Below are 55,288 nucleotides of genomic sequence, written 5' to 3' on the forward strand. Positions count from 1 at the left end.
CCGCCTCGCCAAGTGTCGGAACATCCAGCCCGACGATCAGCCGCTCGCGTGCGCTCATATCACATCCATCCCTGCCAGTCTTCGATGGGTGTCCAGTCGCACGACAGGCGCCGCTCTGCAAGGCTGAAACAGTGGAGATTACCGCCGCCGCCCGGCTGATCGCCATCGCGCGAGATCGTGCGGCGCTCGAGATGGCACTTCAGCAGCGTTCCGACACCGCCATGGCCGACGAAGGCGATCGGTGCCGTGGGATCGTGGTCGTCAAGAATGGTCTCAACGGCAGAGACGATCCGCGCCTGAGCGTCGATCGCCCTTTCCCAGCCTCGAAAACTCTGTTCCGGATGCGCGAAGAACCAGTCAGCGGCCTTCTCGAATTCCGCAGGCGGCAGGAAGCCGGTCGCCGAGCGGTCGTTTTCGTGCATGCCGGGGACAATTTCGATCGTCACGCCCGCCGCTTGCGCAAGGATAGCTGCGGTCTGTATGGCTTTTGTCTCGTCGCTGGAAACAATGCGACGCAGTTGTCTCGCCCACTCGCTGCGCGCGGCGGCGCGGACGCGAGCTTCGCCGGTCTCCGACAGGCCCCATTGGGGCACCGGGACACTCGGATCAATCTTCACTTGCGGATGGGTGATGTAAAGCCCGCGCATCTCAGCTGCGGCGGTAGATCCAAAGCTGGGCCGGCGGGATATTGCGGACGATGAAATCGAAGTGCTTGATATGGTAACGCTCCGGCCGGGCGATGATCGGCGAGACGGGACCATAGGAAATCTGTACGACAGGCCTGCCTGCCGGAATACGGTCGAGGAGGCTTTCGAGAAGGGCGATCCGCGCTTGCATTGGGAAATTTAAAAGCGGCACGGCCGAAACGACGGAATCGAAAGTCTGATCCTTAAGCGCGCCCAGCGTCTTGTCCAAGCTGAACGCGTCGCCGTTGATGAAGCGCACGCCCGGATAAAGGCGGACGAGGTGTTCGTAGAAATCGGTCGAATACTCGATAGCGACGAGGTTTTCCGGCTTCACGCCGCGGCCGAGGATGGCCTTGGTAATCGCGCCTGTGCCGGGACCGAGTTCCAGAACCGGGAGACCGGAGTTCACGTTAACGACACTTGCCATCTTGCGGGCGGTGATCGAGGACGTCGGAACGATGGAGCCGACCGTTTTCGGCCCCTGCATCATGCCCTTGAAGAAGCGGATTTCCTCATCGAACTTTTTGCCGAGCCGTTCCTTCAGCCGCAACGCCATGCCGTCCTCCACGATCACGCATACAAATCGTCAGTTCTCTATTTGCAGTCCTCGGATACGAAAACAAGACCAAATGTCGCAATCGGCAAACTTCACGCGATAAATGCGACGCGCGATTACACGCGCATCGGCATCAGAACATAGAGCGCATCGTCGCCGGCGGTGTCGCGAATAAGCGTCGGCGAGCCCGCATCGGCAAGCTGGAAGATCGCCTGATCGCCGGAAAGCTGGGCCGTGATGTCGAGCAGATATTTGGCGTTGAAGCCGATTTCCATGGAATCGGTGTCGTAGTCCACGGCCACTTCTTCCGTGGCACTGCCGGAGTCCGGATTGTTGACCGTAAGCAGCAGCTGGCCGTCGGAGAGCGCCAGCTTCACGGCGCGGCCACGCTCGGAGGAAATCGTCGAGACGCGATCGACAGCCTGGGCAAATGTCGTGCAATCGACACGCATCTCCTTGTCATTGCCCGTGGGAATAACGCGCTGGTAGTCCGGGAAAGTGCCGTCGATGAGCTTCGAGGTCATGACGATCGAGCCAATGCTGAGGCGGATCTTTGCGTCCGAGACTTCCACGGTGACGACCGTATCGGGATTATCGACCAATTTCTGCAGTTCGCCGACCGTCTTGCGGGGAATGATGATGCCCGGCATGCCTTCGGAACCCGAGGGCGCCTTCACATCGGCGCGCGCGAGGCGATGGCCGTCGGTGGCGACCGCACGCAGTTTCAGGTCGCCGCCGCTTTCGATCGTGTGGAAGAAGATACCGTTCAGGTAATAGCGCGTCTCTTCGGTCGAGATCGCAAACTGCGTGCGATCGATCAGCATCTTGAGATCGGACGCCTTCAGCTTGAACGAATGCGTGAAGGTGCCAGCTGTCAGATCCGGGAAGTCGGATTCCGGCAGGCACTGTAGCGAAAATTTCGAGCGGCCGGACTGGACCGCCATCGAGCCGCCATCCGTCGATGTCGCAAGCAGAACTTCCGAGCCGTCCGGCAGCTTGCGGACGATGTCGTAAAGAAGATGCGCCGGGACTGTCGTCGCGCCGGGCTGCTCGACATTGGCGGGCGTGGCTTCGGTCACTTCGAGGTCGAGGTCGGTCGCCTTCATGTCGAGGTTCTGACCATCGGCGCGCAGCAGGATATTGGACAGGATCGGGATCGTGTTGCGACGTTCGACCACGCGGTGAACGTGGTTCAGCGATTTCAACAGGTTTGACCGCTCAATAGTAATACGCATGGGATGCTACCGCTTTTCGACCGTTACTGTCCCGGCGTACAAAGGCGCGCCAGAAGATGCTTTTCGGCTCCGGACCGGAGGAGTGGATAGGCAAAATGGCAGAACTTTGCGGCCGAATGCAAGGGGTGCGAGGCCAAGCAGGGCTCCAATTGCGGTTTTCCGCGATGATGCTCACAGAATTCCCGACACTTGCCGCCGACAAAGCCCTCGCGCATAAAGATTAAAGAGCAAAAGGGGCCTTGAACTTGAATAATGAGGATACGCCAAGCGAGAGCGGCGGGCACCGCGGCTATCGCTTGCACAACGTCGCCATTCCGGCCCGCCCGCTGGAGCCGGCGCTTTATCTCGTCGCCACGCCGATCGGCAATCTCGGTGATATCACGTTGCGGGCGCTGGAAACGCTGGCGGGTGCTGACGTGCTTGCCTGCGAGGATACGCGCGTGACCCGCGTCCTCCTGGATCGGTACGGCATCCGCAACCGGCCGTTTGCCTATCATGAGCACAATGCCGATGAGGCAGGTCCGCGATTATTGGCTGCGCTTGCGGCTGGCAAGTCCGTCGCACTGGTCTCCGACGCCGGAACGCCGCTCGTCTCCGATCCCGGCTATCGCCTCGCGCAGGCGGCGATCGAAGCAGGTTACCGTGTTATTCCAATTCCAGGGGCATCCGCACCGCTCGCAGCGCTCGTCGGCTCGGGTCTGCCGAACGATGCCTTCTTGTTTGCAGGATTCCTCCCCGTAAAGGACAAGGCACGGCGCGACCGGCTGGCGGAACTTGCCGCCACCCCGGCAACGCTCCTCTTCTTTGAATCGCCGCACCGCATCGGCGCGACACTGGCTGCCGCTGCCGATGTGCTTGGGCCGACCCGCAAGGCATCCGTCTGCCGTGAGCTGACGAAGACCTATGAGGAGTTCCGCCGAGGCACGCTCGCGGAACTTGCCGCGCACTACGCTGAAAACGACAACGTGAAGGGTGAGATCGTGCTCGTGATCAGCCCCCCGGAAGAGAAGCAGGCGGACGAGGCGGACGTTGAGGCCATTCTCGCCAATCTTGCGACTTCCATGCCGACGGCCAAGGCGGCCGCTGAGGCTGCTAGGCTCACTGGCCTGCCACGCAAGGAACTTTACCAGCGTCTGCTCGATATGAAGGTCAGGGATGAGCGATAGGGATATAACCCTTAGCCGGAGAAAGGCTAAGCGCCGCGGTCATGTCTCGGAATATGTCGCGGCGCTCGTTTTGATGCTGAAGGGTTATCGCATCGTAGCGTTCCGCTACCGCACGAAGCTCGGCGAGATCGATATCATTGCTCGAAAGCGCGACCTCGCGGTCTTTGTCGAGGTGAAGGCCCGGCGCGACGAATTACGCGCCGTAGATGCGGTTTCGTACGCCGCCCAAAAACGCATCCGGAACGCCAGTGATCTGTGGCTCTCGCGCCAGCCGGATTACAGCCGCCTCTCTCAACGGTATGATATTGTAGCAGTATTGCCCGGCCGTCTGCCGCGGCATTTTCCAGATGCATTCTGATCGGCTTGCATAGCTGTGCAAAATGCCGGATTTTGTGACGGTCCTGTCATGAAACTTTTAAGGAGGCGTCACAGTAGCCCTCTATTGCGTCTCTCACCAATAGTTGGTGAGAGGGTTTATCCATGTTCAAGAAGTTTGCGCTGGCCGCTGCTGCGGTCGTACTGTCTTCGTCGACGTCGTTCGCCGCGACTGAAGTCACCTGGTGGCATGCCATGGGCGGCGAGCTCGGCCAGAAGCTCGAGCAGATCGTCCAGAAGTTCAACGACAGCCAGACCGAATACCACGTCACGCCGGTCTTCAAGGGCACCTATCCGGAAACCCTGACGGCCGCGATCGCAGCTTTCCGCGCAGGTCAGCAGCCGGCTATCGTTCAGGTCTTCGAAGTCGGCACGGGTACGATGATGGCTGCCAAGGGCGCCGTTTACCCGGTCTACAAGCTGATGGCCGATGAAGGCGAGCCGTGGGATCCGTCGAAGTTCATCGCGCCGGTCGTCGGCTACTACTCCGATCCGGAAGGCAACATTCTCTCCTTCCCGTTCAACTCCTCGACGCCGATCCTCTACTACAACAAGGACGTCTTCAAGAAGGCCGGCCTTGATCCGGAAGTCGCTCCGAAGACCTATGCCGAACTGGCTGACTTCTCGAAGAAGATCGTCGATTCCGGCGCTGCCAAGTGCGGCTTCACCATCACCTATGCTGCCACCTGGCTCGGTCTCGAAAACTTCTCGGCCATTCATGACCTGCCTTACGGCACGCTGCAGAACGGCTTCGGCGGCACCAAGGCTGAACTTAGTTTCAATGGCCCGAACCAGGCTCGTCTCTGGGACGACCTGAAGAAGTGGCAGGACGCCGGTTACTTCCAGTACGGCGGCCCGGGCGGCGGTCCCGACTCCGCTCCGAAGTTCTACTCGCAGGAATGCGCCATCTATATGGGCTCCTCGGGCTCGCGCGCCGGCGTCATCGCCAACGCCAAGAATTTCCAGGTTGGTTTCTCGACGCTCCCCTACTACGACGACGTGACCAAGGATCCGAAGAACTCGATCATCGGCGGCGCAACGCTCTGGGTACTGAACGGCCAGAAGCCGGAAGTCTACAAGGGTGCCGCCAAGTTCTTCACCTACCTGAGCCAGCCGGAAGTACAGGCTGATTGGCACCAGTTCTCCGGGTACCTGCCGATCACCAACGCTGCCTACGATCTCGGCAAGTCGCAGGGTTACTACGAAAAGAACCCGGGCTCCGACGTCGGTATCAAGCAGATCACCCGCGGCACGCCGTCCGACAACTCGAAGGGCGTTCGCTTCGGCAACCTGACGCAGATCCGCGACATCATCGACCAGCAGCTCGAAACCGTGCTTTCCGGCAAGCAGACCGGTCAGCAGGCGCTCGATGAAGCCGTCAAGGAAGGCAACGCCATCCTGCGCGAATTCGAAGCTGCAAACTCGAACTAAGCCTTCGAGGCTGACGCCAAGCCCTCCCCATGCCGGGGAGGGCCTTTCCATGTTAGGCGAGCCATGCAGACAAAGCGCACAATCTTCTCGAACCGCGTCCTGCCATATTTCCTTCTGGCGCCGCAGCTCGCGATTACACTTGTTTTCTTCATTTGGCCTGCGTTCCAGGCATTCCGCCAGTCGTTCCTGCGCGAAGACCCCTTCGGCATGAAGACGACCTTTGTCTGGTTTGCCAACTACACGAAGCTCTTCGGCAGCGCCGATTACATGAATGCGCTATGGGTGACGCTGATCTTTTCAGTGTCCGTTACCGTGCTTTCGATGGGGCTTTCGCTGCTCTTCGCCGTCTGCGTGAACCGCGTGCTGAAGACCGGAAGGCTCTATACGACGCTGCTCGTCTGGCCCTACGCCGTCGCACCCGCCGCGGCCGGCCTTCTCTGGTGGTTCATGTTCAACCCCAGCATCGGCATCCTGCCCTATATCCTTCGCCATCTCGGCTATGACTGGAACCACCGACTGAACGGCAATGATGCGATGGTCCTCATCGTCGTCGCCTCGGCCTGGAAGCAGATTTCCTACAATTTCCTCTTCTTCGTCGCCGGCCTGCAGTCCGTTCCGCAATCGGTGACCGAAGCTGCCGCCATCGATGGCGCCGGTCCATTCAAGCGATTCTGGACGGTGGTTTTCCCGCTGCTTTCGCCGACAACCTTCTTTCTGGCGGTCGTCAACATCACCTATGCGCTGTTCGACACATTCCCGGTTGTCGACTCGACCACCTCCGGCGGCCCCTCCCAATCCACCAACACGCTGGTCTACAAGGTCTATGCCGATGGTTTCGTGGGCCTCAACCTCGGTCCTTCCGCCGCTCAATCGGTCGTGCTGATGCTTATCGTCGTCGCCCTGACCGTGATCCAGTTCCGCTGGGTCGAGAAAAAAGTACAGTACTGAGGCCCACGCGATGATCGAGAACCGTCCCTTTCTGAACTTCCTCACGCATCTCGTGCTGATCGTCGGCGTGGTAACGGTGATCTTCCCCGTCTACCTCGCCTTCATCGCCGCGACCCACGGCTCGACGGATTTCATGACCGGCCTGGTGCCGCTTCTTCCCGGCGATCAGCTCGTTTCCAATTTCAGCCAGCTGCTCAGCAACGGCAACTCGGTGGCCGGTGCGCCACCCTTCGCGCTGATGCTGGCAAACAGCTTGCTGATGGCGGTGATGATCGCCGTCGGCAAGATCGCAATCTCGATCCTCTCCGCCTTCGCGATCGTCTATTTCCGCTTCCCGTTCCGCATGGCCGCGTTCTGGGTCATCTTCCTGACGCTCATGCTGCCGGTCGAAGTGCGTATCCTGCCGACCTACAAGGTGGTCGCCGACCTCGGCATGCTGAATTCCTATCCGGGTCTAATCATTCCGCTGATCGCCTCGGCGACCGCGACCTTTCTGTTCCGCCAGTTCTTTCTGACGATCCCGGAGGAACTGATGGAGGCAGCGCGCGTCGATGGCTCCGGACCGATGAAGTTCTTCGTCGATATCCTGCTGCCGCTGTCGCGTACCAATATCGCCGCTCTCTTCATCATCCTCTTCATCTACGGCTGGAACCAGTATCTCTGGCCAATGCTGATCACCACCGACCCCGGCTATTACACCGCGGTGATGGGCATCAAGCGCCTGGCCGCAGTCCTCGACGGCAATACGCAGTGGAACCTCGTCATGGCGGGCGTGATCCTCGCTGCCCTGCCGCCGGTCCTCATCATCATCGTCATGCAGCGCCTTTTCGTTAAAGGCCTGGTCGAAACGGAGAAATGACAATGGCCTCTATCGATGTAGAAGGCGTCGGCAAGATCTATCACGGTGGGGTCAAGGCGGTCTCCGATGTCGGCATCAATATCAAGGATGGCGAATTCATCGTGCTTGTCGGGCCTTCGGGCTGCGGCAAGTCCACGCTGCTGCGCATGATTGCCGGTCTTGAAAGCATTTCCGAAGGGCAGGTGAAGATCGGCAATCGGGTCGTCAACAATGTCGAGCCCGCTGAACGCGACATTGCCATGGTCTTCCAGAACTACGCGCTCTATCCGCATATGTCCGTCCGCCAGAACCTCGAATACGGCCTGAAGAACCGCAAGACGCCGAAGAATGAGATCGACGCCCGCGTCGCGGAAGCCGCGCGCATGTTGCAGATCGAGCAATATCTGGAGCGCAAGCCGAAGGCGCTCTCCGGTGGCCAGCGTCAGCGCGTTGCGATGGGACGCGCGATCGTCCGCAAGCCTGCCGTTTTCCTGTTCGACGAGCCGCTCTCGAACCTCGATGCCAAGCTGCGTGTTTCGATGCGCGGCGAGATCAAGCGCTTGCAGCGCCGTCTCGGCACGACCTCGATCTATGTCACCCATGACCAGCTGGAGGCGATGACGCTCGCTGACCGTCTCGTGGTGCTGAATGGCGGCAGGATCGAGCAGGTCGGCGCGCCGCTCGACGTCTATCACACGCCCGCCTCCACTTTCGTGGCGAGCTTCATCGGCTCTCCCGCCATGAATCTTCTGAAAGGCGAGCTGCATGGCGACAAGCTGGCGATCGGCCCGAGCCTGATCGATCTCGCGGGCAATGCCCCGGCCTCCGGCCCCGTCACCATCGGGATGCGCGCGGAGGACCTGCGCCTAGCCAAGGCGGACGAATACGCCATGCCGCTGACGGTGGAATATGTCGAAGAACTCGGCTCGCAACGCCTCGTCCACGGGCTTCTGGGCGACCAGCCACTGACGGCGGTCGTTTCCCCGGAAACGGCGATCGCTGCGGAACTGCGCTTCGTGATTGCGCCGCAAAAGCTGCATTTCTTCGCACATGACACCGGCAAGCGCATCGCTGGCGGCGCTACGGCTGCCGATAGTCCGGCTGCCGCGGCTCATGCGATCGCTTGAAACGCATTGTTAAGATTTTAACAGTCGCTTGAACGGAGCCGTTACGACTCTCTGCTATTCCGCAATGACCGGGGATAGCAATTAGGGGGTTGTGCATGGCCTGGAAGTTGATGCTCGCAAGCGCGGTCGCGATGGCGGCGCGTTCCGTACCGCAGGTCGTTGTGCCGGCGCGGGGCAAGAACTTCGTTGCGCATTCCAGCGATCGCCTGCCGATGAAATCGACGCCGATCAACCCGGATTGGGTCGTGGCCGGCGACCCGCAGGCGCGTACCGCGGAACATTCCCGCGGCCATGACGACGCATCAGTGACGGCGATCTGGGACTGCACCGCGGGCGAATTCCGCTGGTTCTTCGGCTGGGACGAGACGGTGATGATCCTCGAAGGCGAAGTGCATGTCACCGTGGAAGATGGAACCGAGCGGATGCTGCGCGCCGGCGACGTCGCCTTCTTCGCAGGCGGCACATGGGCAAGCTGGCGGGTGGACAACTACGTGCGGAAGGTCGCCTTCCTTCGCAAGCCGTTCCCGAAGCCGGTTGCGATCCTCTACCGTCTTCGCAACCTCCTACGAAACGGCGAACAGCAGGGCCTCGCGGCCTGACAAATCCTAGGCTTGAGTGGCCTGACGTCATTGATTGGCCGTTGCGTTTGCTCTGCTTGAGACCTACATCTGTCCGGCACTCAATGAGGGACGGAAATGGCCAAGATCAAGAACGTAGCGGTCCAGATGGACCATGTCGCGGGTATCAATATCGCGGGCGATTCCACCTTCGCCATGAGCCTCGAGGCGCAAACGCGCGGCTACAAGCTTTTCCATTATACGCCCGAGCGGCTGAGCTTCCGTGACGGCAAGCTCTACGCCTCCGTTGAGCCGATGCTGCTGCGCGACGTGAAGGGCGACCATTTCGAACTCGGCGCCCCCGAGCGTGTCGATCTTTCGACCATGGATGTGGTGCTGCTCCGCCAGGACCCGCCCTTCGACATGGCCTACATTACCTCCACGCACCTCCTGGAGCGCATCCATCCGAAGACGCTTGTCGTCAACGATCCGGCCTGGGTGCGCAATTCGCCGGAGAAGATTTTCGTTACCGAATTTGCCGATCTCATGCCGAAGACGCTGATCACCAAGGATGCGGAGGAGATCCGCCGCTTCCGCGAGGAGATGGGCGACATCATTCTGAAGCCGCTCTACGGCAATGGCGGCGCCGGCGTTTTCCACTCGACCAGGGACGACCGCAACCTTTCCTCACTGCTCGAAATGTTCGGCCAGCTCTTCCGCGAGCCCTTCATCGCCCAGCAATATCTGCCGGATGTCCGCAAGGGCGACAAGCGCATCATCCTCGTCGACGGCGAGCCGGTGGGCGCCATCAACCGGGTGCCGGCCGAGCACGACAGCCGCTCCAATATGCATGTCGGCGGCCGCGCGGAAGCCACCGAACTGACGGCCCGCGAAACGGAAATCTGCAGGCGCATCGGCCCGGCATTGAGAGAACGCGGCTTCCTGCTTGTCGGGATCGATGTCATTGGCGACTATCTGACCGAGATCAACGTCACCTCTCCGACGGGACTCCGGGAGGTCCGCAAGTTCGGCGGTGCCGATATCGCAAGCCTCCTTTGGGATGCCATCGAGCGCAAGCGCGCCTGACCGTTCCGGCTTCTGTTCCCTTTCGTTCGCGCTCTGCGTACTCGCTGCAACCCGGCTGCAACGAGTACGTGAATCCGTTCTTTTATTGTTCTTGTTTTATTCTTTCTTCTATGTAAGATTGCAATCTGTGGCGATAACAAGCCGCAAAACAGGCGTAAAGGTTGCGGGCAGGGGATGGGGCATGGTCGCGCGCGTCAGTACGGTTGCATTTCAAGGGATTGAAGGCGTACCTGTGGAGGTCCAGGTGATGGTCGCTCCCGGTAAAGTGGGAATGCAGATCGTCGGGTTGCCCGACAAGGCCGTGGCGGAAAGCCGCGAGCGTGTGCAGGCGGCACTCCATGCTTCCGGTCTCGCGCTACCGGCAAAGAGAGTAACGGTCAATCTCGCGCCTGCCGATCTGCCGAAGGAAGGCAGCCACTTCGACCTGCCGATCGCGCTCGGCCTGATGGCGGCGCTTGGGGCCATACCGGCGGATGCGCTGGCCGATTTCGTCGTGCTTGGCGAACTCAATCTCGACGGCACGATTGCGCCGGTTTCCGGCGCTCTCCCGGCGGCGATCGGCGCCAACGCTATGGGAAAGGGCCTGATATGCCCGGCTGAGAGCGGCGCGGAAGCCGCATGGGCAGGCGCCGATCTCGACATCCTCGCACCGCGGAGCCTGATCGCGCTTGCCAATCATTTCCGGGGAACGCAGGTGCTTTCGCGACCGGAGCCTTCTATCCGCGCCAATGCGGCCAACCTGCCGGACCTTGCCGACATCAAGGGCCAGGAGAGCGCCAAGCGCGCGCTCGAAGTGGCAGCCGCCGGCGGGCATAATCTCCTGATGGTGTAAACAAAAGACCCCACGTGTCAGCGTCCTTATTTTTCTAGCGCACGAAGATTGTCGATTAGGTGATTTGGCGCGAGGTGGGCGTAACCAAGCGTCGTCTGATATGTTCTGTGGCCCATCCATTTCATGACCCGCAGGAGATCGACCCCTTTAATAACCTGCCGGGATGCGCAGGTGTGGCGAGCAGTGTAGACGACGGTATCTCTGAGCGCGGGAATGTGAGCTCGGATGTTGCGCCACAGATCGACCATCTGCCATTGCTGGATGTCTGTCCAAGGGCCATCGTTCCCCAAGGCAGCCATCCTCTGCCGCTCGAGTGCTTCCCAAGCCCTTGGCGTCAACGGCAGGGTCCGATCATCCCCATTCTTGGTGTCGACGAAGGTGACCTTGCGATCGCCGACGTATTCCCAACGAAGCCGGCAAGCTTCCGCGTAAGGACGAGCGCCTGTGTCCACCCAAAAAACAAACAGATCGCATTCCCGTGGTCGGCCCCACAAAGTCAATGTTTGAATGACGAGGTCTACTTCTTCATCGGAGAAGAAACGATAGCGGGCGCGGCCGTCGAGAAACCGAGGTAACGCTGGCCGCTCCAACCTCGCATATCTTATGAGGACCGAAATTGCGGACAGATAGCGATTGACCGTCGATCCGCACACTCTCCTCTGATCAAGCAGATAGCGAATGAATTTGTGGATGCTGTCTTCGCAAAGAGCGGTGGACGCCTTCTGCTTCGGGCCCGCCCACGCAACGAAGAGTTCGGCGTTCAGGACGGTGCGGGACGAGCCACGCTTATAGGCCCAACGTTTCTCTTTGGCTTGCTTAAGGGCATTCCCAATGGTGCCCTCCTGCAAGGTCTCCGCAATGGGAGGAAGGTCTGGAAGTTTCCGTCCGACCCTGAGCGCAGTACGCGCTTCAACCTCCCATTTGATTGCTGCCTCCTCGGAACCAAAGACCGGGGGTCGGTAACGGCTACCGGCGAGCATGAAATCGACCTGATAGCCTTTTCCTCGTGCCCTGACAGCCATTGTCCTCTCCTCCTGTTGCCGGTCAGGCTATGACCAAACCATGGAGCATTCAAGGGGTTTATAGAACCTAAATATATGTTTTAATGGAGTTAATCCGCTTTTGGAGATGATCGCCTTTGAGGGATGGTTTTTGGAAGCGTGCTCGCGATTGCAGTAGCGTGCTCGGGCAGGTGGCGTTCGAGGCTAGTCCTCCGGCGACAAAATGACTGCGAGCGCCACCTAGCTCCCTTGCGGCGTTGGATGATCCACTGGATGTGATTTCGACATTCAATGATGCGTGTTGCCCTCGGCAATCCATCGGGCCCGCTCAGGTCCCATCTCAGGACGACGTGCGGGTAATTGTCAGCGCTCTCGGCTATAGTCCGTTGGGTTGCTTCCTTGGGGCTACAGTGCATGTTCATGGTCGTTAGTTCCTTTCTATGTGCAGTCATTCGGACAGGGACTATGGCAGGGACGCGACGAAACGACCGGGCAGACAATCGGGGTCCATCCAGCATCAACGGCGCTCTAGCCGCGGTCTATTTCAGGTGATCCCGGCGATGGCCGGAGTGTCAGTTATTTCGAGTACCAGCCGAGGGGCCGATAGGTGCGCTGCCGGGTCAGCCTATGAGCATCCGACGTATCGGGCCGTGCGGTGCCATATCGGAAAAGATAGTCGAGACCTGCGGCTTCCTTGTCGTCATGGTCGCTGAAATGCAGGGTGAAGTCCCACCGGATGCCGCTCGATAGCGCCAGCTCAGACCTCCAGGCCGCGTCTCCATCAGTGGGCCTTGGGTTTAAGACCACGCCTCTCTCGTCTCTTATCCTCGTCCGGCGAGTGGCAGCCGCCTTGAGGGACTTGGCGCGGGCCAGCTTCTTTGCCACGCTGAGTTGAGCATCGGGAACAAGCCGAAAGCCTCTTTGAGGATCGACATATAGGTGGAGCTTCCAATCCGTGCGGTCGCCCTGTCCGGCTCGTTGGGCGTTATCCCTGCGGCGCTTGTCGGTGGATTTGGTGGTAGACCTCCGGACCTTAAGGGCTGGGGTCTCAGCCTCGAACGTCTCCCGGTCGATTGCATTATCGACGCCTTGAATATGTAAGTCGTAGTCAAATGGCGCTCGGGCCATCGGCTTTCCATTCTTTCGATTAGGTGGGTATTTTAGGTCTCTCTTAAGGTGTGACCTTTCGGTGCCACTTCGTGGTGAAGACACACAGCCTTCGGGGTGGACCTAGGGTGAGAAGACACAAGACAGAGGAGATGTCGGAGAGGCGAAGCCTCCTTCGCTTAACATCCCCCTTTATGCAGCCCTCGGGCCACGCTCTAAGGTGCGATGATCATTTATGCCCGAGGGAGAAGATAAAGGTGGAAGATGATCAGAGGGGAGGACTTTGGTCCGTCCTCGGTCTGGAGGTGCAACCTCGGTCCATGTGTCTCCGGTACCGAAGGTATCCCTTAAGGTTCCCTTATCTATGGAATTTTTACCAGAGTGGAAGTTGCAGACCTACGCTGCCTTCTGCAGCTTTTTAGTGTGGTAGTTCACAAGTTGTTTAGAATACCCGGTCAACTCCACGATCTCGGCTTGAGACCGTCCTTGCTCAAGTAGCTGTCCGACGACATGTCCCACCTTCCCAGCCTTCTTAACGGTCCTTTGGGTGATGTATCGCTGCCCCTCCGGCGTTACCAAGAGCATCTCAAGACGCTGCGTCTCAAAGCCAATCGAGCGGGTTATCTTGATGGGGATGCAGTAGCCATTCTCCACCGCCCACCGGCTGGCTTCGGGCTTGTGGTAGTATTGGGGCTTTCGAAGCTCAGGAGCGCAGACCATCGAGACTGACTTCCAAGCCAAGACGCGATGAACCAATCCGAGAGCCTCCATGTGGTCAGTGAGCTTGGGTGATGTCATCCCCGAAGCGTTAGCGAGTTTTGCGCTTGTCAGGCATCCGGTTGCGATTTCCCCGGTGATCGGATTGACGATTTCTCCCGGTCTCCGTCCTCGATAATCTCGAAGATGTTCTCGGCCTTCTGCCTCGGCTCTCTTGTAACGCCGCTCCTCTTCGGCTGCCGGTGGCCTGATGGGCTTGCCGCCCCGAGCCTCAGCGACTGCTCTGTGGCCTTCCAGCCATTCACGATATGATGTCATGTGGTCCTGTCACTATTGGATTGCTGGTTTGTCGGCTCGAAAAAACATGCCTTGAGGGGTCAGCCGTGAAGCCGCCTCAGGGGTGTCTGATGTCGTCTTGGGGGGTGCCTGTCGGCTGGAAAGACATTGATGAGGACACAGGCGCTCAGACATTCCGGCGCTGCATCCCTCCAGTGGTCACCCTTACGTGGAACCGCAGTTCTTCAAAGCCGCCCTGTCGGAGCCAGTCCAGTGGAACCGGAAAGGAGGACATTCACCGGATGTCTACAGACAACAGGGCGGCTTGAGAGAAGTGCGGGATGGTATTGCTAGTGTGAAGGGTATTCCGTCAGCAGCATTTAGGGACGCTGGGTCATGCTACTGCGGTGGCATTTGTACGTAGCATTTGGGCGGCGCTGGGTGGTGCTACTGTGGCCCCAATTCCGACACGCCACCTCAACGGATGCTGGGGCGTGCTACTATAGGCCCAATCCAAACCGGGCTGTCCGGCCATGCTAGTATAGGGGGTATTTCCGTCGGGAGACTTAATGCAAGCCCGTCTTCCCCTAGTGGTGGCCCTATTCAATTAATCGACAAATCGTCTGGTCGGGCTAGTGGGGTACCTATGGGAAATCGACGGCACTGCAACCTTGCTCCCGTTCCGTTGCTCGTGCGCGCCCCAGCCCGTATCTGTCCCATAGTCCTCGTGGTCACCTTATTCCGACAACGCTCGATAAACCGCCGCCCTGCTGATACCCGTCTCTTTCACGATCTGCGGGACCGTAAGTCCTTCCCCCTTCAGGGTCCTTATCCTTTCCTCGTCCACGGTCTTCGGTCTCCCGCCTGTCTTCCCCTCGGCTTTCGCTTTGGCAATCCCCTCCATCTGGCGCTCTTTCCTCAGTGCCGTCTCAAACTCAGCTATGGAAGCGAGAATGCCAAAGACCAACTTTCCCGTGCGGGTGGTCGTATCGAGGGAAGCGTCATCCAGGACACGGAACCCGACGCCCTTCCTGTCGAGGGTTTCAACAATCTGGTGGAGATGAGCTGCTGAACGTGCGAGCCGGTCGAGCTTGGTAATAACTAGCACGTCGCCTTCCCGCGCAAACTCCAAGGCCTTGGCTAGCTCCGGTCGATCGCGGTCGAGCCCCGACTGCTTCTCCTGATAGACCTTCTCGGCCCCTGCAGCTTGTAGCCTCACGATCTGTAAAGAGTGGTCCTGTCCGGTCGAACTTACGCGGGCATATCCAATGATCACGAGTGTCTCCAAATGTCTAAGAGTGAATGTAGACGTTGGTTTAGAGACGCAATTGAGACACGTCAACAGCTGCCGTCCCAAAAGTCTACATTTGAGACGTACCGGCTTCGTTGCCTAAGTGGGGAAGGCATGGGAAGGCACCACGCGGGGAATAGCCAGACGCTAGGTGCCTTAAGTGAAGGAGGCATGGGCAGGAGCGCACCCAGCCTCAGCGGTGGAAAAGGGCTGCCGAACGGATCTAATCACGCTGCTGCCACGGTCTGAGGGAGAACCAGAGGCTATCTAACGTTATGCCGAGGCGGATGTGGCTCGTGAGCTACAAATTCGCTGTGGCTCGTCAGCCTGAAATCGTACATGGTGCCTGAGGAGGTCGGGAGGTTGCTAACCCACGTCCGCGTACGTCACTGCGCGGGTAGTCGATACTTTTCGAAGCCGGAGCCAGTACGTGTCACAATTCATTTTTCCGGCCACACTCGCCTTACTGCTGGCAATCCCTGCTCTAACGACTGCGACACAAGCCGAGGACTATCAACGCGGTGATGATCCGCGCCTCCGGCAAATCTATGCGCAATGTATGCTCAACGACGCGGAGAGGGATAGGGTAGAAGGCCACCGCCTACAAAGACAAGTCGAGAACGATCCGAACATCACAACGGGCGAACAGATCGATCGAATCGCGAACCAATACACTGAAGATGGGTTCCAACTCTTCCGCTATTGCATGGAGGCGAAGGGTGCGTTCTTCGATGAGACCTGTCCTTCTTCCAGTCGAATGAACCGCTACTGCTATTCGATACCCAAAACGGAAACTCCAGAATAGACATGGAAGGTAACCACTAGGCGCGCTTGGTAAATCCCAACGTGCGCCTGAGGATGGCGATCCGTAGAAGGGCTGGACAATATTATCGAAAGCAGACCAATGAATATCTCAAGAGCGTAAGGTAGCTGGTCAGGGGTCGCACGCAGGGAACCCAGTGGTAGCCGTGCGAACTAGATATTGCCGCTGGTCTCGCTACCTGCCGCGCTCTGACTATGAGCTTTTGGTCCGATTGGCTGAGCCACGTCGTCTACCGGGTTCCTGTCGCCGTACCCGATTATGGCGCATGTGATAAGAACTATGACAAAGAGACAGGCGAGGACGCCGGTTAGGTCCACCCTTAGGGTGACGCCTTCGTCAGATGGGTCTTCAGGAGATGTCAGGAGTGTCATAGTGCCCCACTTTTTCGAACATATTTGACCTCCCATGCGGACAATTAAGCATCATTCGAATGGCAATGGAAGAGAGAAAATCGTCGTCACATCAAATGCTTAGGCTGTCGTGCGTTGGATCGAAGGGGGTGCCCGGGGGTGCCGCGCGTGCTGTATATCCGATGGGTCGCTCAGAAATTTCTATCAAACATTCCGAGGTCGCAGCTAGTGAGGTATTCGGTCAAGTTCGGGCGGAGGAACGTCGTTTGGCCTCTCACCGATCCAATCTTGAGGAAGGTTATCGACCAGCAAGTCGGTCCCTTCATAGGCTGTTTTTTGGGTGCCGCTGGCGACGATACAGGCTTGGTCTTCCTTACTTGGACGCCCCCGTCGAAAAAAGTCGTAAATCAGGACCCAGCTATTGTCGCCGTACAGCAAGAAGTGACGGATCGTTTCGCCTTGCTTGCCAGGGTTGCTGTAGTTCACGATAGCTTTTTTTTCGCCCATTACGCTTACAATGTAGTTCCAGACGACATCGGAGCGACCACAAACCATTCGCAACTTAGTAGTTAGAACAGAGGAGTCAGACCGAGATTCTGTATTGAGAGAAAAAATGGCGTTTGCAGCAGCGAACAGTATGCAGAATGCAACGCCCCTGCCGGAAGCTAAGGGTATTCCTCCAAGCATCTGTTGACAGGTTAGCATGGTTCCCCCAAGCGTCCGTGCCGGGACGCATTTTGAAGGCATCTTCATCCCTTCGACAAGATATCAGATTCTGCTAATGTAAGGCCAACCGTTCTGGCATTTGCTTCAGAATATCGAAATATCTATCAACAATTTCGTTGCGGCGCTAAGGTGTGCTTGCAATGGTTCTGGGAGATGGAACACAGACACTTCGACAAATTCCGGTACGGCTTAGCGTCCCTTCTGGTGCGCCGTCCACATCTCCGTTGCCATGCCAAGACCGCCCATTGGTGGGCCGAGCTTGTCGAGAGCTATGCGGATGCCCTTAGGTTCCGCGACAAGCTTCGCGCAGAAGGAGACCCTAAGAAGCTCATCGCGGAATACGAACAACTCTGTAGTGAGCTAGAGGATGAACTTGAAGGCTATTTCACTGCTGCGGGAATCGACCGTTCATGAGCCGCCTAGACGAAACTAAAGCTGCCATCATGGATCACCCAAGGGCCCTTAAGGCTACACCCGAGATTGTGATCAATCTGTTTACCATCGGTGTCCCACTGGAGGCTGAGGGATTCACTGAGGACGAGTCTACCTGGCCCTGCGAGGGCACTTACAGGCTCTGCTTAACGAAGCCCTTAGCTTAACCAGAAAGCCGACGATGCGCGACAAACTCTTCATTCTCAGTGAGAACGATGACGGCTCTTGGGCGATCATCGATATTGAGAACGGTTCGGTTTTCCTTCATTCCAACACGCAGGAGTTCTCGCCCCTATGGGAGGGACCGACAATGGACGCCGACGAGGCGAGACGTTTTGTGGATGTCTTAAACGGTTTCTGGTGCCCCTGAGGTCTACCCTATGGAGGGAGGCTCTGCCACTATGCCAGTAGGAGACACAGCCAGCGACAGCGCTACACGCTCGCTGAGCACGGTCGCCAAGTCGTCTTCTTGTGAGACTTCCTTGATTCCGCGGTCACCGGCTAAAGAGCGGTGTGATCTGCCAGAACGGGATGCGGGTGTAGACGGTTTCACTTCATGCGGGTATTTATGATGTGGGCGTTAGGGGGGTATCTAATGGGATCGTTCTCAATTTGGCATTGGCTGATAGTACTTGTTATTTTCGGAGGTATTGGTTGGCTAGTATTCTCATCGCGAAACAAGGTCGCAACAGCTACGGGCGAACCTGCAGGGTTTGGTGGGTGGCTGATCCTGCCGATGATCGGTCAAACCGTAGCACCCATTAAAACGCTTGCAGGTGTTGCCGAGACTGCGAAAGCGTACGATCAATATGGGTCGGTTCCTGGGGCACAAGTGGCGTCCTATGGAGAAGGCGCGTTGACGTTTGCCTATCTTGCCTTGCAGGTTGTCACCTTGATCGCGATGTATCGGAAGAGCCGCCTGTTCCCAAAGTTGTTTTTGTACCAATGGCTAGCCATTCCAGTATATCTAACCCTTGACGCTCTAGTGGTGTCTTTATCTTTGGGAGTTTCGGTCGACCAGCTTTATGGACAGGCTGAAATTGCTGCTGCTGTCACCCCTTTCGTCGCTGCCGGTCTGTGGGTTCTGTACATGTTCAAATCGGTGCGTGTTCGAAATACGTTCGTCCGGGGGCGATCATTTGGAGACGTTGTCGTAGAACCACGCTAGCCGGTGAACGCAGTCACTTCAGACCCGCTTCAATGCGCTGATAAGGAATAGAGAGGCGCCGCAGTCAGACTCCACCTGTGTCTTAGACGCCAGTCATGGCCTTTAGCCCCAAGAATCACAGCCAAGAGTTGACTTATCAGCAGAAGTAACTGCAAGCTTCAGAGCCGCGCGATTCCCTTAAGGTTCGTTTGAAGGACGTTAGGTTTTGAAAGATACTGATACATTAGTTGCCGTTCAGAAGCTGTTGTTGAATCTTCAAGGGCGAGATAAAAATGAAGCAGAGACCCGTCATAAAATTATCGATGTAATCCTACACGACGTATTTTCCTGGCCAAAGAATAGAGTCGCTGTGGAAGAACATATTTCTCCAGGATATGCCGACTATATCCTGAAGAAGACGAATGGCGACGATCTTTTGTTTATCGAGGCGAAGAAAGAGGGCGTCTATTTCGACCTGCCCGCACCTTATGTCTCGAAGGAGAACTATGGCTATCTCTCAATTGCCAAGCTGCGAACCGACGAAAATATTCGTGCTGCTATGGATCAAGTCCGAAACTATTGCTTTGATACAGGATGCGAATTTGCAGCTATAACAAACGGCCATGAGTGGGTATTCTTCAAGACGTTTGAAAAAGGAAAGCGCTTCGAGAATCTTCAGGCGTTCGTGATCAGAAATATCCAGTTCTTCGAGAAGGATTTCACGAAGGCGCAAAACACATTCTCATTTACCTCGATCTTTGAACGGTCGTCCTTGCATGAGGCACTGTCGAGTGCCCCGCCCAAGGATAGGCTTATCTTCTTTCCCAAGGAAAAGATTCCATCATACTCTCATACGATCACGGCAAACAGGCTGGCGGGTACGCTTCGGCCGGTTGTTAACCACTACTTTGGCGTGATTGGCGACGGTGACACAGAGTTTATGGACCGGTGCTATGTCTCGCAGCGGGACTACGCCAACATGTCGGATGGCATTACGGTGCTAATCGAAGATAGCCTCACGCCCTATTTCAAGAGCTACGGTGTTAGCCAGTTGGACGAAACAGGCAGGGGTGGGCAACTTGGCGGCCGACTTACCAAAAACATTAAGAGGCATAGGCAAGGCGAGGTCTTGGTCCTATTCGGAGGTAAGGGCGCAGGAAAATCAACGTTTATAAAGAGGCTGCTGAAGCATAATCCGCCACCATGGCTACGGGAGCACTCGGTGATCGCTATTGTGGACCTATTGAAGGTGCCCGAGGACGTTTCGGTAATACGTGAAACGATCTGGGACTCTTTGGTGACCGGGCTGGATCGCGATGGAGTTTTAGACCTACCCAGAGATAAGCTCCTGTCGGGTTTGTTCTCGGACAGGTTCGAAATTGCAAAGAGGCAGGATCTGGCTGGACTGAACATTAAGTCCGAAGCCTATAATATGCGGTTGAATGCGCTTGTAGCAAGTTGGAAGAATGACAAACCATACTGCGCGAAACGACTTGCAGATTATTGGTCTGGTCGTTCCAAGGGCGTCATTGTCGTTGTTGACAATACTGATCAATACGCATCGGAGACGCAGGATTTTTGTTTCACCTCTTCGCAGGAGATTAGCAACCTCCTATTTTGCGTAACTCTCATCTCGATGCGAGAAGAGCGCTTCCATAACTCGAAGATCCACGGCCTCTTAGACGCATTTCAAAATTCGGGCTTTCATATCAGCTCCCCTAAGCCTTCGACCGTCTTCAAAAAGCGGTTGAGCTATACAAATATGCTCTTGAGCGATAAGAGCCGTCGTCGGGGGCTTCTCGCGTCGGAAGTTAGTGGGCAGCTTGTCGATGACTGCGTAAAATATCTTTCGATTCTTTCTGCGGAGTTTGGGAATGATAAATCACCGTTGAACGGCTTTCTCACGGCGTGTGCACACGGAGACATTCGCTTGTCACTGGATCTGTTTCGGAGTTTTTTGCTGTCGGGATATACAAACGTAGACGAGATGCTCGCTAGCGGTAGCTGGACGTTCAAGATCCATCAGATCATCAAGCCGGTGATGATTCCGAACCGTTACTTCTACGATGAAAATCTCAGTGACATACCCAATGCGTTTCAGGTTCGACACACAAGGCACGGTTCGCATTTCACCGCGCTTCGGATCCTGCGTAAGCTTGCAAAGAACGTCGAGCGCTCGATGCCGGCCTATATGTCAGCCGCCGAATTGAAAGCCTACTTTGTCAATACGTTCAATATGGCAGATGACTTTGCAAGCAATCTTGATGTGCTTCTAAAGCATGGTTTCGTTGAGTCGAACAATCGTCTCGACAGATACGCTGATGATTTGGATAGTGTCAAAATTACGAACTATGGTCTCTACATGGTACGGGATCTTGCGTATTATTTCACTTATCTAGACCTTGTCTGCACAGACTGCGGTATCTTCAGTGAGCAGGTCAGCAACTATCTCGTTGAAGCCGCGCGAAAAGAATACGACCTCTTCTCAAAAGGTGAGAGACTTGAGCGTATAACCACTCGCTTAGATCGAGTGGAGAAGTTCATCGACTATCTAGCCGACGAAGAAAGCCGTGAACGGGAGCTTTACTCTCTTGGAATGAAAGAGGACGAGATGTTTACGGCAATAATCAAGAGGAATTTTGCATCGGAAAAGGAGATCGTAATGCGCAGCGCGAAGCGCAATACCGATCCTCGGCCTTGGAAAACAAAAGGCAGACGCCGCGCCTAGCGACGCCTTCACGGTGAGAATCCTCGACGAACGCATGTTCACTGATTGTTGAGCGCGGTTGACGCCCACATCTCAGTGGATGGGCCGACTGGCTTGAGTAAGGGCGGGTGATGCGCAGCCTTTTCCAGTCGCCAGTCTAAATACGGATGCGGACCATGCTTCAGGGTTCGTAAGTTTCCGTTCGGACCGCCACAAGTGTCCTATCCGACATTCATGCTTATGGCGCCATCGTTGCGATCCCTTCGTCATCTTCCTCTGGCTTCTCTTCCACCGAGGAGCTTTCGTTTGGGTGCAAACTCAGGGCCCATACCGCCTCAGAGATCGTCAAAGCGCCAGATTCAATCAGCTTAACCGGATCGCGAATGATCTCGATTTTCGATTTAGATTTCATAGCATCTGTGACGAGATAGATGTGATATCGCGCCCCATGCTTGACGGCTGCAATCCACTCGTTCGCGGTTAGAAGCAGACCGCTGACGCCAGGCCCAACGCTGGCCTTTACTTCAATGTGGATTGGAAGTCCAAAATCATCCACAGAGGTGATGTCCCAGCCCGGTGTTTCACCGTTTTTAGACAACCATTTTACTTGCTCAGGCTTGTAACCCGCTCTGATTGCCCTGGCTCGCTCATAGTCGAAGACGATTTGTTCTCCTCTATCACCAACCTTCTTGGATGCTTGCGAGTAACGTTCACCGCCACCACCGCCACGAGCCGTCCGCTTTTGTCGAGGCGGACGCGGGGTAAAAGTGGCAACGTCGGGATCAATGCTTGGCGGAGCATCGATGGCAGCTTCAAATAGCTGCTGCAGATCAGGGCGAAGAGGATGTCTTGCAAGGTGCCGGTAGAGCTCGATGAGATAAAGGTAATCCCGAACCAGCGTTTCCTCCGAAGGCAAGTCATCTAAGTCATATTCGATGGCTGCTATGTTCGACTGTTGGTAGTCAATATGTCTACCATCACCGGCACTCGCCGCCAGATCGATGGCATCCAGATAAAGTGGCCGTGGAAATTGGAGAAGAGTCTGAAGATGACGGGCAGCCTCTCTTAGCTTTCGGTGCCGCTCCACTTGCGGAAAGTAGGCAAATTGCGTGGTACCGAATGCGATCGAAACATAGAGTCGTTTCAAATCAACAGAAAATAGATAGACGACATAGAAGCCCCCTGTGGCGCTTCCGGTTACTGTTGGATCGAAGGTAGCGATCCACGGGGCAGCAGTGATGTTTCCTCTTCCTGTACTGCCTGTGAAAGTTAGTCCGCTGCCCGGTCCAAGCGACCGCTCCAGGAGTGCGGGAAAAGTCGTGACGACCTGTTGGTAGATCTCATGACCTTTTGCTGTTTTGATAGTCTTGCGGTATTCCGGCCAGCCAGCTCGGATAGCCGCAATTGTCTCGGTCATTGTCATATGCAGTTCTAGCCCCCGTCAAACTCAAAGGCACTCATAAGTCGCAATCGTATATGAACTCTTATCCCAAGAGTGAGCGGGTGGTCCTATGCCCGCGTTCGTGGCCGACGGTCTGCATCGGCGCCCAGCCATGCTGCACTTCCAACGTGGTCATTCCTCTTTGGGCCACGCGTACGTCACACCAGTGGTCTCTTCGGGTGCGTGCTTCCAGTGGAACCTGACCTGCCCATTCGGCCAATCAACGGTAACCTTCTCGAAGAGTTGTCGCAGGATGGCGTTAATCATGGGTATATCCGGGTGTTCTTTTTCCGAAGCGTCAACGAGTTCGGTTGTCGTATTCATAACTCGGTTGGTAAGAGCGTCGGAGATGCGTCCTTCAATTTCACCGAGTCGCCTCCTGATCCCATCTCGCTCCGCCTCCATATCTTTGAGGCGATCCAGGAGTGCCTTTGAGTGGCCGACTGCCGCGATAGCCTCGACCAGCCTTTGAATTTCGTCACCAATCACCTCGTCATGTAGGCTGATGCGTTCCCATTCGGTCTGCAACTCCATGTCAGGCGCCGGGAGCGCGATCAGTAGTTCCGGCGCTTTGGCGAGTAATGCAGCCTCAACATCGTCAAGACGCACCTGACGGTACTCACAGCCAGCTCCTGCCTTGGCGACCGTGCAGACGAGGTATGGCTTCCCACCCTTCTTCCCACCCTTGTTGACCCGGGTCATCGTGGCGTCACACTTGGGGCACTTGGCAAGCCCGGCCAAGATGTTTGCCATCGGTGCCTTCGATGTCGCTGCCCGCATGTTGGTGAACGACGACACTCGATCAAAGATCTCCCGGTCAATCACAGCCGGAAAATAGCCTTCAACCGTCTCCGTGGGAGTGCGGACCTTCTTTCCATCGACCCTGTCCACCCGGTGCGGCGTGAAGTTTCCTACGACGGACGGATCGGCCAGCATCTTCTTGATATATGATCTCTGCCAATGCTTCCCTCTCCCGAACACCGGAACGCCCTCGCGGTTAAGCGTTTCGGCAATCCCGTGCTGCCCTTTTCCCGCTAGGGTCATATCGAATACGCGTCGAACAATTTCTGCCCGCTCCGGGATCACGTCAAAGCCACTTCTGTCGTCCCGAAGACGGAGCCAACCCGGCGACAGAGCCGACAAGGGTCGGATAGCTGCGGCTTTGCGTTTGGCGCCCCAAGCCTCTCTAAGCCTCCTAGCCTTAACTTCACTCTCTTCGTTCGCTCGCATGAACATCATGACGGCGACCATCAAATCGATCGGGTTCCTCCGGAGGCTATCGTAGGTATATTCACGACCGTCGTTCAAGGTAACAACCGTAACGCCCTCCCGCGCGATGTCCTTTAGGGTATCGAGCGCGTCCAATGCATTCTCTCTGGATACGCGGTCCAGGTTTTCGACAAGCAGGTAGGACCCCGGTGCAATATCACCCGACCGAACATAGGAGAGGAACTCTCCCAGCATTCCGTCGGTCTTGTTCCTGCCTTCCCACGCAGACATCCCCAGATCATGAAAGGCAAACTTGGTGTCGATCTCCAATCCGTGCGTAGCAGCATAGACTTCGGCGGCTTGGGTCTGGCGTCGGAAACTGTCACCCTTGCTCTGTTCGGGTGTTGAGAAGCGGACGTATGAGTAAGCCTTAGGGCGGTTCAGAATATCCATGGACGGGTCCTTACAAATCGCGAGGTCTTTTGTCCATAATCTCCTGATGGTCGGCCCGCCCGGCTCCGGCAAGTCGATGCTGGCAGCGCGGCTGCCCTCTATCCTTCCACCGCTTTCGGCGGCCGAGCTTCTCGAAGTCTCGATGATCCATTCCATTGCCGGCCAGCTTTCCGGCGGCAAGCTCTCGGATCGCCGGCCGTTCCGCACGCCGCATCATTCCGCGACGATGGCGGCGATGGTCGGCGGCGGCCTGCGTGCGAGGCCCGGCGAAGCGTCGCTCGCCCATCACGGCGTCCTCTTCCTGGACGAGTTTCCCGAGTTTTCGCCACAGGCGCTGGATGCGCTGCGTCAGCCGCTGGAAACCGGTGAATGCATCATCGCCCGTGCCAACCACCGGGTTTCCTATCCGGCGAGCATCCAGCTTGTCGCGGCTATGAACCCCTGCCGCTGCGGCATGGCCGGCGAACCGGGCCATAGCTGCGCTCGCGGCCCGCGCTGCCAGTCGGATTACCAGGCGCGAATTTCCGGACCCTTGATGGACCGCATCGATATCCGCATCGACGTTCCTGCGGTGTCTGCCGCCGACCTCATTCGCCCGATGGCCGCCGAGACAAGCGCCGCGGTGGCGGCCCGCGTCGCGCTCGCCCGGGAGATCCAGCAGGATCGCTTCATCGCGGCGGGTCTTACAGGGATCGCCACGAATGCCCGCTGTTCGACGGCGGCGATCGAAAAATATGCCGAACCGGATGCCGGCGGCCTGCAGCTACTGCGTGACGCCGCCGAGAAAATGCGGTTTTCAGCACGCGGCTATCACCGCGTGCTGAAGGTGGCGCGAACGCTCGCCGATCTCGACGGCAAGCCGACGGTCGGGCGTATTCATCTCGCAGAAGCCATTTCCTACCGGATCGCCGGCGAGCGGTTGACGGTGGCTGCGTGAGATGAGCGAGTAGGAAGTCGCAAATAGCGAATAGGCGGTAGCTCTCGCTATTCGCTATTCGCTATTCAGTTCCCCAGTCCTTCAAATAGCGCCGTCGAAAGATAACGCTCGGCGAAAGACGGAATGATAACGACGATATTCTTGCCCGCATTCTCCTCGCGGCGGCCGATCTCGATGGCAGCCGCCAGCGCCGCGCCAGAGGAAATGCCGACGGGAACACCCTCGAGCTTGGCGACGAGGCGGGCCATCTCCATGGACTGGGCGCTGTTGACGGTGACGACCTCGTCATAGATTTTGGTATCGAGGATCGCAGGGGCAAAGCCGGCGCCGATGCCCTGGATCTTGTGCGGGCCTGGCTGGCCGCCGGACAGAACAGGGGACTCCTCCGGCTCGACCGCGATGACTTTGATTTCCGGCTTCTTCGACTTCAGAACCTGGCCGGCCCCTGTGATTGTGCCGCCCGTGCCAATGCCGGAAACGAGAATGTCGACGGTGCCTTCGGTATCGTTCCAGATTTCCTCGGCCGTTGTCTTGCGGTGGATTTCCGGGTTTGCCGGATTCTCGAACTGCTGGGGGATGATGGCGTCGGGAAGCGACGCGGCAAGTTCTTCCGCCTTGGCGATTGCGCCCTTCATGCCCTTCGAACCTTCGGTCAGCACGAGTTCGGCGCCGAGCAGCGCCAGCATCTTGCGGCGCTCGACCGACATGGTCTCCGGCATGGTGAGGATGAGCTTGTAGCCCTTGGCCGCGGCTGCGAAGGCGAGCGCGATGCCGGTATTGCCCGAGGTCGGTTCGATGAGTGTCGAGCGGCCGGGCGTAATTTTGCCCTGAGCTTCGAGACTCTCGATCATGGCGACGCCGATGCGATCCTTGACCGAGGCAATCGGGTTGAAGAATTCGAGCTTGGCAAGAAGATTTGCCCTGACGCCCTTTTCCTTGGCGAGCTTGTCGAGGCGGACAATCGGCGTATCGCCGATGGTCTCGGTGATCGACGAGTAGATGCGGCCGCGGCCCGGTTTCCTCAGCATGAATACGCTCCCTTAATGATGGTTGGGGAAAAGAATAGGGTCAAAGTCTGAAGCAGGCCAGAGTGCCTTGCTTCACGGGAGCATGATTGGAGGGAAAATATCGTTTTGACCAGCTGCTTTGCAGAACGAATTTTTCAGGCCGCGGGGGTGGCGATGAAAGCTGCAGTGCCGGCCAGAATGCCGGCGGCCGTCTTGTTCAGCGCCCGCAGCGCACGTGGTTGCTTGAGCATCATTCGCGCACGCGAGGCAAGGAGCATATAGGGCACCAGAACAACCAGCAACACGACGAAGGTGGTTGCCAGGAGGATGCCGTATTCGCGAAGCCCGATGTGATTGATGTCGATCAGCGTCGGGACGAGGGCGACATAGAAGAGCATCGTCTTCGGGTTGCCGAGTGTTACCAGCAGACCGGACAGGAAACTCATGCCGATGCTGCTTGATTTCCGCGCGGCAATATTCTGCGGCAGGAGCCCGGCCGTCCATAGCTTGTAGGCGATGTAGCAGAGATAAAGCACGCCGGCGAATTTGATGACGAGGAAAATCCCCGTGAAGGTCTGCGCCACGAAGGCAAGGCCGAGGATCACCGCTGTCAAGTAAGTGATGTCGCCAAGAACAAGACCTAGCCCCATAAAGAAGGTCTCGCGAAAATTCGAGCCGAGCGCACGGGCGACGATCGCCGTGATGCCCGGCCCGGGGATTGCCGCCGCGATGAAGAGCGCCGCTACATAGGCGAAAAGGGCGGTGAACGACATGGTGTGGCTCCTGCTTCCATCGCCTTCTACGCCTGCAACCCGTTGGTTTCAACACCCGGCACTTTGTCATCATGCTGCGGTCGCTTGCCGCTATTGACGCTGGCTGGTGCGGTTCTAGTTCCAAGGCGGTGGTTGATCGCCGATCGAAGCCGGAGCCGCCAAATCCGGGACCACAAGCCGTTCCGGCACTTGCCATTGCCTGACACTGACGCTCGCCAAAGGAGACACCTTATGAGCCCCACAGACGCCGAAAAGCGCAAACTCGCCCCGCTTGCTACCCCGACGGACCTGAAAAGCAATGCCATTCAGGATATTTCGGGCGCTCTGGCTGCGTTGCTGGCAGATGTTTTTGCGCTTTACATGAAGACCAAGAATTTCCATTGGCATATGTCAGGGCCGCATTTTCGCGACTATCACCTGATGCTGGACGAGCAGGCTGAGCAGATCTTTGCTACGACCGATGCGATTGCCGAACGCGCCCGCAAGATCGGCGGCACGACACTGCGCTCCATCGGCCATATCGGCCGCCTGCAGCGCATCAATGACAATGACGCGGAGTACGTCACGCCGGAGGACATGCTGGCGGAACTGCGTGACGACAACAGGCAGCTGGTGTCGCTGTTGCGCGAGACCCACGATGTCTGCTCCGAGCACAATGATTTCGCCACCACGAGCCTGCTGGAAGTGTGGATCGACGAGGCCGAGCGTCGGACATGGTTCCTGTTCGAAACGACCCGCCAGCCGAAATAGCCTCGCTCGGTTCTCAGATCATCAGCCAGCCCGCGCGCGCAACAGCTGCGCGGGCGTCCAACCAAGGTTCATGCCTGCCGCGGCGACGAGGATGATGGCTGCGCCGACCAGTTGCAGAGGCTGCAATGCGTGTCCGAATGCCAGTCGATCCACCAGAATTGCGGCGATCGGATAGATGAATGACAGCGCCCCGGTCAGATGGATCGGCAGCTTCTGGATCGCGCCGTAGAGCAGCACATACATCAGCCCTGTATGCACGATGCCCATTGTGATCAGGATCGACCACGACTGGCCATCCGCGGGCAGGTCAGAGAAATTCATGGTCGGCAGCAGCATCAGCACTCCGGTCGATACCTGAATGAGTGCGATCAGATGCGGCGGCGTGCCCTTCAGCCACTTTGCGGCGAGTGCGGCGAGCGCATAGAAGAAGGCCGCTCCGAGCGCCAGCGCAATACCCACGCCATAGCTGCCTGAAACGGCCCCGGCCCCAGGCTTGGCTTCGACAATCGCCAACATGCCGGCAAAGGCAAGCGCCAGCCAGAACAGTTTGGCCGCCGTGATCCTCTCGCCGAGAAACGCGGCACCAAGCGCCAGCAGCATGAATGGCTGCGTGTTGTAGACGGTCGTCGCGATCGAAATGGATGCGTGGGAATAGGAGGCGAAAAGCAGCAACCAGTTCAGCACGATGGCGATCCCGCCGAGGACGGCTATGCCAAAGGCTTTCGGCGAGAGAATACCCGGTTTCAGGAACCCCAAAGCGCCGCAGATGACAAGCAAGCTCGCCGTGCCGAAGAGGCAACGCCAGAAAACGACACCGCTCACCGGCTGTCCAGACATGACGACAAACCAACCGATCGTCCCGGAAATCACCATGGCTGCCGTCATCTCCGCGGCGCCTCTGCCTATGTCGTTCTGCATCACCATCTCCTCTGATCTGCTGGAGATTATTGCCTATGCGCGCCTGTTTCTATAATATGGAAGGTGCATGAATGCTGTTTTCCCTAAAAATAAAAGGCGAATTGGTATAAATGGCTAATGACGTGTTTCGCTTGGACGGCATCGACCAGCGCCTCCTCGATGCGCTGGCGGAGAACGCGCGAATTTCTTTGAAGGAACTGGCGCAGGCGGCCAATCTCTCGTCGCCAAGTGCGGCGGAGCGGCTGCGCCGTTTGGAGGAGCGCGGCGTCATCAAGGGCTTCACGATCGATATAGACCCGGCGGCTCTCGGCTATCCGCTGCAGGCCATCGTCCGGGTCCGGCCGCTGCCGGGGCAACTCCACGTCGTCGAACGGATTATCCAGGAGACACCGGAATTCATCGAATGCGACAAGGTAACGGGCGACGACTGCTTCATCGCACGCCTGGTCGTTCGCTCGATGGGAGAGCTTGACGGCATTCTGGACAAGGTGGCCGAAAAGGCGGAGACGAATACCTCGATGATCAAGGCCTCGCCGGTCAAACGCCGCCTGCCACCGCTTACCAATCCGAAGACCGATAGCCCGTAAGCCGCGGCGATTCTGCGTTGTCTAGAAGTCCGCCATCGGCGACAGCATGGCGGCAGCCGCGGGTGCCAGGTCCTCCGCGCCGCGCAGCATGAAGACCGTGCCGCTTTCGAGGAAGAGGGCCTCGCCGTGCCAATCAAGCTTGTCCGGCGCAAAGAAGACGTCGACCTGCGCAGGGGCCACGCCGAGCCCGCCGAGGATGACACCAAGAGGCGGAATTTTCTTGGCGACGACATCAAGGAGGCTGAAGCGGCCCGGCTCCTCCTGTTTCCAAGCGATCACGGCTTTCTCTTCATCGAGCCAGCTCAGGGAGACCTCGGGATCGAGTTGCGTATTGATGAGAAACATTGCCGCATTGTGTGAGACGGCGAGCACGTCCGAAACCGGAGCGCGCGTTCTCAGCACTTCCTGCAGGAGGGCGAGATCGCCGCTGTTTCGCGGATCGAGCGGTTGGGCAGGCTTTGCCGTGAAATTGGGCCTCGGCGCTTCTCCGGAGTGGCGGTGCATCGGCAGGCTGCGAAATCCATAAGGTTCGTAGAGTGACGGTTTGTCGGTGTAGAGGACGATCGCCTCGAACTCCTGGCTTTCGCACCACTCAAGCGCCTTCCGTGTCAGATCACGGTAAAGCCCGCGTCCCCGCCATGGCGGACGAACCGCGCCGGATTGAAAGGCGGCTGCGTTGATCTGCCGGCCGTTGATGACGAGCGGCATGGCAAATGCGGATAGATTGGCGGCAAGCGCCCCATCGGCGGCAAACCAGCCGAAGGGCATGCTTGTCGGATCAGGGCCGCCGAGGTCTTGCAGCGGACCGATGTCGATCCCGAACGTGTCGTCGAGGAGAGAAACGAGTGCCCGCCACGCGACGGGATCATGAAAATAGTCCTGACGGAAGGTCAGCCCTGAGCCGTCAATTGGCTTGCTCATACGCCGGTTGAGCCGAAGCCGCCGGCGCCACGCGTCGTCGTGCTGCTTTCGGTTATCTCGGCAACGCGCACCTGAGTGACCGGTGCGATCACCATCTGGGCGATCCGCATGCCGCGCGTGATCTCGAAGGGATCTTCCCCGAGATTGATGAGGAGGACCTTCACTTCGCCGCGATAATCGCTGTCGATCGTTCCGGGCGTGTTGAGGCAGGTGATGCCGTGCTTGAAGGCGAGCCCGGAGCGCGGGCGGATCTGCGCCTCGTAGCCATCGGGAATCTCGAAGATGAAGCCGGTCGGCACCAGCGCGCGCTTGCCCGGCGCGAGGGTCAGCGGCGTGTCTGCAGCCACTGCCGCGCGCAGGTCCATGCCGGCGGCGCCGCTCGTTTCATAGGCGGGCAGGTCGAGGCCTTCGCCGTTCGGCAAACGGACAAGGTTGAGCTTGGGGCGGATGTCGTCATGAATGGTCATGCGGGCATTACTTTGCACCGGAAAGGCCAAGGTCAATTGCAATGGCGGGCTTTAATCGCTAGATACGCCGCAATTCCACAGGATTCACATCATGGCCGAAAGTCTCGCCGAGGCGGTTTCCCGCCGCCGCACATTCGCTATTATCGCGCACCCGGATGCGGGTAAGACTACGCTCACCGAAAAGCTGCTGCTCTTCGGCGGGGCGATCCAGCTCGCCGGCGAAGTCAAGGCGAAGAAGGACCGCATCCAGACTCGGTCGGACTGGATGAAGATCGAGCGCGAGCGCGGCATTTCGGTGGTCACGTCCGTCATGACCTTCGAGTATGACGACAACGTCTTTAACATTCTCGACACGCCCGGCCACGAAGACTTCGCCGACGATACCTATCGCACGCTGACCGCGGTGGACGCGGCGGTCATGGTCATCGATGCGGCCAAGGGCATCGAGCCGCGCACGCTGAAGCTCTTCGAAGTCTGCCGCATGCGCGACATTCCGATCATCACCTTCATCAACAAGATGGACCGCGAGAGCCGCGATCCCTTCGAAATCCTCGACGAGGTGGAAGAGAAGCTCGCGCTGGACACTGCGCCGATTACCTGGCCGATCGGGCGCTCCAAGACCTTTTGCGGTTTGTACAATCTTGCGGCAAACACCGTCCGCGGTTCGGACACCGAAGTCGAAGGCACGCCGGTCAATGGGCCGCAGAGCGTGGCGAACCGGCTCCCGGAAAACGAGCGTCAGGCTTTCGTCGACGAAACGGAACTTGCGATCGAGGCCTGCCGGCCTTTCGACCGCCAGGCCTTCCTCGAAGGTCACATGACGCCGGTGTTCTTCGGCTCGGCGCTGCGCAACTTCGGGGTTCGTGATCTGATCAACGCGCTCGGCGAATTCGCGCCGCCGCCGCGCGACCAGATCGCCGATACCCGCAAGGTGCATGCAAGCGAAGACAAGATGACGGCCTTCGTGTTCAAGATCCAGGCCAACATGGACCCGAACCACCGCGACCGCATCGCCTTTGCCCGCATCTGCTCGGGCAAGCTTGAGCGTGGCATGAAGGCGCGTCTTGCGCGCACTGGCAAGCAGCTCGGCCTCACCGCGCCGCAATTCTTCTTCGCGTCACAGCGACAGCTCGCCGACACCGCCTATGCCGGCGATGTCGTCGGCATTCCGAACCACGGCACGCTGCGCATCGGCGATACGCTGACCGAGGGTGAACCTCTGGTGTTCCAGGGTGTGCCGAACTTTTCGCCCGAAATCCTTCGCCGCGTCCGTCTCGAAGATGCGATGAAGGCGAAGAAGCTGAAGGAAGCTCTGCAGCAGATGGCCGAAGAGGGCGTTGTCCAGCTGTTTTCTCCGGAAGACGGCTCCCCGGCTATCGTCGGCGTCGTTGGTGCCCTGCAGCTCGACGTTCTGAAGGAGCGTCTGCAGGCGGAATACGGCTTGCCGGTCTCGTTCGAAATGTCGCGCTTCTCCGTCTGCCGCTGGGTCTCGTCCGACCAGCCGAGCGAACTCGAGAAGTTTCTCACGACCAAGCGCGGCGATATCGCCCGCGATCTCGATGGCGATCCGGTGTTTCTGGCACAGGACAGCTTCTCGTTGCGCTATGAGTCGGAGCGCTACCCGGCGATCAAGATGGCTGCCATCAAGGAATATCACGTCGCCAAGGCAGCGTGATATTCCATCCGCTATAACGCTGTGCAATAGTGCCGCCTGCGACGAATAACAGGCGGCACCCGATGAAGCTTCTTCCGGCATTTCTCCTCTTTCTTCTTGCATTCCTCCCGCTTGCCGAAGCGCGCACGATCACCGATGCCGCGGGCCGCAAAGTGGACATTCCCGACAGAATCGAAAAGGTCATGGCGGCCGGTCCGCCTGCCTCGGTCCTCGTCTATGTGCTGGCGCCGGAAAAGCTTGCGGGCTGGGTGCGCGCGCCGGGCGATGCCGAAAAAACCTATCTCATGACGGCTGTCCGCGACCTTCCGGTCTATGGCCAGCTTACCGGCAAGGGCGGAACGGCCAATATCGAGGCCGTGCTTGCCGCCAAGCCGGATCTCATTCTTGATGTCGGCACCGTGAATGCCACCTATGCTTCGTTGGCCGACAAGGCGCAGGCCCAGACCGGCATTCCCTATGTGCTGATCGACGGTGGTTTCGCCGGCAGCGCCGAAACGCTGCGCAAGGTCGGCGATATCCTTGGTGTCAGCGAGCGGGGCGAGAAACTCGCCATTTATGCCGAAGGCAAGCTAGCCGATCTCAAAGGAAAGCTTGCCGCCATACCCGCCGACAAGCGGCCGCGTGTCTATTACGGCCGCGGCCCCGAAGGACTGGAGACCGGCCTTTCCGGCTCCATCAATCTCGAAATTCTCGAAGCTGCGGGAGCGGTCAATGTGGCGGCTTCGGCCGGGAAAGGCGGGCTGACGCAAGTCTCGCTCGAACAGATCCTCGGGTGGAATCCAGATACGATCCTTGCCGCGAGCGGCAAGTTCGCCGCCTCCGTGAAGAGCGACCCGCTCTGGGCAAATGTCGAAGCCGTCAAGCAGAGCCGGGTTTTCGTCACGCCGAGTCTGCCCTTTGGGTGGTTCGATTCACCGCCGGGCATCAATAGGCTGATCGGCATCGCCTGGCTGGAAAAGCTGCTCTATCCAGATATCTTCACGGCCGATCTTTCCGCCGACGTGCGCGATTTCTACAAGCTCTTCTATCAGGTCGATCTGAGTGACGAGCAGCTTGCGGCACTGATGAAGGGTTCGGCACAGGTGAAGTGAAATGACCGGGCAGGGCGAGACGATGGCGGCAGCGCCGCGAAACGGCTGGATCGCCGGCGGCCTTACCGGCCTTCTGCTGCTGTCCGTGGTATCGATGACAGTCGGCAAATATGGGGCGGGGCCGCTTGCATTCTTCGATGCCGTGAAAGTGGCGCTTGCAGGCGGCAAAGCCGATCCGATTCTCGAAACCGTGCTGTGGAACGTCCGCCTTCCGCGTGTAGCCGCCGGGCTCTGCGTCGGCGCCTCGCTTGCAGCAGCAGGTGCCACCTATCAAGGGATTTTCCGCAATCCGCTGGTTTCGCCTGATATTCTTGGCGTTTCGGCGGGCGCCAGCCTCGGAGCCGTCACCGCCATCTTCCTGTCGCTGCCGGTGGCCATGATCCAGCTTGCCGCTTTCGCCGGCGGGCTACTTGCGGTTGCCTCCGTCTATCTCGTCGGCCTTTCGGTGCGCGATCGCGATCCCGCGCTGACGCTCGTGCTCGCCGGGATTGCGATCGGAGCGCTGGTCGCCGCAGGCATTTCGCTGGTCAAGATTCTGGCCGATCCTTACGACCAGCTTCCGGCGATCACCTATTGGCTGCTCGGCAGCCTGACGGCGATTACCCGTTTCGACGTCCTCTCGATCCTGCCGGCACTGGTGATAGGCATCATGCCGCTAGCACTCTTCCGCTGGCGGATGAACCTGATGACGCTCGGCGAGGATGAGGCTCAGAGCATGGGCATCGATACCGGCCGCACGCGCCTTGTGCTGATCGCGGGCGCCACGCTGGTGACAGCGGCGTCGGTCTCCTTCACCGGCATCATCGGCTGGATCGGCCTCGTCATTCCGCATATCGCCCGCATGCTCGTCGGGCCGGATTTCCGCCGGCTGCTGCCGGCCTCAATGATGCTCGGCGGCGCTTATCTGCTCGTCGTCGACATGCTAGCCCGCAGCTTGGCGATGATCGAGGTTCCGCTCGGAATCCTTACAGCCGTCGTCGGCGCGCCCTTCTTCCTCTGGCTTCTGGCATCGGGCAGAAGGGGCTGGCAATGAGGCTTGCGCTCGAGGCTCTCTCGTTCGGCTACGCGGGGCGCACCGTGGCGGAAGGGGTCACGCTGGAACTCGCGCACGGCGAGGTGCTGGCGCTGCTCGGGCCGAACGGCGCCGGCAAGACGACACTGATGAAGACGATGCTCGGCCTCCTGCCACCGCGGGCCGGCGACATCCGGCTCGACGGGTGCCCGCTCGCCGAGTGGTCGCGACGCGAACGGGCACGCCGCATCGCCTACGTGCCGCAGGCGCATGCCTCGGTGTTTCCGTTCTCTGTGCGCGACGTGGTGCTGATGGGCAGGGCCCCGTATCTCGGTCCTTTCGAGACGCCGGGACCGGCCGATGTCGCGGCCGCGGAGGACGCGCTTGATTCCCTCGGGATCGCCGCCCTCGCCGACCGCGCCTATACTATGATCAGTGGCGGCGAGCGGCAACTGGCATTGATCGCCCGCGCGCTGGCGCAGGCGCCGTCGATCATGGTGATGGACGAGCCGGCCGCAAACCTCGATTTCGGCAATCGCATGCGGCTCCTGTCGCGCATCCGCCAATTTGCCGACAGTGGCCTTTCGGTGGTCTTCTCGACCCATGATCCGGATCACGCCTTCCTCGTCGCAGATCGCGTCGCGCTGCTGCATGATGGGCGGCTGCAGGCGCTCGGGCGCCCCGAGGCGGTGCTGACGCCGGAGACGATGAAGGACATATACGATATCGATGTAGTGGTCGGCTCGCTGCCGGGCAGCAGCGCCCGCCTCTGCGCCCCACGCCTGTAGGAGAGGCCGATGGTACGCGAGAACGAAATCAGGGAAAACGAAGTCGCCGTCGAATTACCGCCGGCGACCGACGCGGGGCTGGTGTTTATCGGGCGTATCCTGACGCCCTGGACCTCGCGCATGGAGACACCGCGCCAGGGACGGCACGACGGTCCGCTCTGCAGGATCGAGATATTCGAGCCCTGGAAACAGGCGCTCCAGGGCGTGGAGGCGTTCGAACGGCTGGAAGTGCTCTATTGGCTGGACAGAGCACGGCGCGATCTCGTGCTGCAGAGCCCCGCCAATAGCGGGAAGGTGCATGGAACATTTTCGCTTCGCTCGCCCGTCCGCCCGAATCCGATCGGGACGTCCATCGTCACGCTGGAGGGCATCGATGACGACACTTTGCTGGTTCGCGGGATGGACTGCCTCGACGGCACGCCGCTTCTCGATCTGAAGCCGGATCGTACGTTGTTCAAGCCCATCGCGCCGCCGCAGCCCGGCGATTTCCAGACCGGCGACGACGTGGCGCATTATTGCAAGAAGGCCTGACGATCAGTCGACGGCGATCATGACATCGGAGGCCTTGACGACTGCATAGGCCTCACGACCGACCGCAAGCCCGAGTTCGTCGACGGACTCGTTGGTGATGGAAGCCGTAACGATCGATCCGCCGCCGATATCGATCCGGACATGCGCCGTGGTCGCACCCTTCTTCACCTCGACGATCCTGCCCTTCAGGCGATTGCGTGCACTGATTTTCATGAGAGGCCTCCCAGTTGGTGACGACTAAGTGTAGCGGCGGAGATTTGCCGCAGCAATCCTACTCGTCGCGCGGATAGCGCTGGCTCTCTTCCAGTACGTTCAGGTCCATGTGGTTACGCATATAGCGCTCCGAGGCCTTCTGAAGCGGCTGATAGTCCCAGGGATAATAGGAGCCATTGCGCAGCGCCGCATAGACGACCCAACGGCGCGCCTGACTTTCGCGCACGGCTGCGTCGTAGCTTGCGAGGTTCCAGCGCTTGCTGGCCTGTTTGGTCAACTCTTCCAGAGTTCCGGCGTAGGCAGGGTCCTGGGCCAGGTTCTTCAACTCGTGCGGATCGGCATCGAGGTCGAAGAGCATCGGCGCGTCTTTTTCGCAGAGCGACAGCTTGTAGCGGCCGTCGCGCAGGCAGACGAGAGGCGCGATGGACCCTTCCGCCGCATATTCCATCGGTACCGGGCCACGGCCGCCTGTGCCGGTTGCCAGCGGGCCCAGATCTTCACCATCGGTCCATTTCTTCAGCGAAGTTATGTCGAGACCGGCAAGGCCCGCCAGCGTCGGCGTCACGTCGAGCGTCGACACCGGCCGGTCGATCCGCGCGGCGCTCCAGCCCGGTGCGGCGATCATCAGCGGCACGCGCGCCGAGCCGTCGAAGAAACACATTTTGAACCAGAGCCCGCGTTCGCCGAGCATGTCGCCGTGATCTGAGGCAAAGAGGATGACCGTGTTCTCGGTCATCCGTCCGCGCTCGAGCACATCGAGGATCTCGCCGATCTTCTCATCGACGTAGGAGATATTGGCGAAGTAGCCTCTGCGCGCGCGCCGGACCTGTTCGGGTGAAATGTCAAAAGCCTGGTAATCGCAGGCTTCAAGCAGGCGCTGGGAATGCGGATCGAGTTGGTCGAACGGGATCGGCCCCACCTCCGGGTCGAGCGCCGGGCAATCCTCGTAGAGATCCCAGAATTTCCGCCGCGCGACGTATGGGTCGTGCGGATGTGTGAAGCTCACGGTGAGGCACCAGGGCCGCTCGTCCTGCCGGCGGGAAAGGTCATAGAGCTTGCGGGTCGCGTGGTAGGCAACCTCGTCGTCATATTCCATCTGGTTGGTGATCTCGGCCACACCGGCGCCGGTGACCGAGCCTAGATTGTGATACCACCAGTCGATGCGTTCGCCGGGCTTCGTGTAGTCGGGTGTCCAGCCGAAATCGGCGGGATAGATATCGGTCGTCAGCCGCTCTTCGAAGCCGTGCATCTGGTCGGGGCCGACGAAATGCATCTTGCCCGAAAGCGCCGTCTGATAGCCGGCGGCCCGCAAGTGGTGCGCGTAGGTCGGGATGTCGGAGGCGAACTCCGCGGCATTGTCATAGACGCGCGTGCGGCTCGGGAGCTGTCCCGACATGAAGGAAGCCCGTGCCGGCGCGCAGAGCGGGCTTGCCGTATAGGTATTGGCAAAGCGCACGGAGCGCTTCGCCAATGCCTTCAGATGCGGCGCATGAAGAAAGTCGGCCGGCCCGTCCGGAAACAGTGTTCCGTTGAACTGGTCGACCATGAGGATGAGGATATTGGGTCGCGCCATGCGTATTCTGTCCTTGGATCTTAGAGGCCGAGAGAGCTTTTCACTGCGTCTGCAGCCGGCTTCCCGTCAATTGTCGTCACGCCTGCAAGCCAGGGATCGGCCGCCTTTGGATTGGCCTTCAGCCATGCCGTAGCCGCGGCCTTCGGATCGTCGCCGCCCAGGATCGAGCCCATCAGCGAGTTCTCCATGCCGATTTCGAACTTGAGGTTCTTGAACAGGGCGGCAGCGTTCGGGCACTTTTCCGGCCAGCCGGTGCGCGCCAGCGTATAGACCTCGGCGCCGCCGAAATTCGGGCCAAAGTAGGCGTCACCACCGGACAGGTATTCGAGCGAGAACTGCTCGTTCATGGGATGCGGCGCCCAGGCGAGGAAAACAACCGCGCTCTTGTCCTTCCCGGCTCTCTCGACCTGCGCCAGCATTGCCTGTTCGCCGGATTCGACGAGCTTCCAGTCCTTGAGGCCGAAGTCGTTGGCGTCAATCATTTTCTGGATATTGGAGTTCGCCGGAGCGCCCGGCTCGATGCCGTAGATCTTGTGATCGAATTCGTCGGCGTGCTTCTGCAGGTCGGCGAAATCCTTCACGCCCTTTTCGGCGACGTAGGTCGGGACGGCAAGCGTGAACTTTGCGCCTTCGAGGTTCTTGTTCAGCACCACGGTTGCCTTCGCAGATGTCAGGTCGTCGATGAAAGCCTTCTGCGCCGGCATCCAGTTGCCAAGGAAAACATCGATCTCGCCATTCTTCATCGATTGGTAGCCGATCGGGACCGAGAGCGTCTTGACGTCGGCTTCGTAGCCGAGCGCAGCCAGGATTACCGAGGTCACGCCGTTGGTGGCAGTGATGTCGGTCCAGCCCGGATCGGACATGCGGATGGTTTTGCAGGATGCGTCGTCGGCAGCGGAAGCAGCGCCGAGGGAGACGACGGAAAGGAGGAGGCCGGCAGCAAACCGGTTCATGCGCGAAATTCTTTTCATTGCAGTTCCCCTGTTATTCGAGCAATTTATTGAACATCAACTTGGTTTCCCTTGTGAAGCTGGGTTTTTTCGATGGATAACCAAAGGAAATTTTATGGCAGAGCGGCCGGTTGACCTGGGGTGGGTTCGCGTATTTGCCGCGGTCGGCAAGCTCGGCAGTCTGTCGTCCGCCGCAGAAATTCTAGGTCTCACCCAGCCCGCCGTCAGCTATCAGATCCGTCGCCTGGAAGAGCAGATGAGCGTCAACCTCCTGCAGCGGCAACATCGCGGGGTGGAGTTGACACCCGAAGGACGGAGGCTTTTCGACATCGCCTCACGCACCGTTGGCGATATCGACATGCTGGTGCGCAGCTTCCGTAGCCAATCCGAACGCCCAGCAATCAGGTTGAGAACGGACTATGCCTTCTCGTCTTTGTGGCTGATACCGCGCATGCATGCTTTCCGCCTGCTCTACCCGGAAATGGATATCCAGATCGTTGCGACACAGCGGATGGAGGGCCTGCTGGATGGCGCCGACTTTGCCGTTGTCTTCGGGACGCGGGGGGAGTTCGGCGGCGACGCGCAACTGCTCCTGCCAGAAAAAGTGGTCCCGGTCTGTACGCAGGGCTTTCTCGATCGAAACGGCCCTTTCACCGGCCCGGCCGATCTTGCCAAGGCACGCCTTCTGCATCTCGATACGCGCGGGCCGTCGCCCTGGTTCGATTGGAAGAGCTATCTCGCCGAACTCGGGATCGGGCGCGATCCGGCCGCAGGGCACGGGGAGCTTAGTTTCAACACCTACTCGCTTGTCGTGCAGGCGGCGATCGGCGAGCAGGGGCTCGCAATCGGCTGGCTCGGCCTGGTGGATTCGCTGCTGTCGTCCCGCATGCTTGTCGCGGCCGGACCGATACTTGAAGCGCAGGACCGCGGCTACTGGCTTCTGCCGCCGAAATCGCGGAGCGCTGAAACCGATCGGCTCGTAGCCTGGCTGATCTCAGAGGCTCAGCTCGACTGAACTGATCGTGGTGCAAGATCATTCAGAAAATCCCGGCACCAGCGAGAAACGTCATGCTCCAGCAAATGATCCATCATCACCTTCCAGCGCTCTTGCCGCTCTTCCAGCGGCATGCTGAGTGCCCGCGCCAATGCATTTGCGGCCCCTTCAATGTCGTAGGGATTGACCAGCAGCGCCCCCTTTAGCTCGCGCGCCGCACCGGCGAAACGCGAAAGCACCAGCACGCCCGGATCGATTGGATCCTGCGCCGCCACATATTCTTTCGCGACGAGGTTCATCCCGTCCCGAAGCGGCGTCACCAGCCCGACTTTGGCAAGTCGGTACAGCCCTGCAAGAATATGGCGGCCCACGGAGCGGTTGATGTAGCGGATTGGCACCCAGTCGACGGCGCTCAAGGCTCCGTTCACCCTGCCAGCCTGTTCGGCAACGGTACGCTGCATGGCTTCATATTCCGGGACTTCGGAGCGCGATTTCGGAGTGATCTGCAGATAGGTGACACGCCCCTGCTGTGCCGGATTGGTCAGGATGAAACGCTCGAAGGCATCGATGCGCTGCGTAATTCCCTTGGAATAGTCGAGGCGATCGACGCCGATGATCAGGCTGCGGCCTTCGACGCTTTCCCGCGCCTTCTTGACCATGCTGTTGGTCGATGCCTTTCTCGCAAATTCGGCAAAGGCCTCAGTCTCGATGCTGATCGCATAGGCTCCGCCCTTAAAGGTCCGGCCATGGGAGCTGAAGCGGCCGTCGCCGAGATCATCGCCGATGCCTTCGCGCCTGAGACAGCCGGCGAAGTTCTCGAGGTCGTGATCGGTCTGGAAGCCGACGAGATCGTAATGGGACAGGCCGCGCATGATCTCCTCGTGAACCGGCATCGTGAAGAGCACGTCGGCAGGCGGCCAGGGAATATGAAGGAAGAAGCCGATGCGGTTCTTCAAGCCCATCTGACGCAACTCCGCGGCAAGCGGAATCAGGTGGTAGTCGTGCACCCAGATGACGTCATCAGGCTCGATAAGCGGCGCCAGCCGATGCGCGAAGAAGCGGTTGACGCGGAAATAGCCGGCCATTTCCTTCCGGCCGTACTCGGCAAGATCCAGCCGGTAATGGCAGATCGGCCAGAGAACGCGGTTTGCGAAGCCGTGGTAATACTCCTGCACATCGGTATCGGTCAGGTCCGTAAGTGCGTAGGTGATATTGCCTTGCTGCAGCTGCGCAAGCGGCTGCGGCTCATGTTCGCCGCTCGATTTTCCCGACCAGCCCATCCATATGCCGCCACGCTCTTCAAGGGCCGCTTTCAGCGCGACCGCCAGCCCTCCGGCGGGCGCAATGCCGCCCTTGTCCGGAACGGGCACGCGGTTGGAAACAATGACGAGGCGGCTCATGCCAAATTCCTTTCAAACGCGAATAAAATGTCAGGTACTCAAATCTTCAGGAGGCTAACTCAGCGATAATGGCCCGCAGTTCCTGGGAGGAGGGGATGGACCAGCGCGCTTCGCTGGCAGGCGAAAGCGGCCCGATGCGGATCGAGTGACCGCCGATCCGGTTGGCTGTGCGAAACATCGCTTCGTCGGTCACATCATCGCCGATCGCGATCGGACGTCTGCCGGCGAAGGCCGGTTGCGCCAGAAATGCCTCCATGGCGTGGCCTTTGTCGGCGGCCGCCGGGCGGATCTCGATCACCATCTTGCCGTGCTGAATGGTCCAGTTCGGTCCTGCTCGACTAAGCGCCCGCTCCATCAACGGTTCGAGTTCAACGTGCCTCTCCGGCGCAAGCCGGTAATGCGCGGCGACTGCCGCTCCCTTGTCCTCGATCAAGACGCCCGTCCAGCCGGCCGTCTCGGCGACAAGGTCTGCCTTCAGTCGCTCGAAGTCCGCCGTCGTTTCGATTTTGTGAACATGCCCGTTCGGATCGCGGCGCTCGGCACCATGGAGCCCCGCGATCGGAAAACGAAACGGCGAAAAAGCGCCGTCCACAAAATCAAGCCCGCGGCCAGTCACGAGCGCCAGGGCACCCCCGAGCTTGTTCGACAAGGCATCGAGATTTGCCGGAAGAGACGGCGGAACGGCTATCGCGTCCGGCGTTTGTGCGATGTCAAGCAAAGTGCCGTCGATATCGAGGAAGAGAGCCCAGCTCAGTGGATCGTCAGAGAGAGCGGCGAGAATAGAGTCCTTCCCTGAAACCGCATCCGATTTCGAGGTGTTGGGAGACTGCTTCTGGTATGACATGAGGCTCTATCTATGTCAGCGCCCCCTTCCGGCAACCCTAGCTTTCTGTCTCGACGCGCGGCAGGGCTTCGATATTGGCTGTCCAGGGCAGTGCTGAGCAACACCAGATCTGCTTGCGCGGCTGCAGTTCGGCCCGCTGGTCAATCGTGCCGACGCGGATGCCGACGAAGGTGGTGTCTTCTCCCTTGCGATAGAGATGCGAGCCGCAGTCCGGGCAGAAGAACTGCTGGCTCGGCGCCCCGCTATCGCCGTGCTTGACGTAGGTTTTCGGCGTCCCGCGGAGAAGCCGGAAATCCTCTTGCCGCGCGACCGTGCTGACGCGATAGGCCGTTCCCGTCAGCCGCTGGCAGTCGGTGCAGTGGCAGATGCTGACGCGCTCGGGATCGATTTCGGCCTCATAGGCAATTGCACCGCAATGGCATCCTCCGGTAACGCGCATGCCTTCCTCATTCCGCCATCTGCGCCGCCTGATGCTGGCCATAGAAAGCTTTAGCATCGGTGGTGAAAGCGGCACGTTCCTCGGCATTAGTGTAGAACATATGGCCGCCGCGATAGACGTCCAGGCTCACGCGGCCCCTCGTCAGGGTTTCCGGCAGGTGATCCACAACGTAGCGGCTGACACCATAGGGCGTGACGATATCGCTATAGCCATGCGCGATCATCAGGTGAAAGGCCGGATTGGACGCGAGGAGTTCGCGGATGTCGTCCGTTGCACTCGCCTGCAGGCGGCCGCTGCCGTGTCCACCGCCCCATTGCCACTGCCGGCTGATATCGCCGTCGAGCAGCGCATAGGTCATCTCGGTCTTGAAGCCGAGCTCGTTGCGCGCGTAGCTGGAAAACGCCCCGCCATAAGCCCGGGTAAAACCGTCGAGGATTGCATCGTCGCCCCGATCGGAGTCCGATTCCGGGTAGGCATCCGGCGTGGCGAACGACGCATCGTAGGGGCTCATCACCTCGCCCTGCTGCCTGGCGGAGTTTTTCGCAAAGGCATTGCCGAGGAAACCGCGAGTTCGGGTAACGATATCAGACGGAATGCCGGTCATAGTTGAGACCTTGTCATAGAAGGCTTTGCCGGCATCTCCCTTCGGGGCAGGCCCGGCCAATGTCGTCAGATATTCGCCGAGGGCAAATTTTTCGGCGTCCTGCTGGGTCTCTTCGCTGAAGGTTTTGCGCCGTTCGGCTTCTGCCGCAACGAGCGAGGGGAGTTCGAGAGCAGCTCCCAACGCAAACTGATCGGCATCGAACATCAGCCGCCCTTCGAGCAACGGCGAGAGCATGACAGCACCGGTGACGATGATGCCCTGGCTCTCCTTTAGGGCGGCGGCGACCTTTGCCGCACGGAAGCCGCCGTAGCTTTCGCCGAGAAGATACTTTGGAGAGTCCGAACGGTTGTTATGCGCCACGTAAAGCGCAATCGCCTTGGCAATGCTCTGCACATCGGCGTTGACATTGTAGTAATTCGAAGCGTCGTCGGCCTTTGCCGTGCGGCTCCATCCCGTGCCGATCGGATCGATCAGCACGAGATCGGTGAAATCCAGCCAGCTTTGCGGGTTGTCGACCAGTTTGGCATCTGCGCCGTCCCGGGCCTGCGGACCAAAGTCCAGTACGCGCGGGCCGACGACTCCAAGATGCAGGAATGCCGAGGCAGCACCTGGGCCACCGTTGAAGGCGAAGGTGATCGGCCTGTTGGCGGCACCGTTTTTGGCGACATAGGCGGTGTAGAATATCGCGCCGGTCTGGGTGCCATCCTGACCAAAGATATCGAGCGTTCCGGCCGTCGCGGTATAGGCCAGGCTGCGGCCGCCGATATTGGCCTCATGCTGCGTGACGGAATCGGGCGGCAGCAGTTTCAGCACGCCCGGCCGCTCCTGGGCATTCGAGGCAGCCGGTATGGCAACGGTCAGCAGGGCGAACAGGATTGCAGATCGTAGATACACTCTTTTACTCCCGGGCAATTGCGCGCGACCGGAGACAGCGTAGCATCCGTTGCCTTGCAGAGGCATCAAGAGATGGTGATGCAGACGTGAGGACCGCGCGCTTACGGCTTCTCGATCGTCCGGGCCTCGACATGAAGTGCACGTCCGGCGTTCCAGCCGTTGATTGCGGCTCCCAGTCCGAGCAGCACGAAGAGCACGGCGCTCCAGGCGAAGCTGCCTGTGGCGCCGCGAATGAGGCCGACGATCAGCGGGCCGACGGCGGCCAGCAGATAGCCGACGCACTGTGCCATGCCAGAGAGATGCGCCGCGACATGGGGATCGCGCGAGCGCAACACGATCACCGTCATCGCCACCGCAATAAGGCCGCCTTGCCCTATCCCCTGCAGCACGGCCCAAAGCCAGACGGTCGAAAGCGGCGCGAAGAGCAGGCCGAGCAGGGCAACCACGGCAACGACGCACAGCGAAGCATTGATCAGCCGCTGATCCTTGCCGCGCACGGCGATCTGCGGCGCGACGAGGCAGGCCGTCGCCTGCACCATGACGGATACGGAAACGATGGCGCCGGCCGTTACGCCATCAAGACCGCGCTCGCGCAGGATCGGCACGAGCCAGCCGAAGACGCAATAAGCCAGCGCCGATTGGAGGCCCATGAAAAGAGTGACCTGCCAGGCAAGCCGGTCCCGCCAAAGGCCCTCGACCCGAAAGCCGCTTCGCCGCGCTTGAGCCGGAATTCCAAGAACCTGCGGGAGCCAGAGGAAGGCGACGATGAACGCAGGCAACGCCCAGGCAGCAAGAGCCCCTTCCAGCGAGCCGCCCAGCGCGTGCTCGATCGGCAGGCTGAAGCCGGCGGCACTTGCCGCGCCGGCACAAAGCGCCATGGTGTAACAACCGGTCATCAGCGCCGCGCGATCGGCGAAATCGCGCTTGACCAAGCCCGGAAGCAGGACGTTGCCGATTGCGATACACGCCCCCGCAAGAGCGGTTCCGAAAAAGAGAAGCGGGATCGAGGACAGCCCGCGCAAGGCTGTTCCGAGCGCCAGCAGCAAGAGCACGCCGAGCAGCGTTCGTTCCGTGCCGACGCGCTGCGCCAGTTTTGGCGCAAGCGGGGAGAAGGCGCCCAGGCAAACGACGGGAAGTGTGGTCAGCAGGCTTGCGCCAAGAGCCGAAAGACCGAGCCCGGCGCGAATTTCCGGCAACAGCGCCGAGGCGCTGGAAAAGATGGGGCGGAGGTTGAAGGCGATGAGTACCAGGCTAACGCCGAGAATAACGCGGCTCGCCGCTGTCGGCTGTGCCGGCGCTTGGGGTGCGGGAACGCTATCCGCCTCGGCATCGATCAACTGCTCGTCGATGGCGTCGAGAGCCGGGGCACTTTCGGAAATGGAGGTGTTCATGACAGGATCATTCTTTCAAGGGCGGCAATCACAGGAGCCATGAAGCGCCGCACGGCGGCATCCGCTTTCGCGGGCTGCCCGGTCTCGATCGCATTGATGATATCGGCATGCGCTTTCATGTCGGGCTCAGGAATATCCTGGCCGAGTGTCGCTTCGATCGTTTCGGCGATGGAAGCCGAGAAGAATTCGTAGATCTCGATCATCGCCCGATTACCAGACGCTGCGATGATAGCCCGGTGAAAGGCAAGATCGCGCTCGACGAAAGCCGCCTTATCGCCACCTTCGTAATTGCCGCGCTTTGCAAGGAGGTCGCGCAGGGCAGCAATAATTTCCGGCGTCTGTCGCAGCGAGGCGAGGCGGGCAGCCTCGACGTCCAAAGCGCAGCGCGCCTGGAATTGATCGCGCAGACTCGCCCGCCGGGCCATCGTCAATGCCCGGCTCGCATCCGTTGTCGAGACCACATAGGTTCCGGATCCTTGCCGTGTTTCGAGCAGGCCCTGCGAGACAAGCACGCGCACAGCCTCACGGATCGTGCCCCGGCTGACCGACAGCGCGGCGGAAAGAGCAGCTTCATTCGGCAGCTTGTCGCCGACGTTCCACCGCTTTGCGAGAATCTCGCCACGGATCGCTTCGATTGCCGTATCCGCGAGATTTGTCTTGTTGAGAGGTTGCATGGCTATTCATCAAGTCATCGGATGACTTGATGAATATGGCAGAACTCGGCGTCAGTCAAAGAAAATTTGAACAATAAAAAAGGGCCGCGTCAGCGACCCTTTCCATGAGTTTGGCCTCTAACTGGCCTGGACCGCAAAGGCGGCCCCAGGAAGGCGGGATTAAAGCGAGGGCTGCCTCGCCTTCTTCACCTCTCCCATGCCCGTTGCGAGGTCCGAAATCTCATTAGACATTGGATCACCTTCCTTTCGTTCTGTTGTCGATAGTTGGAAGGTAGGTAAAAATTTCGGCGATGCAAGACAAATCCTCTCAATGTCCTGCCTTGATGAAGGTTCCGTTCTGCAGTTCGCGCATGGCCTGCATGATTTCCTCGCGCGAATTCATCACGATAGGACCGTGCCAGGCGACCGGCTCTTCGATCGGTTTTCCGGAGACGAGCAGGAAACGGATTCCCTCGTCGCCCGCCTGAACGGTTACTTCATCGCCGCTGTCGAAGACGACCAGCGTGCGGTTGCCGGACATGTCGCGAATGTTGATCTCTTCGCCATTCACCTCCTTCTCGACCCGGACGCCGAACGGTTTCGAGGCGTCGCGGAACGTCCCCGAGCCGGCAAAGATATAGGCGAAGGCATTGCGGTAGGTATCGACCGGCAAGCGCTTCTTCTTGCCTGGAGGCACCGAAACGTCGAGATAGATCGGCTCGGCGGCGACCCCGTCCACGGGACCGCCCTTGCCCCAGAAATTGCCGCAGATAACACGGACCGCGGTGCCGTCGTCATCGACGACGACCGGGATATCCGATGATTTGACGTCCTGGTAGCGCGGGGCGGTCATCTTGAGCGAGGAGGGCAGATTGGCCCAAAGTTGGAAGCCGTGCATGCGGCCTGCGAAATCGCCCTTCGGCATTTCCTGATGCATGATGCCGCTGCCGGCCGTCATCCACTGGATGTCGCCCGCTCCCAGAAGGCCGCGATTGCCGAGACTATCGCCGTGCTCGACGGTTCCGGCGAGCACGTAGGTAATCGTCTCGATCCCGCGATGCGGGTGCCATGGAAAGCCGCGGATGTATTCGGCCGGATTGTCGTTGCGGAAATCATCCATCATCAGGAAGGGATCGGTCATCGACGGATCGCCGAAACCAAAGACGCGGTGCAGCTTCACGCCTGCGCCTTCCATCGTGGGGACGGCTGTGCTTTCGTGTTTGACGGGACGGATCGACATGGAATCCTCTTATGTGGGTTCAACTTGCTGGCGACTATATCGGTAGTGCTGAACGGCGCGAAACCCGTAGCGGACAGAACTCAGTGTTCACAAAAGAAGATGCCTGATCGCCGAAAGTGATCGTCGGAGGCCTCGCCAATTCCCACGAATCCATTGCAAAACCTGCAATCATTAAGTTTTTATTCACCATCGCGCTCGACAATCGAGCAGGCAATTCCAAGCAGTCCTGCCGTGCAAGGGCGGGTTCCGGAGCAAGAGAGCATGTGTCGCTGGGCAGCCTATCGTGGAGACCCCCTCTATCTGGAGGAGTTGGTATCCTCGCCCGCGCATTCCCTCATCGAACAATCCCACTGCGCCACTCGCGCCAAGACCGCAACGAACGGCGATGGCTTCGGCATCGCCTGGTATGGCGACCGGCCGGAACCGGGCCGCTACCGCGACATCCTTCCGGCCTGGTCGGATTGCAATCTGAAGAGCCTCGCGCGGCAGATCCGCTCGCCGCTCTTTCTTGCCCACGTGCGGGCGGCCACCGGCGGCGGCACGCGGCGGGACAATTGCCATCCCTTCACGCATGAAAACTGGTCTTTCATGCACAATGGCCAGATCGGCGGCTTCGAGCGCCTGCGCCGCCCGATGGAGGCGATGCTGGATGACGCGCTCTTCAACGCCCGGAGCGGCACGACCGATTCGGAGCTGATGTTCCTGCTCGCGCTGCAGTTCGGTCTGCACCGCGCGCCCCTTGCCGCGATGGCCGAAATGGTGAGCTTCGTCGAGGGACTTGCGGATAGCATTCTGGGCGGTGTTCATCTGCGTTTCACCGCAGCCTTCTCGGACGGGGAGTCGCTCTTCGGGATTCGCTATGCGACCGATCGCAAGGCCCCGACCCTTTATGCCTCGCCGATGGGCAAAGGGTATTGTCTTGTCTCGGAACCGCTGAACGACGACGTCGATGCCTGGACCGAAATACCTGACGGCAGCGCCGTCACGGTAAGTGAAATGGGAATCGAGATTACGGCCTTTCGGCCGGAAAGGCGCCTCAGCGCGACGCCGGACCTGGCTATCCCTGCTTGATGCGCTCGGCGATCAGCTTCGCCAGCTTTTCCGCAACCTCTTCCTTGGCGAGATCGGGCCATTGCTCGACGCCGCTCTGGCTGATCAGCTTCACGCTATTGCGCGTGCCGCCCATGATGCCTGTGGCCGGCGACACATCGTTGGCAACGATGAGATCGGCGCCCTTGCGCTCGAGCTTGGTCCTGGCGTTGCTTTCGACGTCCTGCGTCTCGGCGGCAAAGCCGATCACCAGCTTCGGCCGCATCGTGTGGTGACCGACGGTCTTCAGGATGTCCGGGTTTTCGGTCAGCGCCAGCGTGGGAATGGATTCGCCGGGATGCTTCTTGATCTTCTGATCGGATGCAGAGGCGACCCGCCAGTCGGCGACGGCGGCCACCATGACAGCGATATCGGCGGGCAGGGCGGCAAGCACGGCGTCGCGCATTTCCTCGGCCCGCTCGACATGGATCATCCTGACGCCAACCGGGTCGGCGATCGTCACAGGGCCGGAAACGAGCGTTACATCCGCGCCGAGTTTGGCGAGTGCTGCGGCGATTGCGTGACCCTGTCTGCCGGACGAGCGGTTGGCGATGTAACGCACAGGGTCGATCGGCTCATGCGTCGGCCCCGAGGTGACGACGGCCTTCCGCCCTGCAAGCGGCTTCGGGCCGCCGTCGAAAAGCGCCTCGGCTGCCGCGACGATCTCCAGCGGTTCGGCCATGCGCCCAAGGCCAGCTTCTCTGCTTTCCGCCATCTCGCCCGCCATCGGGCCGATGAAATGGACGCCGTCGCCTCTCAAAATCTCGAAATTGCGTTTCGTCGCCGCATGCGACCACATTTTCGGGTTCATCGCCGGAGCGGCGAGAACGGGCTTGTCGGTCGCAAGCAAGATCGTGGAGGCCAGATCGTCGGCGAGGCCGTTTGCCATTTTCGCCAGCAGATCGGCCGTTGCCGGCGCGATCAGAACGAGGTCGCAGTCGCGCGCAAGGCGGATATGGCCGACATCCTGTTCGTCCTGCCGTGAAAAGAGGTCGGTGAAGACGTGGTCGGCCGCAAGAGCGCCGACGGCGAGCGACGTCACGAACTCCTGTGCGCCTTTCGTCATGACCGGACGCACGGAAGCGCCCCGCTCGCGCAGGCGCCGGATCAGATCGAGGCTCTTGTAGGCCGCGATGCCGCCCGAAATGATAAGCAGGATGCGTTTGCCGCTGAGAATCATGGCCTTCTACCCGTTGCCCTGTGTTGACCGCCGTCGACCCTAAGCCTTTGGCGGATAACATGCAATCGCCCGGCGCATGCCGGCTATTCGCGGAAGCGGCCGCGCTTGACGCCTAAGCCTTGCGGCCGCTGGGCGTGAAGATCGCGATCGCAAGCCCGACGCCCGCAAGCTGAAGGATGGACCCGCCCGCTTCGGCGATCGTCGGCAGGCGCTGCTCGAAGAGGAAGCCGAAGATCAGCCCAAAGACGGTTTCGGCGACGATCAGCTGCGCTGCAAGCGCAAGCGGCAGGCGCTTCGAGGCGATCATCCAAAGAAGCGTAGCGAGCCAGGCGCCAGCCAGGCCCATGATCAGCGACCAGAGGATGAAACGAAGCAATTCTGTATCGGTGAAGGCGATATCCGTGCCGACCGATGTGAAAGGGATCAGAACGAGGCTGCCGATCCCCGCGCCGATGCCCTGAAGGCCGGTCCATTGCAGAATATCCGGCGGATTCGGCGACTGCATCGCCGCTGTGCTCGCAAGCCCATAAGCGACCCATAGTGCAAGGCCTATCAGCGCCGAGCCAATACCGAGGACGATCGCCGCCTGATCGCCGGAAGGCGCGGAGGAAAAGATCGAGACATTCACCCAGCCGATGCCGGCCGCGATCAACATCAGCGGCAAGGCGAGCAGCCGCCAGGCAACGGAGTGGTCACGGAAATTTGCGATAACAGCGAGAAGCACCGGCATCGTACCGATGACGAGCGGCGGAATGGCGGCGCCGGCAAGCCGCACGGCATAGGCAATGCTGACGAAATAGCCGACATAACCGATGCCGCCGAGGAGTAGCGCAGTGATTGCCATGCGTGGCTCGATGTTCTTCGGCCGGAACCGCGGACTGACCATCAGCACGATGCTCGCGAGCGCAAAGAGGCCGTAGCGCGCGATTGTCAGATCCATCGTGTTGAACGGCGCGATGGCGCGCGGCACGACGAATGTCAGCCCCCACAAGGCGCATGTGGCAAGGCCGCAAAGAATACCGAGAAGCATAGTTCACCCGCGCGAGATTGCCGGAAGAAGAGGAAGGCAGTGTCTCCGGGTGGTAGGCGGGATGGAGGCGAGAAACAAGTCTCAGCCGCGACATCTATCCGATGATTTCGAGACAGAAGTCGATGAAGGCGCGGACCTTGGCCGGCACGTGATAGCTGCGAAGATCTCTTCCGCGCCCAGGGCATGCAGAATCCCGGTCCACGCATCCCGATGCTTGACGGCTTCAATGAGGGCTGGATCGAGTTCGAAGGCGGTGAGGCCGGATCGCGCAAGGGGAAGACGACCTTCGAGGCTGCCGTCCGCACGTTGATCGAGGGCGCGTAGCGGTGAAAAGGCCGCGGCAGAAGAATACCGCGGCCTTTGCTTCAATCCACGAAGACGTCTGCCTCAGGTGCGGGTGATCGAAAGACCGCCATCGACGAGCGAAGCCGTGCCGGTGACGAAGCTCGCATCGTCCGAAGCGAGATAAAGGACGGAGCGGGCAAGCTCCTCAGGTGCCGCGACGCGCTTCAGCGCATGCAGGCTGGTGACGAAAGCCTGCTTGTCGGGCGTATCGTTTGTCTCACGATACATGTCCGTATCCACCGCGCCGGGCAGCACGGCATTGACCCGGATGTTCTGCGGTCCGAATTCCGCGGCGAGGGCCTGCGTCAGGCCGATCAGGCCGGATTTGCTCGCGGCATAGGCAGCCATGCCCGGGAAGGCGACAGTGTAGCCGACGAAGGTGGAGGTAAAGATCACCGAACCGCCGCCGTGTTTCGCCATTTCGGCAATCTGGTGTTTGGCGGCTAGGAAGGAGGCCGTCAGATTGATCGTCAGCGCCTCGCTGAAGCCTGCTTCGGAAACTTCGGTGCTCGGGCCGGCTTCGCCGATGACACCGGCATTGTTGAAGGCGATGTCGAGTTTGCCGTAGTTTTGGACGGCGGCAGCAACGAGCGCCTTGTGATAGTCTTCCGCGCGAACGTCGCCTGCGACTGCAACGGCTTCGCCGCCGGCAGCCTTGATTTCTGCAACAAGGCTGTCGAGTTCTGCCTGACGGCGAGCGCCGACGACGACCTTGGCGCCTTCGGCGGCGAAAAGCTTGGCTGTCGAGCGCCCGATACCGGAACTTGCGCCGGTGACGATTGCGACTTTGTTGTTCAAGCGGTTCATTGTTCCATCTCCTGATTTGAGGATGGGCTGGCGTCTGCCGCCCCATTCGATGACTGGAAGATGGCATTTTCCCGTCGTTCGGATTAGTCTCCATATAGTGGAACTCGAATTCGGAAATACCGAACGATGATCAGGATCGAAGGGGTAGCGGCTTTCGTCGCCGTGGTGGAATCAGGGTCCGTCAGCGAGGCGGCAAGGCGTCTGCGGTTATCGAAGTCCGTCGTTAGCGAAAGGTTGGCGGAATTGGAAAGAACTCTTGGCGGTACGCTGCTCCACCGTACGACGCGTAAGCTGACGCTGACGGAAGACGGTACGGCCTTCCTCGAACGCGCACTGCGCATCGTCCGCGAGATCGATGAAGCGACAGCCGATATGGCCGAACGGCGCGGCACGCTCGCCGGCCCCTTGCGCATCGCGGCGCCCGTCACGTTCGGCCGCATGCACCTTGGGCCGGCGCTTTATCCATTTCTGGCGACGCATCCCGAAATCGCGCTGACGCTCGATATCGACGACCGGCGGGTGGACGCATCTTCGGAAGGCTATGACGCCGTCATCCGCAATGGTCCAATCGCCGATTCACGTCTCGTTGCCTGGAAGCTTACGCGCAGCCGCCGTCTTCTGACGGCCTCGCCCGACTATCTCGACCGCTACGGGACGCCGGCGACACTGACCGATCTCGATGCCCACCGGGGCCTGTTCTACACCAACCGTGGTATCGCCGATTGGCGCTTCCAGACCGCGGAGGGGGCGACCATCGTGCGTGCCAGGCTGGCCATGGGCATGAACAACGGCGATATGCTCCGCGATGCGGCAATCGCCGGACTCGGGATTGCGCTGCTGCCTGCCTTCATCGCCGGTCCGGCGATCCGCGAAGGCAAGCTCGTCGAAATCGATGTCGGCTACAAGCCGGAAGTCGAATTCATCTACATGGCGCATCCCGAAGGCCGCAATCCCTCCACCAAGCTCCGCGCGATCGCTGATCACCTGAAAAAGGCCTTCGGCGATCCGCCTTACTGGGATCCGGCAGGCTAAGGGTCAGAGCAGGCTCATGAGGTTTTCCGTCACAGGCGAACGCTGCGCCTTCAGCACCGCGAGCCCTAGTCTCGCGACGAGCGACGACCCCTCGATCGGCCGGTAGGCGACGCCGTCTAGCTTGATCTGGGCGATCGAGGCAGGCACGATCGAAACGCCCAGATCGGCTGCCACGAGGTTGACGACAGAAGGGATCTGCGGCGCCTCCTGTGTCACGACGAGCTCGAAGCCAGCATCCCGGCAGGCGCGCACGATATCGTCATAAAGGCTGAGACCGACGGTGCGCGGAAAGAGGATGAAGGGCTCTCCCGCAAGTGCCGAGAGCGGAACCTCTGCGTGGCGCGCGAGCGCATGATGTGCGGGTAGCGCAATGAGCATCGGTTCGTCCGCCAGCCGCTTCAGCCGCACGTCCTTGGGGTCCTCCAGTCCGGGGCGGATGAAAGCGGCGTCTATCTCCTCGCGCATCAGCTTTTCCATCAGCCCATTGCTGTTCATTTCGGTGAGCGAGAGCCCGATATCCGGCCATCGGCCGCGAAATCGGCGGATCACGCCGCTGACGGCGGGATTGAAGGCGGAGGAGGCCGTAAAGCCGAGAAGCAGCCGGCCGGTCTCGCCGCGCATCGCCCGCTGCGCTGCAAGTTTCGCCTTTTCGGCAGCCGCGACCGCGTCTCGCGCTTCCGGGAGGAAGGCGCTGCCCGCCGCCGTCAGCTCCGCCCCGTGCGGCACGCGGTGGAAGAGCTGCGCGCCGATTTCCTCCTCGAGGTCGCGGATTTGCTGGCTGAGCGGCGGCTGACCGATGCCGAGCCTGGCTGCCGCCCGGGTGAAATTGCCCTCCTCGGCGACGGCGAGGAAATAGCGGATATGTCGCAGTTCCATGGTATCTCCAAAAGCTATTGTGATTGCCAGTGCCATATATTGGACAAATGATGCATCGCTGGCTAGATAGCAGGGCGAAAGGTTGGTTCTCCTATGCCCCGCGTTACCTCCACGAAGATGTCCGACATATCCCCAGAAGCCGCAAAGCCTGCCCGCCCGCCGCTCCATGTCGCGACCGAGAGGGACGAGGCGCAGGCCAGCCAGTTCCTCGTTCGAGGCGCGCCGGCCTATCGCCGCGCCAGCCTGGCGCTTTTCCTCTCCGGCTTCGCCACCTTCTCGCTGCTCTATTGCGTTCAGCCGCTGATGCCGATCTTCGCCGAGGATTTCGGAGTCAGCCCGGCGGCAAGCTCGCTGTCGCTGTCGCTTGCGACCGGCTTCCTCGCCGTCGCGATCTTCTGTGCGGCGGCCATCTCCGAAGGCGTCGGACGCCGCAGCATGATGTTCGTCTCGCTGCTTGGCTCGGCGCTCTGCACCATCGCCTGCGCCATCGTTCCGGACTGGCATATGCTGCTCGCCATCCGCGCATTGCAGGGCTTCCTGCTCGGCGGCGTGCCGGCCGTCGCCATGGCCTACCTCTCGGAAGAGGTCGAACCGCGCGGCCTCGGCGCTTCGATGGGCCTCTATATCGCCGGCAATGCCTTCGGCGGCATGGCGGGGCGCGTCGTTACCGGCACGCTCGCCGAATATTTCTCCTGGCGCCCGGCGCTTGCCGTCATCGGCTTGCTTGGCCTTGCCGCCGCTATCGGCTTCCGGCTGCTGCTGCCCGCCTCCCGCAATTTCAAACCGCGCAAGGGCTTCAACGCGCATTTCCACCTGATGGCCTGGATTGGTCATATCCGCAGCCCGGCGCTGCCCTTCCTCTTCGCCATCGGCTTCCTGGTCATGGGCGCCTTCGTCACGATCTATAACTATGCCGGTTTCCGCCTCGTGCAGCCGCCCTACAGCCTGAACCAGACCGAGCTGGGCCTGATCTTCACCGTCTACCTCTTCGGTATCGCGGCCTCCTGGGCCGCAGGCCTGCTGGGCGACAGGTTCGGCCATTTCGTCGTGTTGCTCGCCGGCATCCTCTGCGCCGCGATCGGCGTCGCGGTTACGCTTCTTGCACCGCTGCCGCTGATTGTTCTCGGCATCGTGTTTCTGACGGTCGGCTTCTTCATGGCGCATTCGGCCGCCAGCGCGCTGGTCGGCCGGCTTGCCCGCGGCACCAAGGGGCATGCCTCCTCGCTCTATCTGCTGGCCTATTACATCGGCTCCAGCGTTGCTGGTTCGGCGGGCGGCTGGTTCTTTGCGATCGAAGGCTGGTCTGCCGTCGTCTTCTTCACGCTCGCCATGCTGGCCTTTGCCTTTGCGGCAGCCTGCACCGCACGCAGCCTTTCGAAGCGTATCGGTTAAGCGCAATTGGCATAGGCTTGACACGCGTGTTCATCCGCAGTATTTAACTCACAAGTTAATTAACTAATGAGTTTAATATGCATGCCGATCGACTGAGCATGACGTTTTCAGCCCTCGCTGATCCCACGCGCCGAGCGATCCTTTCGCGGCTGGCGCTCGGCGAGGCTTCGGTGTCGGAACTCGCCGAACCATTCGACATGTCGCTCGTTGCCGTATCGAAGCATCTGAAGGTGCTCGAAAAAGCCGGCCTTGTTGCGAAGGGAAGGGAAGCCCAGTGGCGACCCTGCAGACTGGAAACCGAGCCACTTCGCGGTGTCGACGACTGGCTGGAAACCTACCGCCGGTTCTGGAGCGAAAGCCTCGACAAA

The 55,288-nt window shown here is 59.7% G+C and carries 55 protein-coding genes and 2 pseudogenes (2 of these 57 only partly in view); 27 read left to right on the forward strand and 30 right to left on the reverse strand.

The window, feature by feature from the left end:
• From pyrF to dnaN, 4 genes are all read right to left on the reverse strand, one after another.
• Positions 1–58 carry the beginning of an orotidine-5'-phosphate decarboxylase gene (gene pyrF, locus HGP14_RS01145; protein WP_168828012.1) on the reverse strand. Its footprint begins 635 nt before the window's first position, so the window shows 58 of its 693 coding nt (coding positions 1–58); its start codon is at positions 56–58; the stop codon falls past the left edge of the window.
• Position 59: 1 nt separating this feature from the next.
• The gene (locus HGP14_RS01150) at positions 60–647 is read right to left on the reverse strand and encodes a histidine phosphatase family protein (protein ID WP_168828013.1); all 588 of its coding nucleotides are present in this window, start codon (positions 645–647) and stop codon (positions 60–62) included.
• Between the two features lies 1 nt (position 648).
• Positions 649–1,242: a phospholipid N-methyltransferase PmtA gene (gene pmtA / locus HGP14_RS01155; RefSeq protein ID WP_168828014.1), complete on the reverse strand. Its 594-nt coding sequence runs from the start codon at positions 1,240–1,242 to the stop codon at positions 649–651.
• 116 nt (positions 1,243–1,358) lie between these two features.
• Positions 1,359–2,477 (reverse strand): DNA polymerase III subunit beta, encoded by a 1,119-nt coding sequence (gene dnaN, locus HGP14_RS01160; RefSeq protein ID WP_168828015.1) that lies wholly within the window; start codon positions 2,475–2,477, stop codon positions 1,359–1,361.
• Between the two features lie 245 nt (positions 2,478–2,722).
• Here dnaN and rsmI point away from each other — a divergent pair, with 245 nt between their 5' ends.
• The 9 genes and pseudogenes from rsmI to HGP14_RS01205 all read left to right on the forward strand — a co-directional run.
• On the forward strand, positions 2,723–3,643 hold the full coding sequence (gene rsmI / locus HGP14_RS01165; protein WP_168828736.1) for a 16S rRNA (cytidine(1402)-2'-O)-methyltransferase: 921 nt from the start codon (positions 2,723–2,725) through the stop codon (positions 3,641–3,643).
• Entirely contained in the window at positions 3,633–4,001 is a 369-nt protein-coding gene (locus tag HGP14_RS01170; RefSeq protein WP_168828016.1) for a YraN family protein, read from the forward strand. Before rsmI ends, HGP14_RS01170 begins: the two co-directional genes overlap by 11 nt.
• Positions 4,002–4,123: 122 nt before the next feature.
• On the forward strand, positions 4,124–5,449 hold the full coding sequence (gene ugpB, locus HGP14_RS01175; RefSeq protein WP_168828017.1) for a sn-glycerol-3-phosphate ABC transporter substrate-binding protein UgpB: 1,326 nt from the start codon (positions 4,124–4,126) through the stop codon (positions 5,447–5,449).
• Positions 5,450–5,512: 63 nt separating this feature from the next.
• A complete protein-coding gene (ugpA, locus tag HGP14_RS01180) occupies positions 5,513–6,397 on the forward strand; it encodes a sn-glycerol-3-phosphate ABC transporter permease UgpA (protein WP_168828018.1) in 885 nt (294 codons plus the stop codon).
• 10 nt (positions 6,398–6,407) lie between these two features.
• Positions 6,408–7,256, forward strand: coding sequence for a sn-glycerol-3-phosphate ABC transporter permease UgpE (gene ugpE / locus HGP14_RS01185; protein ID WP_168828019.1), 849 nt, complete (start codon positions 6,408–6,410; stop codon positions 7,254–7,256).
• 2 nt (positions 7,257–7,258) lie between these two features.
• The gene (locus HGP14_RS01190; protein WP_168828020.1) at positions 7,259–8,362 is read left to right on the forward strand and encodes an ABC transporter ATP-binding protein; all 1,104 of its coding nucleotides are present in this window, start codon (positions 7,259–7,261) and stop codon (positions 8,360–8,362) included.
• 95 nt (positions 8,363–8,457) lie between these two features.
• Positions 8,458–8,961, forward strand: a complete 504-nt coding sequence (locus HGP14_RS01195; RefSeq protein WP_168828021.1) for a cupin domain-containing protein — start codon at positions 8,458–8,460, stop codon at positions 8,959–8,961.
• 96 nt (positions 8,962–9,057) lie between these two features.
• Positions 9,058–10,005 (forward strand): glutathione synthase, encoded by a 948-nt coding sequence (gene gshB, locus HGP14_RS01200; RefSeq protein WP_168828022.1) that lies wholly within the window; start codon positions 9,058–9,060, stop codon positions 10,003–10,005.
• A gap of 181 nt (positions 10,006–10,186) precedes the next feature.
• A pseudogene (locus HGP14_RS01205) lies at positions 10,187–10,834 on the forward strand (magnesium chelatase domain-containing protein); the annotation flags it as partial.
• Positions 10,835–10,863: 29 nt separating this feature from the next.
• On the opposite strand, the gene HGP14_RS01210 reads toward HGP14_RS01205, so the two are convergent.
• The 4 genes from HGP14_RS01210 to HGP14_RS01225 all read right to left on the reverse strand — a co-directional run bounded on the left by HGP14_RS01210 (position 10,864) and on the right by HGP14_RS01225 (position 15,214).
• Complete coding sequence (locus HGP14_RS01210; protein ID WP_168828023.1) at positions 10,864–11,859, reverse strand: site-specific integrase; 996 nt, start codon at positions 11,857–11,859, stop codon at positions 10,864–10,866.
• A gap of 555 nt (positions 11,860–12,414) precedes the next feature.
• Positions 12,415–12,966 carry a hypothetical protein gene (locus HGP14_RS01215; protein ID WP_168828024.1) on the reverse strand — a complete coding sequence of 184 codons (552 nt, stop codon included), beginning with the start codon at positions 12,964–12,966 and terminating at the stop codon, positions 12,415–12,417.
• 375 nt (positions 12,967–13,341) lie between these two features.
• Positions 13,342–13,980 (reverse strand): hypothetical protein, encoded by a 639-nt coding sequence (locus HGP14_RS01220; protein WP_168828025.1) that lies wholly within the window; start codon positions 13,978–13,980, stop codon positions 13,342–13,344.
• 694 nt (positions 13,981–14,674) lie between these two features.
• A complete protein-coding gene (locus HGP14_RS01225; RefSeq protein WP_168828026.1) occupies positions 14,675–15,214 on the reverse strand; it encodes a recombinase family protein in 540 nt (179 codons plus the stop codon).
• A gap of 445 nt (positions 15,215–15,659) precedes the next feature.
• Between HGP14_RS01225 and HGP14_RS01230 the strand changes: the two genes are divergently transcribed.
• Positions 15,660–16,034 carry a hypothetical protein gene (locus HGP14_RS01230; protein ID WP_168828027.1) on the forward strand — a complete coding sequence of 125 codons (375 nt, stop codon included), beginning with the start codon at positions 15,660–15,662 and terminating at the stop codon, positions 16,032–16,034.
• Between the two features lie 593 nt (positions 16,035–16,627).
• Here the strand turns inward: HGP14_RS01230 and HGP14_RS01235 are convergent.
• On the reverse strand, positions 16,628–16,909 hold the full coding sequence (locus HGP14_RS01235; protein ID WP_168828028.1) for a hypothetical protein: 282 nt from the start codon (positions 16,907–16,909) through the stop codon (positions 16,628–16,630).
• 832 nt (positions 16,910–17,741) lie between these two features.
• Here HGP14_RS01235 and HGP14_RS01240 point away from each other — a divergent pair.
• The 3 genes from HGP14_RS01240 to HGP14_RS01250 all read left to right on the forward strand — a co-directional run bounded on the left by HGP14_RS01240 (position 17,742) and on the right by HGP14_RS01250 (position 21,435).
• Complete coding sequence (locus HGP14_RS01240; RefSeq protein WP_168828029.1) at positions 17,742–17,930, forward strand: hypothetical protein; 189 nt, start codon at positions 17,742–17,744, stop codon at positions 17,928–17,930.
• A 225-nt stretch (positions 17,931–18,155) separates the two neighbouring features.
• Entirely contained in the window at positions 18,156–18,728 is a 573-nt protein-coding gene (locus HGP14_RS01245; protein WP_168828030.1) for a DUF2569 family protein, read from the forward strand.
• A 205-nt stretch (positions 18,729–18,933) separates the two neighbouring features.
• Positions 18,934–21,435 (forward strand): hypothetical protein, encoded by a 2,502-nt coding sequence (locus HGP14_RS01250; protein WP_168828031.1) that lies wholly within the window; start codon positions 18,934–18,936, stop codon positions 21,433–21,435.
• A 217-nt stretch (positions 21,436–21,652) separates the two neighbouring features.
• On the opposite strand, the gene HGP14_RS01255 is transcribed toward HGP14_RS01250, so the two are convergent.
• Both HGP14_RS01255 and HGP14_RS01260 read right to left on the reverse strand, forming a co-directional pair.
• Positions 21,653–22,831, reverse strand: a complete 1,179-nt coding sequence (locus HGP14_RS01255; protein WP_168828032.1) for an MrcB family domain-containing protein — start codon at positions 22,829–22,831, stop codon at positions 21,653–21,655.
• A gap of 156 nt (positions 22,832–22,987) precedes the next feature.
• Positions 22,988–24,517, reverse strand: coding sequence for a recombinase family protein (locus HGP14_RS01260; RefSeq protein WP_168828033.1), 1,530 nt, complete (start codon positions 24,515–24,517; stop codon positions 22,988–22,990).
• Positions 24,518–24,545: 28 nt separating this feature from the next.
• On the opposite strand from HGP14_RS01260, the pseudogene HGP14_RS01265 reads away from it, so the two are divergent.
• A pseudogene (locus HGP14_RS01265) lies at positions 24,546–25,454 on the forward strand (YifB family Mg chelatase-like AAA ATPase); the annotation flags it as partial.
• A gap of 65 nt (positions 25,455–25,519) precedes the next feature.
• Here HGP14_RS01265 and cysK read toward each other — a convergent pair.
• A complete protein-coding gene (gene cysK, locus HGP14_RS01270; RefSeq protein ID WP_168828034.1) occupies positions 25,520–26,482 on the reverse strand; it encodes a cysteine synthase A in 963 nt (320 codons plus the stop codon).
• 134 nt (positions 26,483–26,616) lie between these two features.
• Complete coding sequence (locus HGP14_RS01275; RefSeq protein WP_168828035.1) at positions 26,617–27,234, reverse strand: LysE family translocator; 618 nt, start codon at positions 27,232–27,234, stop codon at positions 26,617–26,619.
• Between the two features lie 231 nt (positions 27,235–27,465).
• On the opposite strand from HGP14_RS01275, the gene HGP14_RS01280 reads away from it, so the two are divergent.
• Positions 27,466–27,984 carry a Dps family protein gene (locus HGP14_RS01280; protein WP_168828036.1) on the forward strand — a complete coding sequence of 173 codons (519 nt, stop codon included), beginning with the start codon at positions 27,466–27,468 and terminating at the stop codon, positions 27,982–27,984.
• A 21-nt stretch (positions 27,985–28,005) separates the two neighbouring features.
• Here HGP14_RS01280 and HGP14_RS01285 read toward each other — a convergent pair whose 3' ends face one another.
• Entirely contained in the window at positions 28,006–28,902 is an 897-nt protein-coding gene (locus tag HGP14_RS01285) for a DMT family transporter (RefSeq protein WP_168828037.1), read from the reverse strand.
• Between the two features lie 110 nt (positions 28,903–29,012).
• Between HGP14_RS01285 and HGP14_RS01290 the strand changes: the two genes are divergently transcribed.
• Positions 29,013–29,489, forward strand: coding sequence for an Lrp/AsnC family transcriptional regulator (locus tag HGP14_RS01290; protein ID WP_168828038.1), 477 nt, complete (start codon positions 29,013–29,015; stop codon positions 29,487–29,489).
• A gap of 21 nt (positions 29,490–29,510) precedes the next feature.
• Here the strand turns inward: HGP14_RS01290 and HGP14_RS01295 are convergent, their stop codons facing one another.
• A complete protein-coding gene (locus HGP14_RS01295) occupies positions 29,511–30,410 on the reverse strand; it encodes a GNAT family N-acetyltransferase (RefSeq protein WP_168828039.1) in 900 nt (299 codons plus the stop codon).
• Positions 30,407–30,877 carry a dUTP diphosphatase gene (dut, locus tag HGP14_RS01300; RefSeq protein ID WP_168828040.1) on the reverse strand — a complete coding sequence of 157 codons (471 nt, stop codon included), beginning with the start codon at positions 30,875–30,877 and terminating at the stop codon, positions 30,407–30,409. Before dut ends, HGP14_RS01295 begins: the two co-directional genes overlap by 4 nt.
• Before the next feature lie 91 nt (positions 30,878–30,968).
• Between dut and HGP14_RS01305 the strand changes: the two genes are divergently transcribed.
• From HGP14_RS01305 to tsaA, 5 genes are all read left to right on the forward strand, one after another.
• Positions 30,969–32,552: a peptide chain release factor 3 gene (locus tag HGP14_RS01305; protein ID WP_168828041.1), complete on the forward strand. Its 1,584-nt coding sequence runs from the start codon at positions 30,969–30,971 to the stop codon at positions 32,550–32,552.
• Positions 32,553–32,614: 62 nt separating this feature from the next.
• Positions 32,615–33,643, forward strand: coding sequence for an iron ABC transporter substrate-binding protein (locus tag HGP14_RS01310; RefSeq protein WP_168828042.1), 1,029 nt, complete (start codon positions 32,615–32,617; stop codon positions 33,641–33,643).
• Between the two features lie 22 nt (positions 33,644–33,665).
• On the forward strand, positions 33,666–34,676 hold the full coding sequence (locus tag HGP14_RS01315; protein ID WP_246704352.1) for a FecCD family ABC transporter permease: 1,011 nt from the start codon (positions 33,666–33,668) through the stop codon (positions 34,674–34,676).
• On the forward strand, positions 34,673–35,443 hold the full coding sequence (locus HGP14_RS01320) for an ABC transporter ATP-binding protein (protein WP_168828044.1): 771 nt from the start codon (positions 34,673–34,675) through the stop codon (positions 35,441–35,443). The genes HGP14_RS01315 and HGP14_RS01320 overlap by 4 nt, the downstream gene beginning before the upstream one ends.
• Positions 35,444–35,452: 9 nt before the next feature.
• On the forward strand, positions 35,453–35,974 hold the full coding sequence (gene tsaA / locus HGP14_RS01325) for a tRNA (N6-threonylcarbamoyladenosine(37)-N6)-methyltransferase TrmO (RefSeq protein ID WP_168828045.1): 522 nt from the start codon (positions 35,453–35,455) through the stop codon (positions 35,972–35,974).
• Positions 35,975–35,977: 3 nt separating this feature from the next.
• On the opposite strand, the gene HGP14_RS01330 is transcribed toward tsaA, so the two are convergent.
• From HGP14_RS01330 to choX, 3 genes are read right to left on the reverse strand one after another with little or no spacing between them, the layout of a single operon-like run.
• A complete protein-coding gene (locus tag HGP14_RS01330; protein ID WP_168828046.1) occupies positions 35,978–36,187 on the reverse strand; it encodes a molybdopterin-binding protein in 210 nt (69 codons plus the stop codon).
• A gap of 58 nt (positions 36,188–36,245) precedes the next feature.
• Positions 36,246–37,760, reverse strand: coding sequence for a choline-sulfatase (gene betC / locus HGP14_RS01335; RefSeq protein WP_168828047.1), 1,515 nt, complete (start codon positions 37,758–37,760; stop codon positions 36,246–36,248).
• A 20-nt stretch (positions 37,761–37,780) separates the two neighbouring features.
• Positions 37,781–38,713 carry a choline ABC transporter substrate-binding protein gene (gene choX / locus HGP14_RS01340; protein WP_409527059.1) on the reverse strand — a complete coding sequence of 311 codons (933 nt, stop codon included), beginning with the start codon at positions 38,711–38,713 and terminating at the stop codon, positions 37,781–37,783.
• A gap of 112 nt (positions 38,714–38,825) precedes the next feature.
• On the opposite strand from choX, the gene HGP14_RS01345 reads away from it, so the two are divergent.
• Positions 38,826–39,725, forward strand: a complete 900-nt coding sequence (locus tag HGP14_RS01345) for a choline sulfate utilization transcriptional regulator (protein ID WP_168828049.1) — start codon at positions 38,826–38,828, stop codon at positions 39,723–39,725.
• On the opposite strand, the gene otsA is transcribed toward HGP14_RS01345, so the two are convergent.
• From otsA to HGP14_RS01380, 7 genes are all read right to left on the reverse strand, one after another.
• Positions 39,713–41,104: an alpha,alpha-trehalose-phosphate synthase (UDP-forming) gene (otsA, locus tag HGP14_RS01350; protein ID WP_168828050.1), complete on the reverse strand. Its 1,392-nt coding sequence runs from the start codon at positions 41,102–41,104 to the stop codon at positions 39,713–39,715. The two genes, HGP14_RS01345 and otsA, sit on opposite strands and share 13 nt — an antisense overlap.
• Before the next feature lie 46 nt (positions 41,105–41,150).
• Entirely contained in the window at positions 41,151–41,948 is a 798-nt protein-coding gene (otsB, locus tag HGP14_RS01355) for a trehalose-phosphatase (RefSeq protein WP_168828051.1), read from the reverse strand.
• A gap of 37 nt (positions 41,949–41,985) precedes the next feature.
• Complete coding sequence (locus HGP14_RS01360; RefSeq protein ID WP_168828052.1) at positions 41,986–42,387, reverse strand: GFA family protein; 402 nt, start codon at positions 42,385–42,387, stop codon at positions 41,986–41,988.
• A 7-nt stretch (positions 42,388–42,394) separates the two neighbouring features.
• On the reverse strand, positions 42,395–43,885 hold the full coding sequence (locus HGP14_RS01365) for a S10 family peptidase (RefSeq protein WP_168828053.1): 1,491 nt from the start codon (positions 43,883–43,885) through the stop codon (positions 42,395–42,397).
• Between the two features lie 101 nt (positions 43,886–43,986).
• Entirely contained in the window at positions 43,987–45,276 is a 1,290-nt protein-coding gene (locus HGP14_RS01370) for a CynX/NimT family MFS transporter (protein WP_168828054.1), read from the reverse strand.
• Positions 45,273–45,950: a FadR/GntR family transcriptional regulator gene (locus tag HGP14_RS01375; RefSeq protein ID WP_168828055.1), complete on the reverse strand. Its 678-nt coding sequence runs from the start codon at positions 45,948–45,950 to the stop codon at positions 45,273–45,275. The genes HGP14_RS01370 and HGP14_RS01375 overlap by 4 nt, the downstream gene beginning before the upstream one ends.
• A 307-nt stretch (positions 45,951–46,257) precedes the next feature.
• Complete coding sequence (locus tag HGP14_RS01380; RefSeq protein ID WP_168828056.1) at positions 46,258–47,169, reverse strand: pirin family protein; 912 nt, start codon at positions 47,167–47,169, stop codon at positions 46,258–46,260.
• Between the two features lie 261 nt (positions 47,170–47,430).
• Here HGP14_RS01380 and HGP14_RS01385 point away from each other — a divergent pair, with 261 nt between their 5' ends.
• Positions 47,431–48,240: a class II glutamine amidotransferase gene (locus tag HGP14_RS01385; RefSeq protein ID WP_168828057.1), complete on the forward strand. Its 810-nt coding sequence runs from the start codon at positions 47,431–47,433 to the stop codon at positions 48,238–48,240.
• On the opposite strand, the gene coaBC is transcribed toward HGP14_RS01385, so the two are convergent.
• Complete coding sequence (gene coaBC / locus HGP14_RS01390; protein ID WP_168828058.1) at positions 48,227–49,438, reverse strand: bifunctional phosphopantothenoylcysteine decarboxylase/phosphopantothenate--cysteine ligase CoaBC; 1,212 nt, start codon at positions 49,436–49,438, stop codon at positions 48,227–48,229. The genes HGP14_RS01385 and coaBC overlap by 14 nt on opposite strands.
• A 112-nt stretch (positions 49,439–49,550) precedes the next feature.
• Complete coding sequence (locus tag HGP14_RS01395; protein WP_168828059.1) at positions 49,551–50,468, reverse strand: DMT family transporter; 918 nt, start codon at positions 50,466–50,468, stop codon at positions 49,551–49,553.
• 183 nt (positions 50,469–50,651) lie between these two features.
• On the opposite strand from HGP14_RS01395, the gene HGP14_RS01400 reads away from it, so the two are divergent.
• Positions 50,652–50,792, forward strand: a complete 141-nt coding sequence (locus HGP14_RS01400) for a hypothetical protein (RefSeq protein ID WP_205926993.1) — start codon at positions 50,652–50,654, stop codon at positions 50,790–50,792.
• Between the two features lie 63 nt (positions 50,793–50,855).
• Here the strand turns inward: HGP14_RS01400 and HGP14_RS01405 are convergent, their stop codons facing one another.
• Complete coding sequence (locus HGP14_RS01405) at positions 50,856–51,620, reverse strand: SDR family oxidoreductase (protein ID WP_168828060.1); 765 nt, start codon at positions 51,618–51,620, stop codon at positions 50,856–50,858.
• A gap of 126 nt (positions 51,621–51,746) precedes the next feature.
• Here HGP14_RS01405 and HGP14_RS01410 point away from each other — a divergent pair, with 126 nt between their 5' ends.
• On the forward strand, positions 51,747–52,652 hold the full coding sequence (locus tag HGP14_RS01410) for a LysR family transcriptional regulator (RefSeq protein WP_168828061.1): 906 nt from the start codon (positions 51,747–51,749) through the stop codon (positions 52,650–52,652).
• Between the two features lie 3 nt (positions 52,653–52,655).
• Here HGP14_RS01410 and HGP14_RS01415 read toward each other — a convergent pair whose 3' ends face one another.
• Complete coding sequence (locus HGP14_RS01415; RefSeq protein WP_168828062.1) at positions 52,656–53,528, reverse strand: LysR family transcriptional regulator; 873 nt, start codon at positions 53,526–53,528, stop codon at positions 52,656–52,658.
• A 93-nt stretch (positions 53,529–53,621) separates the two neighbouring features.
• On the opposite strand from HGP14_RS01415, the gene HGP14_RS01420 reads away from it, so the two are divergent.
• A complete protein-coding gene (locus HGP14_RS01420; protein ID WP_168828063.1) occupies positions 53,622–54,920 on the forward strand; it encodes an MFS transporter in 1,299 nt (432 codons plus the stop codon).
• A 77-nt stretch (positions 54,921–54,997) separates the two neighbouring features.
• Positions 54,998–55,288 carry the 5' portion of an ArsR/SmtB family transcription factor gene (locus HGP14_RS01425; protein WP_168828064.1) on the forward strand. Its footprint extends 60 nt past the window's final position, so 291 of the gene's 351 nt are visible here — the first part of the coding sequence; the start codon lies at positions 54,998–55,000; its stop codon lies off the right edge, out of view.

The sequence above is a fragment of the Rhizobium sp. P32RR-XVIII genome (assembly GCF_012641395.1).
Lineage (GTDB): Bacteria > Pseudomonadota > Alphaproteobacteria > Rhizobiales > Rhizobiaceae > Rhizobium.

Excerpts from the sequence above, each read along its gene's own strand:
- HGP14_RS01235 (WP_168828028.1), bottom strand. The coding sequence starts at position 16,909 with ATGGGCGAAAAAAAAGCTATCGTGAACTACAGCAACCCTGGCAAGCAA.
- HGP14_RS01285 (WP_168828037.1), bottom strand. The coding sequence starts at position 28,902 with ATGCAGAACGACATAGGCAGAGGCGCCGCGGAGATGACGGCAGCCATG.
- HGP14_RS01405 (WP_168828060.1), bottom strand. The coding sequence starts at position 51,620 with ATGAACCGCTTGAACAACAAAGTCGCAATCGTCACCGGCGCAAGTTCC.
- HGP14_RS01385 (WP_168828057.1), top strand. The coding sequence starts at position 47,431 with ATGTGTCGCTGGGCAGCCTATCGTGGAGACCCCCTCTATCTGGAGGAG.
- HGP14_RS01290 (WP_168828038.1), top strand. The coding sequence starts at position 29,013 with ATGGCTAATGACGTGTTTCGCTTGGACGGCATCGACCAGCGCCTCCTC.
- HGP14_RS01320 (WP_168828044.1), top strand. The coding sequence starts at position 34,673 with ATGAGGCTTGCGCTCGAGGCTCTCTCGTTCGGCTACGCGGGGCGCACC.
- HGP14_RS01420 (WP_168828063.1), top strand. The coding sequence starts at position 53,622 with ATGCCCCGCGTTACCTCCACGAAGATGTCCGACATATCCCCAGAAGCC.
- HGP14_RS01260 (WP_168828033.1), bottom strand. The coding sequence starts at position 24,517 with ATGGATATTCTGAACCGCCCTAAGGCTTACTCATACGTCCGCTTCTCA.
- HGP14_RS01150 (WP_168828013.1), bottom strand. The coding sequence starts at position 647 with ATGCGCGGGCTTTACATCACCCATCCGCAAGTGAAGATTGATCCGAGT.
- HGP14_RS01220 (WP_168828025.1), bottom strand. The coding sequence starts at position 13,980 with ATGACATCATATCGTGAATGGCTGGAAGGCCACAGAGCAGTCGCTGAG.
- pmtA (WP_168828014.1), bottom strand. The coding sequence starts at position 1,242 with ATGGCGTTGCGGCTGAAGGAACGGCTCGGCAAAAAGTTCGATGAGGAA.
- HGP14_RS01380 (WP_168828056.1), bottom strand. The coding sequence starts at position 47,169 with ATGTCGATCCGTCCCGTCAAACACGAAAGCACAGCCGTCCCCACGATG.
- HGP14_RS01395 (WP_168828059.1), bottom strand. The coding sequence starts at position 50,468 with ATGCTTCTCGGTATTCTTTGCGGCCTTGCCACATGCGCCTTGTGGGGG.
- ugpB (WP_168828017.1), top strand. The coding sequence starts at position 4,124 with ATGTTCAAGAAGTTTGCGCTGGCCGCTGCTGCGGTCGTACTGTCTTCG.
- choX (WP_409527059.1), bottom strand. The coding sequence starts at position 38,713 with ATGAACCGGTTTGCTGCCGGCCTCCTCCTTTCCGTCGTCTCCCTCGGC.
- HGP14_RS01310 (WP_168828042.1), top strand. The coding sequence starts at position 32,615 with ATGAAGCTTCTTCCGGCATTTCTCCTCTTTCTTCTTGCATTCCTCCCG.
- HGP14_RS01400 (WP_205926993.1), top strand. The coding sequence starts at position 50,652 with ATGCAGAATCCCGGTCCACGCATCCCGATGCTTGACGGCTTCAATGAG.
- HGP14_RS01345 (WP_168828049.1), top strand. The coding sequence starts at position 38,826 with ATGGCAGAGCGGCCGGTTGACCTGGGGTGGGTTCGCGTATTTGCCGCG.
- ugpA (WP_168828018.1), top strand. The coding sequence starts at position 5,513 with ATGCAGACAAAGCGCACAATCTTCTCGAACCGCGTCCTGCCATATTTC.
- tsaA (WP_168828045.1), top strand. The coding sequence starts at position 35,453 with ATGGTACGCGAGAACGAAATCAGGGAAAACGAAGTCGCCGTCGAATTA.
- cysK (WP_168828034.1), bottom strand. The coding sequence starts at position 26,482 with ATGCTGAGGAAACCGGGCCGCGGCCGCATCTACTCGTCGATCACCGAG.
- otsA (WP_168828050.1), bottom strand. The coding sequence starts at position 41,104 with ATGAGCCGCCTCGTCATTGTTTCCAACCGCGTGCCCGTTCCGGACAAG.
- otsB (WP_168828051.1), bottom strand. The coding sequence starts at position 41,948 with ATGTCATACCAGAAGCAGTCTCCCAACACCTCGAAATCGGATGCGGTT.
- HGP14_RS01370 (WP_168828054.1), bottom strand. The coding sequence starts at position 45,276 with ATGAACACCTCCATTTCCGAAAGTGCCCCGGCTCTCGACGCCATCGAC.
- HGP14_RS01240 (WP_168828029.1), top strand. The coding sequence starts at position 17,742 with ATGCGCGACAAACTCTTCATTCTCAGTGAGAACGATGACGGCTCTTGG.
- HGP14_RS01210 (WP_168828023.1), bottom strand. The coding sequence starts at position 11,859 with ATGGCTGTCAGGGCACGAGGAAAAGGCTATCAGGTCGATTTCATGCTC.
- HGP14_RS01190 (WP_168828020.1), top strand. The coding sequence starts at position 7,259 with ATGGCCTCTATCGATGTAGAAGGCGTCGGCAAGATCTATCACGGTGGG.
- HGP14_RS01330 (WP_168828046.1), bottom strand. The coding sequence starts at position 36,187 with ATGAAAATCAGTGCACGCAATCGCCTGAAGGGCAGGATCGTCGAGGTG.
- HGP14_RS01315 (WP_246704352.1), top strand. The coding sequence starts at position 33,666 with ATGGCGGCAGCGCCGCGAAACGGCTGGATCGCCGGCGGCCTTACCGGC.
- HGP14_RS01215 (WP_168828024.1), bottom strand. The coding sequence starts at position 12,966 with ATGGCCCGAGCGCCATTTGACTACGACTTACATATTCAAGGCGTCGAT.
- betC (WP_168828047.1), bottom strand. The coding sequence starts at position 37,760 with ATGGCGCGACCCAATATCCTCATCCTCATGGTCGACCAGTTCAACGGA.
- HGP14_RS01415 (WP_168828062.1), bottom strand. The coding sequence starts at position 53,528 with ATGGAACTGCGACATATCCGCTATTTCCTCGCCGTCGCCGAGGAGGGC.
- HGP14_RS01170 (WP_168828016.1), top strand. The coding sequence starts at position 3,633 with ATGAGCGATAGGGATATAACCCTTAGCCGGAGAAAGGCTAAGCGCCGC.
- HGP14_RS01375 (WP_168828055.1), bottom strand. The coding sequence starts at position 45,950 with ATGCAACCTCTCAACAAGACAAATCTCGCGGATACGGCAATCGAAGCG.
- HGP14_RS01410 (WP_168828061.1), top strand. The coding sequence starts at position 51,747 with ATGATCAGGATCGAAGGGGTAGCGGCTTTCGTCGCCGTGGTGGAATCA.
- dut (WP_168828040.1), bottom strand. The coding sequence starts at position 30,877 with ATGACCATTCATGACGACATCCGCCCCAAGCTCAACCTTGTCCGTTTG.
- HGP14_RS01245 (WP_168828030.1), top strand. The coding sequence starts at position 18,156 with ATGGGATCGTTCTCAATTTGGCATTGGCTGATAGTACTTGTTATTTTC.
- ugpE (WP_168828019.1), top strand. The coding sequence starts at position 6,408 with ATGATCGAGAACCGTCCCTTTCTGAACTTCCTCACGCATCTCGTGCTG.
- HGP14_RS01360 (WP_168828052.1), bottom strand. The coding sequence starts at position 42,387 with ATGCGCGTTACCGGAGGATGCCATTGCGGTGCAATTGCCTATGAGGCC.
- gshB (WP_168828022.1), top strand. The coding sequence starts at position 9,058 with ATGGCCAAGATCAAGAACGTAGCGGTCCAGATGGACCATGTCGCGGGT.
- HGP14_RS01305 (WP_168828041.1), top strand. The coding sequence starts at position 30,969 with ATGGCCGAAAGTCTCGCCGAGGCGGTTTCCCGCCGCCGCACATTCGCT.
- HGP14_RS01280 (WP_168828036.1), top strand. The coding sequence starts at position 27,466 with ATGAGCCCCACAGACGCCGAAAAGCGCAAACTCGCCCCGCTTGCTACC.
- HGP14_RS01255 (WP_168828032.1), bottom strand. The coding sequence starts at position 22,831 with ATGACCGAGACAATTGCGGCTATCCGAGCTGGCTGGCCGGAATACCGC.
- HGP14_RS01195 (WP_168828021.1), top strand. The coding sequence starts at position 8,458 with ATGGCCTGGAAGTTGATGCTCGCAAGCGCGGTCGCGATGGCGGCGCGT.
- dnaN (WP_168828015.1), bottom strand. The coding sequence starts at position 2,477 with ATGCGTATTACTATTGAGCGGTCAAACCTGTTGAAATCGCTGAACCAC.
- HGP14_RS01275 (WP_168828035.1), bottom strand. The coding sequence starts at position 27,234 with ATGTCGTTCACCGCCCTTTTCGCCTATGTAGCGGCGCTCTTCATCGCG.
- HGP14_RS01295 (WP_168828039.1), bottom strand. The coding sequence starts at position 30,410 with ATGAGCAAGCCAATTGACGGCTCAGGGCTGACCTTCCGTCAGGACTAT.
- coaBC (WP_168828058.1), bottom strand. The coding sequence starts at position 49,438 with ATGATTCTCAGCGGCAAACGCATCCTGCTTATCATTTCGGGCGGCATC.